At 55.1% G+C, this 57,671-nt stretch carries 52 protein-coding genes, 1 other RNA gene and 1 riboswitch (2 of these 54 cut by a window edge); of the genes, 35 read left to right on the forward strand and 18 right to left on the reverse strand.

Annotated elements, in window-relative coordinates:
* The 4 genes from rplM to F5897_RS02550 all read left to right on the forward strand — a co-directional run.
* Positions 1-240, forward strand: partial view of a 50S ribosomal protein L13 gene (gene rplM / locus F5897_RS02535; protein ID WP_124824509.1) — the 3' portion only. Its footprint begins 207 nt before the window's first position; only the last 240 of its 447 coding nucleotides appear in the window; its start codon lies beyond the left edge, outside the window; its stop codon occupies positions 238-240.
* 28 nt (positions 241-268) lie between these two features.
* Complete coding sequence (gene rpsI, locus F5897_RS02540; RefSeq protein ID WP_124824508.1) at positions 269-745, forward strand: 30S ribosomal protein S9; 477 nt, start codon at positions 269-271, stop codon at positions 743-745.
* 15 nt (positions 746-760) lie between these two features.
* Positions 761-2,110, forward strand: coding sequence for a phosphoglucosamine mutase (gene glmM / locus F5897_RS02545; protein WP_183304353.1), 1,350 nt, complete (start codon positions 761-763; stop codon positions 2,108-2,110).
* 265 nt (positions 2,111-2,375) lie between these two features.
* A complete protein-coding gene (locus F5897_RS02550; protein ID WP_183304354.1) occupies positions 2,376-4,034 on the forward strand; it encodes a DUF7926 domain-containing protein in 1,659 nt (552 codons plus the stop codon).
* 82 nt (positions 4,035-4,116) lie between these two features.
* Here F5897_RS02550 and coaA read toward each other — a convergent pair whose 3' ends face one another.
* Positions 4,117-5,124, reverse strand: coding sequence for a type I pantothenate kinase (coaA, locus tag F5897_RS02555; protein ID WP_124824505.1), 1,008 nt, complete (start codon positions 5,122-5,124; stop codon positions 4,117-4,119).
* A gap of 31 nt (positions 5,125-5,155) precedes the next feature.
* Here coaA and glmS point away from each other — a divergent pair, with 31 nt between their 5' ends.
* From glmS to tsaD, 7 genes are read left to right on the forward strand one after another with little or no spacing between them, the layout of a single operon-like run.
* Complete coding sequence (gene glmS, locus F5897_RS02560) at positions 5,156-7,000, forward strand: glutamine--fructose-6-phosphate transaminase (isomerizing) (RefSeq protein WP_183304355.1); 1,845 nt, start codon at positions 5,156-5,158, stop codon at positions 6,998-7,000.
* Between the two features lie 24 nt (positions 7,001-7,024).
* Entirely contained in the window at positions 7,025-7,414 is a 390-nt protein-coding gene (locus tag F5897_RS02565; protein ID WP_183304356.1) for a holo-ACP synthase, read from the forward strand.
* The gene (alr, locus tag F5897_RS02570) at positions 7,414-8,550 is read left to right on the forward strand and encodes an alanine racemase (protein WP_233574330.1); all 1,137 of its coding nucleotides are present in this window, start codon (positions 7,414-7,416) and stop codon (positions 8,548-8,550) included. The genes F5897_RS02565 and alr overlap by 1 nt, the downstream gene beginning before the upstream one ends.
* A gap of 29 nt (positions 8,551-8,579) precedes the next feature.
* Entirely contained in the window at positions 8,580-9,128 is a 549-nt protein-coding gene (tsaE, locus tag F5897_RS02575; protein ID WP_425485645.1) for a tRNA (adenosine(37)-N6)-threonylcarbamoyltransferase complex ATPase subunit type 1 TsaE, read from the forward strand.
* The gene (tsaB, locus tag F5897_RS02580; protein WP_183304357.1) at positions 9,125-10,024 is read left to right on the forward strand and encodes a tRNA (adenosine(37)-N6)-threonylcarbamoyltransferase complex dimerization subunit type 1 TsaB; all 900 of its coding nucleotides are present in this window, start codon (positions 9,125-9,127) and stop codon (positions 10,022-10,024) included. The genes tsaE and tsaB overlap by 4 nt, the downstream gene beginning before the upstream one ends.
* Complete coding sequence (rimI, locus tag F5897_RS02585; protein ID WP_124824501.1) at positions 10,021-10,524, forward strand: ribosomal protein S18-alanine N-acetyltransferase; 504 nt, start codon at positions 10,021-10,023, stop codon at positions 10,522-10,524. The genes tsaB and rimI overlap by 4 nt, the downstream gene beginning before the upstream one ends.
* Complete coding sequence (tsaD, locus tag F5897_RS02590; protein WP_124824500.1) at positions 10,511-11,584, forward strand: tRNA (adenosine(37)-N6)-threonylcarbamoyltransferase complex transferase subunit TsaD; 1,074 nt, start codon at positions 10,511-10,513, stop codon at positions 11,582-11,584. Before rimI ends, tsaD begins: the two co-directional genes overlap by 14 nt.
* A gap of 114 nt (positions 11,585-11,698) precedes the next feature.
* Here the strand turns inward: tsaD and F5897_RS02595 are convergent, their stop codons facing one another.
* The 3 genes from F5897_RS02595 to F5897_RS02605 all read right to left on the reverse strand — a co-directional run bounded on the left by F5897_RS02595 (position 11,699) and on the right by F5897_RS02605 (position 14,299).
* Positions 11,699-12,310 carry a PepSY domain-containing protein gene (locus F5897_RS02595; RefSeq protein ID WP_183304358.1) on the reverse strand — a complete coding sequence of 204 codons (612 nt, stop codon included), beginning with the start codon at positions 12,308-12,310 and terminating at the stop codon, positions 11,699-11,701.
* Positions 12,311-12,449: 139 nt separating this feature from the next.
* On the reverse strand, positions 12,450-13,844 hold the full coding sequence (locus F5897_RS02600; protein ID WP_183304359.1) for an aspartate aminotransferase family protein: 1,395 nt from the start codon (positions 13,842-13,844) through the stop codon (positions 12,450-12,452).
* 2 nt (positions 13,845-13,846) lie between these two features.
* Positions 13,847-14,299: an Lrp/AsnC family transcriptional regulator gene (locus F5897_RS02605; protein WP_124824614.1), complete on the reverse strand. Its 453-nt coding sequence runs from the start codon at positions 14,297-14,299 to the stop codon at positions 13,847-13,849.
* Positions 14,300-14,497: 198 nt separating this feature from the next.
* On the opposite strand from F5897_RS02605, the gene prfB reads away from it, so the two are divergent.
* From prfB to ssrA, 5 genes are all read left to right on the forward strand, one after another.
* Positions 14,498-15,601 carry a peptide chain release factor 2 gene (prfB, locus tag F5897_RS02610; protein ID WP_183304360.1) on the forward strand — a complete coding sequence of 368 codons (1,104 nt, stop codon included), beginning with the start codon at positions 14,498-14,500 and terminating at the stop codon, positions 15,599-15,601.
* A 67-nt stretch (positions 15,602-15,668) separates the two neighbouring features.
* Positions 15,669-16,934 carry a cell division ATP-binding protein FtsE gene (gene ftsE, locus F5897_RS02615; protein ID WP_183304361.1) on the forward strand — a complete coding sequence of 422 codons (1,266 nt, stop codon included), beginning with the start codon at positions 15,669-15,671 and terminating at the stop codon, positions 16,932-16,934.
* Positions 16,931-17,845 carry a permease-like cell division protein FtsX gene (ftsX, locus tag F5897_RS02620; protein WP_124824495.1) on the forward strand — a complete coding sequence of 305 codons (915 nt, stop codon included), beginning with the start codon at positions 16,931-16,933 and terminating at the stop codon, positions 17,843-17,845. The genes ftsE and ftsX overlap by 4 nt, the downstream gene beginning before the upstream one ends.
* 179 nt (positions 17,846-18,024) lie before the next feature.
* Positions 18,025-18,504, forward strand: a complete 480-nt coding sequence (gene smpB, locus F5897_RS02625; protein WP_183304362.1) for an SsrA-binding protein SmpB — start codon at positions 18,025-18,027, stop codon at positions 18,502-18,504.
* A gap of 181 nt (positions 18,505-18,685) precedes the next feature.
* Positions 18,686-19,059, forward strand: a transfer-messenger RNA (tmRNA) gene (ssrA, locus tag F5897_RS02630).
* A gap of 128 nt (positions 19,060-19,187) precedes the next feature.
* Here the strand turns inward: ssrA and F5897_RS02635 are convergent.
* Together F5897_RS02635 and F5897_RS02640 are read right to left on the reverse strand one after the other, a co-directional pair.
* A complete protein-coding gene (locus F5897_RS02635; RefSeq protein WP_183304363.1) occupies positions 19,188-19,550 on the reverse strand; it encodes a DUF2200 domain-containing protein in 363 nt (120 codons plus the stop codon).
* A gap of 139 nt (positions 19,551-19,689) precedes the next feature.
* On the reverse strand, positions 19,690-20,445 hold the full coding sequence (locus F5897_RS02640; RefSeq protein ID WP_183304364.1) for a hypothetical protein: 756 nt from the start codon (positions 20,443-20,445) through the stop codon (positions 19,690-19,692).
* Positions 20,446-20,508: 63 nt separating this feature from the next.
* On the opposite strand from F5897_RS02640, the gene F5897_RS02645 reads away from it, so the two are divergent.
* Positions 20,509-21,042: a tetratricopeptide repeat protein gene (locus tag F5897_RS02645; protein WP_183304365.1), complete on the forward strand. Its 534-nt coding sequence runs from the start codon at positions 20,509-20,511 to the stop codon at positions 21,040-21,042.
* 102 nt (positions 21,043-21,144) lie between these two features.
* A complete protein-coding gene (locus tag F5897_RS02650) occupies positions 21,145-22,011 on the forward strand; it encodes an EamA family transporter (protein ID WP_183304366.1) in 867 nt (288 codons plus the stop codon).
* A 77-nt stretch (positions 22,012-22,088) separates the two neighbouring features.
* Here the strand turns inward: F5897_RS02650 and F5897_RS02655 are convergent, their stop codons facing one another.
* Entirely contained in the window at positions 22,089-23,492 is a 1,404-nt protein-coding gene (locus tag F5897_RS02655) for an L-serine ammonia-lyase (RefSeq protein ID WP_183304403.1), read from the reverse strand.
* A 206-nt stretch (positions 23,493-23,698) separates the two neighbouring features.
* On the opposite strand from F5897_RS02655, the gene F5897_RS02660 reads away from it, so the two are divergent.
* The 5 genes from F5897_RS02660 (at position 23,699) to F5897_RS02680 (ending at position 28,410) form a co-directional block, all read left to right on the forward strand.
* Complete coding sequence (locus tag F5897_RS02660) at positions 23,699-24,526, forward strand: SDR family NAD(P)-dependent oxidoreductase (RefSeq protein ID WP_124824479.1); 828 nt, start codon at positions 23,699-23,701, stop codon at positions 24,524-24,526.
* Positions 24,527-24,870: 344 nt separating this feature from the next.
* On the forward strand, positions 24,871-25,599 hold the full coding sequence (locus F5897_RS02665; protein WP_183304367.1) for a hypothetical protein: 729 nt from the start codon (positions 24,871-24,873) through the stop codon (positions 25,597-25,599).
* 49 nt (positions 25,600-25,648) lie between these two features.
* Positions 25,649-26,710 (forward strand): LLM class flavin-dependent oxidoreductase, encoded by a 1,062-nt coding sequence (locus F5897_RS02670; RefSeq protein ID WP_183304368.1) that lies wholly within the window; start codon positions 25,649-25,651, stop codon positions 26,708-26,710.
* A gap of 198 nt (positions 26,711-26,908) precedes the next feature.
* Positions 26,909-27,940 (forward strand): TIGR01777 family oxidoreductase, encoded by a 1,032-nt coding sequence (locus F5897_RS02675; protein ID WP_183304369.1) that lies wholly within the window; start codon positions 26,909-26,911, stop codon positions 27,938-27,940.
* A gap of 23 nt (positions 27,941-27,963) precedes the next feature.
* Positions 27,964-28,410: a pyrimidine dimer DNA glycosylase/endonuclease V gene (locus F5897_RS02680; protein WP_183304370.1), complete on the forward strand. Its 447-nt coding sequence runs from the start codon at positions 27,964-27,966 to the stop codon at positions 28,408-28,410.
* 70 nt (positions 28,411-28,480) lie between these two features.
* Here the strand turns inward: F5897_RS02680 and F5897_RS02685 are convergent, their stop codons facing one another.
* The 4 genes from F5897_RS02685 to F5897_RS02700 all read right to left on the reverse strand — a co-directional run bounded on the left by F5897_RS02685 (position 28,481) and on the right by F5897_RS02700 (position 34,223).
* Complete coding sequence (locus tag F5897_RS02685) at positions 28,481-29,332, reverse strand: EamA family transporter (protein ID WP_233574329.1); 852 nt, start codon at positions 29,330-29,332, stop codon at positions 28,481-28,483.
* 61 nt (positions 29,333-29,393) lie between these two features.
* Positions 29,394-30,296 (reverse strand): class C sortase, encoded by a 903-nt coding sequence (locus tag F5897_RS02690; RefSeq protein WP_183304371.1) that lies wholly within the window; start codon positions 30,294-30,296, stop codon positions 29,394-29,396.
* 79 nt (positions 30,297-30,375) lie between these two features.
* Complete coding sequence (locus F5897_RS02695) at positions 30,376-32,013, reverse strand: SpaH/EbpB family LPXTG-anchored major pilin (protein WP_183304372.1); 1,638 nt, start codon at positions 32,011-32,013, stop codon at positions 30,376-30,378.
* A 50-nt stretch (positions 32,014-32,063) separates the two neighbouring features.
* On the reverse strand, positions 32,064-34,223 hold the full coding sequence (locus tag F5897_RS02700) for an MSCRAMM family protein (RefSeq protein ID WP_183304373.1): 2,160 nt from the start codon (positions 34,221-34,223) through the stop codon (positions 32,064-32,066).
* Between the two features lie 187 nt (positions 34,224-34,410).
* Between F5897_RS02700 and F5897_RS02705 the strand changes: the two genes are divergently transcribed.
* The 6 genes from F5897_RS02705 (at position 34,411) to F5897_RS02730 (ending at position 39,426) form a co-directional block, all read left to right on the forward strand.
* Complete coding sequence (locus tag F5897_RS02705; protein WP_183304374.1) at positions 34,411-35,673, forward strand: class I SAM-dependent methyltransferase; 1,263 nt, start codon at positions 34,411-34,413, stop codon at positions 35,671-35,673.
* Between the two features lie 53 nt (positions 35,674-35,726).
* Positions 35,727-36,152: a VOC family protein gene (locus F5897_RS02710; RefSeq protein WP_183304375.1), complete on the forward strand. Its 426-nt coding sequence runs from the start codon at positions 35,727-35,729 to the stop codon at positions 36,150-36,152.
* A 51-nt stretch (positions 36,153-36,203) separates the two neighbouring features.
* On the forward strand, positions 36,204-37,592 hold the full coding sequence (locus tag F5897_RS02715; protein ID WP_124824466.1) for an MFS transporter: 1,389 nt from the start codon (positions 36,204-36,206) through the stop codon (positions 37,590-37,592).
* 266 nt (positions 37,593-37,858) lie between these two features.
* Positions 37,859-38,416: a histidine phosphatase family protein gene (locus tag F5897_RS02720; protein ID WP_183304376.1), complete on the forward strand. Its 558-nt coding sequence runs from the start codon at positions 37,859-37,861 to the stop codon at positions 38,414-38,416.
* A 112-nt stretch (positions 38,417-38,528) separates the two neighbouring features.
* Complete coding sequence (locus F5897_RS02725) at positions 38,529-39,194, forward strand: Ltp family lipoprotein (protein ID WP_221221259.1); 666 nt, start codon at positions 38,529-38,531, stop codon at positions 39,192-39,194.
* Positions 39,195-39,210: 16 nt separating this feature from the next.
* Entirely contained in the window at positions 39,211-39,426 is a 216-nt protein-coding gene (locus F5897_RS02730; protein ID WP_183304377.1) for a hypothetical protein, read from the forward strand.
* Positions 39,427-39,455: 29 nt separating this feature from the next.
* On the opposite strand, the gene pstB is transcribed toward F5897_RS02730, so the two are convergent.
* The 6 genes from pstB to F5897_RS02760 all read right to left on the reverse strand — a co-directional run bounded on the left by pstB (position 39,456) and on the right by F5897_RS02760 (position 45,715).
* The gene (gene pstB, locus F5897_RS02735) at positions 39,456-40,235 is read right to left on the reverse strand and encodes a phosphate ABC transporter ATP-binding protein PstB (protein WP_183304378.1); all 780 of its coding nucleotides are present in this window, start codon (positions 40,233-40,235) and stop codon (positions 39,456-39,458) included.
* Between the two features lie 101 nt (positions 40,236-40,336).
* A complete protein-coding gene (gene pstA, locus F5897_RS02740; RefSeq protein WP_183304379.1) occupies positions 40,337-41,422 on the reverse strand; it encodes a phosphate ABC transporter permease PstA in 1,086 nt (361 codons plus the stop codon).
* A complete protein-coding gene (gene pstC, locus F5897_RS02745; protein WP_124824457.1) occupies positions 41,422-42,393 on the reverse strand; it encodes a phosphate ABC transporter permease subunit PstC in 972 nt (323 codons plus the stop codon). Before pstC ends, pstA begins: the two co-directional genes overlap by 1 nt.
* Before the next feature lie 125 nt (positions 42,394-42,518).
* Positions 42,519-43,628: a phosphate ABC transporter substrate-binding protein PstS gene (gene pstS, locus F5897_RS02750; protein ID WP_343048761.1), complete on the reverse strand. Its 1,110-nt coding sequence runs from the start codon at positions 43,626-43,628 to the stop codon at positions 42,519-42,521.
* A 118-nt stretch (positions 43,629-43,746) separates the two neighbouring features.
* Positions 43,747-44,436: a winged helix-turn-helix domain-containing protein gene (locus F5897_RS02755; RefSeq protein WP_343048762.1), complete on the reverse strand. Its 690-nt coding sequence runs from the start codon at positions 44,434-44,436 to the stop codon at positions 43,747-43,749.
* On the reverse strand, positions 44,429-45,715 hold the full coding sequence (locus tag F5897_RS02760) for a sensor histidine kinase (RefSeq protein WP_124824454.1): 1,287 nt from the start codon (positions 45,713-45,715) through the stop codon (positions 44,429-44,431). The genes F5897_RS02755 and F5897_RS02760 overlap by 8 nt, the downstream gene beginning before the upstream one ends.
* A gap of 135 nt (positions 45,716-45,850) precedes the next feature.
* Here F5897_RS02760 and phoU point away from each other — a divergent pair, with 135 nt between their 5' ends.
* The 3 genes from phoU to rplS all read left to right on the forward strand — a co-directional run bounded on the left by phoU (position 45,851) and on the right by rplS (position 50,744).
* Positions 45,851-46,495, forward strand: a complete 645-nt coding sequence (gene phoU, locus F5897_RS02765; RefSeq protein ID WP_124824453.1) for a phosphate signaling complex protein PhoU — start codon at positions 45,851-45,853, stop codon at positions 46,493-46,495.
* A gap of 207 nt (positions 46,496-46,702) precedes the next feature.
* The gene (locus tag F5897_RS02770; protein ID WP_183304382.1) at positions 46,703-50,191 is read left to right on the forward strand and encodes a DUF5979 domain-containing protein; all 3,489 of its coding nucleotides are present in this window, start codon (positions 46,703-46,705) and stop codon (positions 50,189-50,191) included.
* A gap of 202 nt (positions 50,192-50,393) precedes the next feature.
* Entirely contained in the window at positions 50,394-50,744 is a 351-nt protein-coding gene (gene rplS, locus F5897_RS02775) for a 50S ribosomal protein L19 (RefSeq protein ID WP_124824451.1), read from the forward strand.
* Positions 50,745-50,925: 181 nt separating this feature from the next.
* Here rplS and F5897_RS02780 read toward each other — a convergent pair whose 3' ends face one another.
* Entirely contained in the window at positions 50,926-53,115 is a 2,190-nt protein-coding gene (locus F5897_RS02780; protein ID WP_183304383.1) for an NADP-dependent isocitrate dehydrogenase, read from the reverse strand.
* 145 nt (positions 53,116-53,260) lie between these two features.
* Here F5897_RS02780 and F5897_RS02785 point away from each other — a divergent pair, with 145 nt between their 5' ends.
* From F5897_RS02785 to F5897_RS02795, 3 genes are all read left to right on the forward strand, one after another.
* Positions 53,261-54,898: a cell division protein PerM gene (locus F5897_RS02785; RefSeq protein WP_183304384.1), complete on the forward strand. Its 1,638-nt coding sequence runs from the start codon at positions 53,261-53,263 to the stop codon at positions 54,896-54,898.
* Positions 54,899-54,962: 64 nt separating this feature from the next.
* Positions 54,963-55,071: riboswitch (TPP riboswitch) on the forward strand.
* A complete protein-coding gene (locus F5897_RS02790; protein ID WP_183304385.1) occupies positions 55,063-56,118 on the forward strand; it encodes a thiamine ABC transporter substrate-binding protein in 1,056 nt (351 codons plus the stop codon). It overlaps the preceding riboswitch by 9 nt.
* Positions 56,119-56,123: 5 nt before the next feature.
* Positions 56,124-57,671: the 5' portion of an ABC transporter permease gene (locus tag F5897_RS02795; protein WP_183304386.1), read on the forward strand. The gene runs 192 nt beyond the window's last position; 1,548 of the gene's 1,740 nt are visible here — the first part of the coding sequence; it begins with the start codon at positions 56,124-56,126; its stop codon lies beyond the right edge, outside the window.

The following is a 57,671-nucleotide window of genomic DNA, read 5'->3' on the forward strand; positions in this document are numbered from 1 at the left end:
GCAGCTAAAAAAGTTGCCTACCGCCACTCAGGATACCCAGGAGGCCTGACCGCAACCAGCTACACCGAGCTGCTTGCTGACAAGCCAGAGCGCGTAGTTGAAAAAGCTATCCGCGGCATGCTTCCAAAGAACTCACTCGGTCGCGATCAGTTCCGTAAGCTTAAGGTTTACGCTGGCGCTGAGCACCCACACGCTGCACAGCAGCCAACCGTGTACACCATCAGCCAGGTAGCGCAGTAAGCTCCGAGACGGAAAATAAGGAATTAAAGTGACTGAAGAGCAGACCGTAGCTACCGAAAGCTACACCACCGAGACTCCAGCAGCAGAGGCTCCAAAAGCAGCACGTCCAGCGCTTAGCGTTTCAGGCGCAGCTGTTGGCCGTCGCAAGCAGGCTGTTGCCCGCGTGCGTCTGACCCCTGGCAGCGGTGCAATTACCGTAAACGGCCGGGAGCTGGCAGACTACTTCCCAAACAAGCTGCACCAGCAGCTGATCACCGACCCATTCACCGTGCTTGAGCTCGGTGGCGCATACGACGTAGTTGCTCGTATCGCAGGCGGTGGCCCTTCAGGTCAGGCAGGCGCGCTGCGTCTCGCGATTGCTCGTGCGCTGAACGAGATCGACGTTGAGAACAACCGCCCAACCCTGAAGAAGGCAGGCTTCTTGAGCCGCGACGCTCGTATCAAAGAGCGGAAGAAGGCTGGTCTTAAGAAAGCTCGTAAGGCTCCACAGTACTCAAAGCGTTAAGCGGAGCTACTGTCGATGACACGCCTTTTTGGCACGGATGGGGTGCGGGGCCTAGCTGGGGTAGATGTTACCGCAGAATTGGCCCTGCACCTCGCCAAAGCAGCGGCTTTTGTGTTGGGGCGCCAAGCGCGCTCCGAAAGCCGCCGCGCTGTAGCGGTCGTAGCGCGTGACCCTCGGGTTTCCGGGGAGTTCATCGCTGCGGCCGTTGCGGCAGGCCTCGCAAGCGCCGGGGTCGATGTGCTGGAAGCCGGAGTTATTCCGACACCAGCGGCAGCGTATTTGGTGGCTGACACCAAAGCTGATTTCGGGGTGATGATCTCAGCATCGCACAACCCCGCGCCAGACAATGGCATTAAGTTTTTTGCGGCGGGCGGAAAGAAGCTCGCAGACGATGTGGAAGACCAGATTGAAGCTGCGATGCGGCAGCCCATCGCTGGCACCACTGGCCGTGAGGTTGGTCGCATCCGTCGTTTTTCTGATGCGGAGGACCGCTACCTTGTGCACTTGCTGGGCACGCTTGAAAACCAGCGGCTTGATGGCTTGCACGTAGTACTGGATTGCGCCCACGGCGCTGCGGCAGGAATTTCTCCGGATGTTTTCAACGATGCTGGCGCGAGGGTAACCGTTATTGGTAACGATCCGGACGGTTTTAACATCAACGACGGCATCGGATCCACCCATCTCGAAAAACTGCAGGAAGCAGTCGTTGCGGCTGGCGCTGATTTGGGTATTGCTCACGACGGCGACGCTGACCGTTGTCTTGCGGTTGATGCCAACGGACAGGTGGTTGATGGCGATAAAATCATGGCGATTTTGGCGCTTTCAATGCAAAACCGCGGTAAGCTTACGAAGAACACGCTGGTGGCAACGGTCATGAGCAACCTCGGTTTGAAGCTTGCGATGGCAGATCGCGGTATTGACGTGATTGAGACCGGCGTTGGTGACCGCTATGTGCTGGAGGCTTTGAACGCTGGTGGCTATGCTCTGGGCGGCGAGCAGTCGGGGCATGTCATCATGAGTGAGTACGCTACCACCGGTGACGGAATTCTCACCGGTTTGCATCTTGCAGCTGAGGTTGCACGGACCGGCAAGCAGCTCGCTGAGTTGGCTGAGTGCATGAGAGTATATCCGCAGGTTTTGGTTAATGTGCGCGGAGTTGATCGCTCTCGCTGTAACAGTGACGAAGTTTTGGAACAGGCGGTGCATCAAGCAGAGTTAGCTCTTGGTGGATCAGGCCGCGTGCTGCTGCGCCCGAGTGGTACCGAGCCGGTTGTGCGGGTGATGGTTGAGGCTGCTAGCGAAGAGCAAGCGAAGCAGTTGGCGGCAGATTTAGCTGCGATTGTAAAAGAGCGGTTAGCGCTTTAAATTCATTCACTTTAGCAGTGTTGGTTGCTGTGTAAAAGCTTTGCCGCGGCTGCTGGAGCTGGTAATTGTCAGAATTAGAAACTAAAATACATGCTTTGGCATGTTTCGGCGCTTCTTGTTGAAGCGATTCTTAAAGCAGCGTAAAATCGTAATTGCCCCCTCCCCCCGAGAGTTTGTGCTGCAAATATTCTTTGTTGCATAATTTGGGGCTCCGTCTGTTGAAGAAAGATGAGAGATTATGATCCCAATTAATGCGAGGCGCAGCATGAAAAAAATTGGCGCCGTGTTTGCCGCAACAGCTGTTGCGGCCACTGGTCTGATGCTAAACGCTGCTGGGCCAGCTGCTGCTGATACTAACCCTAATATTGACGTCAAAGTTGTCGAGCAAATGGTCAGGGTTAATCAAAACCTGGAGCCAACCACCGGCGCAATGACCATAAATACAGCAGGAATGCTGAAGTTTACATGGGATGCTACAAATGCAAACCCGAAACCAGGTGACTCTTTCTACATTGGAATCCCTGACGCCTTGATTAATCGCGGTGTAGCCGCTAATTCTCAGGGCGTTTCACGAGATCTAATTTTCAACGATCAAAAAGTTGGGGATTGTCTGGTGCAAGCTCAGCGAATCACTTGCACCCTCAACGAACAGATTCGCGGGAAGCGGAATATTAAGGGCGAAGGCAGCATTGTGATGAATGCTGCGAAAGAAACTACCGAAAACTACGTGGAGTTTGACCTCAACGGTAAGGTTACGCGCGTAAACCTGCCTGGTGATAAGCCGATTACAAAAACCCCGGGTGCTTCTGGCTGGAACGACTGGGGTTACGGTAAGGCAGCCTATACCCTGAGTGCTGATTCAACAGAGGTGACCTGGAGCGTGGTTTTCGGTACGAAATACCTTGCTGAAAAAACCTCAAAGACTTTTGATGGTAGCCGACAGACTCTGAGCTTCAAAGACAAGCTCGGTGAGGGTGCCAAGTTTGATACTGACCTCAGCAAATATCGTCTGGTGCTGCGCACTTCAGAAGCGCGCCCCGGAATGGATGCCACGGTGCTTACATATGCGAACGGTAACGACGCTACCGTTGATTACGGTGATTTTGATTTGACCTTTAAGGTTGAAGATGGTCACGGAGTGTTTACTGTCACTGGCCCGTTTGAAGCAAACACGAATTATCAACTGGTTTACAGCACTCCATTTACAAATGGAACCATGCCGCAGCCAAGCTTCTACTACACCAATGAGATTACCCTTGTAGGTTCTGATTTGGTTCGTGCTGCAAAGCATCGTTATGAGCATGCCGTGAACATCACAATTCAGATGGAAGACGGATACGGTGCGCTTACCGTAATGAAGAAGATTACTGGGGCAGCAGCTGACGCTGTGGCAGCGGATATTGAGTATCCGGTATCTATTGCTTACGAGTTGCCAGCCGGTACCACCGAGCAGGATTACCCAACCTGGGGTGACAAGAAGCCAGTAAGTAATCCTTTCACAGTAAAAGTGAAAGCTGGCGTCGAAACTGAGGTGCCTTTCCACTTCCCGCACGGCACTAAGGTGACCGTATCAGAGCCTGGCCTTGCTGGTACTAAAACCGCCGACGGCAAAGTACTGTGGGGTACCCCGGTTATTAAAATTGACGGGGTGGGAGATAGTGACACCGCCTCAACTACCATCGAAAACCAGGTCGTAGGAAAAGTTGAGATCACCAACGAGGCTAATGTGCCTCCAACGCCTCCGGCTCCAAACCTGCCCGAGCAGCCACTAGAACCAAAACCTGAGCCAAAACAGCCGCCAAAGCCGAGCTTGGCTAAGACAGGCGCTGATGGCATGCTGCCAATGGCAGGTCTCGCAGCGTTTGCTGTAACCCTGGGCGCAGGTGCGGTTTACGGGGCAAGTCGCGTTCGCCGTAAAAAATAAGCACCGGGCGCATTAGCCCAGTGCTGAACAGTGACTAAAACTGCCGGTAGCTCCTACGAGCTACCGGCAGTTTCGCTATGAACTACAGTTTGCGCAACAACACCTTTTGCACTCGGTGGTCTGCCGCTTTACGCAGAATCAAGGAGGCCCGCGCTCTCGTCGGTTTAATATTGCGATCAAGATTTGGCTGATTGATTTCGTTCCAGAAATTCAATGCGGTTTCAATCGCTGTGGCGTCATCCATCTGTGCGAACTCCCGGAAAAAAGATTGTGGATCACGAAACGCGCTCTCACGCAGCCGTAAGAAACGTTGCAAGAACCAGTTTTTTATATCCTTAGTGCGGGCATCTACATAGATTGAAAAATCAAACAGATCGCTAACCGCCAAAGGGTGCTGCATGGTAGACGGTTGCAGCACGTTAATGCCCTCAATAATTACAATGTCTGGCTGCTGCACAGTGATAAACTCACCGGGCAGAATATCGTAAGAAAGATGGGAATACACAGGAGCTTTCACCGTTTCTACACCGGCTTTCAGCTGCGCTACAAACCGTAGCAGTGCGCGGCGGTTATAAGACTCTGGGAATCCCTTACGTGAGGCTAAACCGCGCTTCTCAAGCTCTGCATTAGAATACAGAAAACCGTCAGTGGTGACCAGATCCACCCGCGGTGTTTCCGGCCAACGCGCTAACAGATCACGCAAGACACGGGCAACGGTAGATTTACCAACTGCCACAGAGCCTGCGATACCAATGACAAACGGAGACTTTACTGCAGTGCTATGCTGCAGGAAAGTGCGCGTGCGGTTGTGCATCTCTTGTGCGGCAATGGCATACTGATTCAGTAAACGGCTCAGCGGCAAATAAACCTCCGCAATCTCGGCGAGATCCAGTTTTTCGCCAACCCCTTGTAGTGCGGTAAGCTCATGTTCCGCAAGCGGAGAAGCCATATCGGCAGCCAGCTGTGCCCACTCTGCGCGGGGAATATCTGTGAAGCGGCTAGGTAGATCAGGGCGCTCTGCGGGAGGCGAGGGGTCCGTCAAAGCACTAACTGCATCCCAGTTTCGCGGATTTAGTATTTGCTCAGTCATTACTTACTATCGTGCCACTAAAATTAACAGTATGTGTGGAATTGTTGGATATGTTGGCCCTGGCGACACCGCCGAAGTATTGATGTCGGGCCTTAGCCGGCTAGAATACCGTGGCTATGACTCCGCAGGAATCGCAATCGTAAACACCGCAGGCGAAGCGCAACTGCGCAAAAAATCCGGCAAACTAGTAAAACTTAAAGAACTGCTTGAGGCGGATCCGATTCACCAGGGCACCACCGGCATCGGGCACACCAGGTGGGCTACTCATGGAGGGCCAACCGATGAGAATGCGCACCCGCACTACAGCGAAGACGGCAACGTGGTGCTGATCCACAACGGCATTATTGAAAATTTTGCAGCCCTCCGTGACAGCATGCCGGACGCCACTTTCCGCAGCCAAACCGACACCGAGGTGGTCGCGGTGCTGCTAGGTCGTGTGCTGCAGCAGAATGGCGACCTTGAAACCGCATTCCGGCAGGTTGTGCAACAGCTTGAGGGCACCTTTACGCTGCTCGCCGCAGCTAAGAGCGAGCCCGGCAAAGTGGTTAGTGCGCGACATCATTCGCCGCTGGTAATCGGCCTCGGTGAGGGCGAAAACTTCCTCGGCTCAGACGTTGCCGCATTTGTGAAATACACCCGTCGTGCGGCAGCGGTAGAAGAAGACAACATTGCAATCATCACCGCAGACGAGGTACGCATCACCGACTTTGACGGTAAGCCACAACAGCTGCAGGAGTTTGAGGTGCAGTGGGATGCCGCAGCCGCAGAAAAAGGCGGCTGGCCATCATTTATGGCGAAAGAGATTAACGAGCAGCCCGAAGCTGTAGAGAACACGATTTTGGGGCGCGTGCAAGACGGGCAGGTGGTAATCCCGGAACTGGAACAGCTCGGGGAAGATTACCTGCGAGAAATCACCCGCATCGTCATTCTGGCATGCGGCACCGCGAGCTATGCCGGACAGATTGGCCGCTACGCCATCGAAGAGTGGGCGCGGGTGCCGGTCGAGGTGGAGCTGAGCCACGAATTCCGCTACCGCAACCCGATCGTTGACAATGGCACTCTGGTGATTTCAGTCAGCCAGTCGGGTGAAACTATGGACACCCTGATGGCAGTGAACTACGCTAAAGAGTTGGGGCTGAAAACCATCTCCGTGTGCAACACCCAGAGCGCCACTATCCCGCGCGAATCAGACGCCGCAATCTACACCCACGCTGGGCCGGAAGTCGCGGTGGCCTCAACCAAAGCGTTCCTCAGCCAGATCACTGCGCTGCAGCTGTTTGCGCTGCACTTGGGCCGGGTACGCGGAGTGCTTGACACTGCGGTGCAGCACAGAGCGGTTGCTGAGCTTACCGCTTTGCCAGCGAAAATCCGAGAAGCGGTTAATACCCACGGGCAGCTGAAAGAGCTCGCGCACTGGATGGCAGACACTCGCTCCGTGCTGTTCTTGGGCCGCCATGTTGGCTTCCCTACAGCGCTTGAGGGGGCATTGAAGCTGAAAGAAATCGCCTACATTCACGCCGAAGGTTTTGCTGCCGGAGAGCTGAAACACGGCCCAATTGCGCTAATCGACCACGGGCAGCCGGTTTTCGTGCTGGTGCCAAGCCCCCGTACCAACTCTGTAATGCATTCCAAAGTGGTTTCAAACATTCAAGAAATCCGTGCCCGCGGTGCCCGCGTCATCGCGGTCGTTGAAGCTGGCGACACCGCTGTGCTGCCGTTCGCAGACGACGTGATTCGCCTGCCGTTAACCGACACCATGTTTGAGCCGCTGCTGCAAGTAGTGCCACTGCAGTGGTTCGCGCTGGAACTGTCAACCGCGAAGGGGCTGGATGTGGATCAACCACGCAACCTCGCAAAATCCGTGACGGTAGAATAACCGCAATCAAAACAGGCGAAAAAGATGATTTACGGTATTGGCTGCGATGTGGTCGATATTGACCGTTTCGCCGCTAAACTTGCGGCGCACCCGGGGCTGCTGCCGCGGCTTTTCACACCCGCCGAGCAGCAGCTACCGGCGCGCTCGCTGGCGGCTAGATTTGCTGCAAAAGAGGCGGTAATCAAAGCGCTGGGCGGATCCACAATTAAAAATCAAAACGACAGCTACGACCTGAGCTGGCATGATCTTGAGGTGCTGCCCACACAGGGGCAGCGGCCGCAGTTCACAGCCACCGCGGGATTGCGGCGTGCGCTGCAGCTGAGCGCAGTGGCAAAACTGCATCTCAGTCTCAGCCATGATGGGAACATTGCGCAGGCGTATGTTGTCGCAGAACGCAGCGAGGAGGGTCAGTAGTGCGCACCGGAGCAATTCGCACCGCGGAGATTTCGCAGCGGGCAATCGCCGCTAACGTGCGGCGCGTTGCGGAGGTCAGCGGCAGTCAAGTGATTGCCGTGCTCAAAGCCAACGGGTACGGCCACGGCGCCGCAATTGTTGCAGAAGCCGCCCTCGCTGGGGGTGCAGCTGCTCTCGGAGTAGCCGACCTGGAAGAAGCGCTCGCCCTGCGAGACTCCGGGTTTGGGGTGGAACGATGCCGAATCCTGTGCTGGCTGCACGGCGTTAATGCAGATTTTGGTGCGGCCGTGGCGCACGATATCGAAATCGGGGTTAGTCACCTGGAACAGCTCAGCGCGGTGGCTGCCGCCGCGACGCAGCAGGGTAAATGCGCGAGCGTGCAGCTGAAACTCGACACCGGGCTCAGCCGGAACGGCGCCGACGGGCGTGAATGGGAAGCGCTGTTTCAAGCTGCTCGTGACTATGAAGTAGCGGGTGCGGTGCGGGTCACCGGGCTGTTTAGCCACCTCGCCAACGCCGGTGCGCAAGAAGATTTGGAGCAGGCAATCGCCTTTGAGAGCGCAATCGCGCTGGCGCACAAAATCGGCCTGCAGCCTGAAATGCTGCACCTGGCAGCATCGGCTGCGGCGCTGGGCGGTGTGGAAAGACTGCAGTACAACACGGTGCGCGTCGGCATGGCAATCTACGGCCTCAGCCCATACCCCGACAAAACAGCGGCAGAGTTGGAGCTGCAGCCCGCGATGAAACTCACCGCTGAAATTATTGCGCTGCGCTCCGCGCGGGCCGGCACCGGAGTGTCATACGGGTACAACTATCGCTGCCCGGCAGACACCGTGCTGGCGCTTTTGCCCGTGGGATACGCCGACGGCATGCCCCGAGCTCTTAACAACGTGGGTGCCACGGTTTCCGTGAACGGTGAAAAGCGTGAAATCGTGGGGCGGATCGGCATGGACCAGTGCATTATCGACCTGGGGCAGGAGCTCGGCAGCCGTGTCAAACTCGGCGACCGGATAGTGCTGTTCGGGGATCCACAGCAGGGAGAAACCCCGGTTGAAGAGTGGGCTGAGCAGCTGGAGACGATCAACTATGAGGTGGTCGCGGGAATCGGGCCACGGGTGAAGCGCGTAGCCGTGTAAAGCTCAGGCTAACGCGGTATTCTTGAACAGTGCCAGCAACAACCAGTAACCACCAGATAACCATCGCCACAGCCGCACAAATGCACCATTTCGGGGAGCGTTTAGGGCAGCTGCTGCATGCCGGTGACTTGGTGCTGCTAGCCGGCGAGCTGGGAGCTGGCAAAACCACCCTGACGCGCGGCATTGGCGACGGGCTGCAGGTGCGCGGGCCTATCACCAGCCCAACTTTTGTGCTGGCGCGCACACATCCGTCGCTGGGTGCAGGGCCAGCACTGGTGCACGTTGATGCCTACCGGCTGCAAGATAGTGGCGAGCTGGAAGATTTAGATCTAGATTTTGAGCGTAGCGTGGTGATTGCGGAGTGGGGAGCCGGGCTGGTAGATGCCGCGAGCGTGACGCTGGAAATTGTGATCACCCGGGCGACCGGCGCGAACCTGCCAGCTGCGCAAGACGCTGCCTGCTGGGACGAGGTTGATAGTGACGAGCCACGCCAGTTGCAGCTGCGAGTACACGCGCCGCGCCTGCAAAACACCGACTTTGCGGCGCTCGCAGCAGAGTTTGACGAGGAGCAAGCATGACAGCAACATCACAATCGGCGACTGCGGCTAGCGCACGTTTTACGGTGACCGCTTTAGATTTGGTGGCTGCGGATCCCGCCGCCCGCTTGCTAGCGATTGACACCTCCGGAGGCACAACCGTGGCTGTCAGCACCGGAGCAGTAGCGTGGCAGGCGCGCAGCGCTGATCCGCTGGCTCACGCGGAGGTTATCGGGGAGATGATTGCAGCCTGTCTGACCGCTGCCGGGGTGAGAGCTCAGGAGATTACTGGTGTTGTGATGGGCACGGGGCCTGGTTCTTTCACAGGCTTGCGGGTCGGGATGGCGGCGGCGCAGGGTTTCGCTGCGGTGCGAGGGGTGCCGTTGCTGCCGCTGGTGAGTCATGAGGCGGTGGCGTTGCGGGCAGCGCGAGGGAGCTGCGCTGTTGCTGGTGTTGGTGCAGCTGTAACCGCTGCTGCTGCCACAGCTGAAGCTAGCGTGCTGCAGGTGCGAATTGTGCAGGATGCGCGCCGCCGCGAGTTTTTTGTGTCGAGCTATGAGATCGCCGCAGATTGGGCCGTAACAGCAACGCTGCCGCGTCTGGTGAGTTCGCCGGAAGTGGTGCCGCAGGCTGACTTTGTCACCGTCGCTACGGATATTACCGAGCCGGAGGTGTGGGCGGGTGATCTGCTGCAGCTGGCGGCACTGCGAGTAGCGCAGGGACTGCCGTTTGCGGCTGCCGAGCCAGTATATTTACGCGACCCCGATGTGCGGCAGCCGGCGGGGACGCAGTTCACTGGGGCGCCTGTGGGGACATCTGCGGGGGCGTTTGTCGGTACGCAACCAGCAGCTGAGCAGCCGGCTGGAGTCAAGACCGCCGCGGAACAACCCGTAGGATCGCAGCCAACAGGAATTCAGTCTCCGGGGACGCAGCGATGAACGAGGGGGCTTTGCCGATTGAGCTACGCGCCGCAACCGCAGCTGACGCCGCAGTCATCACGGCGCTAGAACAACAAATATTTGTGTCTGATGCGTGGAGCGCGGGGCAGATCGCGGAGGAGCTAGCGGCACCTTATCGCAGCTATTTTGTGGCGCAGCATGGCGGTGAGGTGTGCGGGTATGCTGGGGTCTTGGTGATTGGTGCGGAGGCTGATGTGCAAACCATTGCGGTCGCTGAGTCACAACGTGGCCGCGGAATCGGCGCCAGCTTGTTGCGGGCGCTGAACGATGCTGCTGTGGCGCAGGGGGCAACGGATATGTTTTTGGAGGTGCGGGTGGATAACCCGGCCGCGATTGCCCTGTATCAAAAATTTGGGTTTGTGCGGTTAGGGGTGCGCCCTAAGTACTATCAGCCAGAAGGCGTAGATGCGTTAATCATGCGGGCGCTGCTGCCGTTGGCGCCGGTCGCTGCTGAGGGAGAAGAAAATGCGACAGCTTAGTGAACTCTTGGGTAAAGCTGACCCTGTGGTGCTGGGAATCGAGACCAGCTGTGACGAAACCGGCATCGGCATAGTGCGCGGCAAACAGTTGCTTGCAAACGTGATTGCTTCCTCGATGGAGCAGCACGCGCGCTTCGGTGGTGTGGTGCCCGAGGTGGCGGCACGGGCGCACTTGGAGTCACTGTCGGGAACGCTGCAAGAAGCCTTCAAGGCAGCGGGAATTAGCCCAGCAGAGGTTGACGCGGTTGCGGTGACGGCGGGCCCAGGGCTCGCCGGTGCGCTGATGGTTGGGGTTGCTGCCGCCAAGGCAATTGCGCTGGCTTTAGAAGTGCCCCTGTATGGTGTGAACCACCTGGTTGGGCATGTGGGGGCAGAGCTGCTCGCCAGCGAAACCGAGCTTGCGATGCCAACCGTTGCACTGCTAGTGTCGGGCGGTCATACCTCATTGCTGTTGGTGCGTGATCTTGTGAGCGACGTGCAAATGCTGGGTGAAACCATTGACGATGCGGCCGGAGAAGCCTTCGACAAAGTTGCGCGGGTGTTGGGGCTGCCGTATCCGGGCGGGCCGCACATCGACAGGGTGGCTGCTGCCGGAGACCCTACAGCTATTAGGTTTCCGCGCGGACTTTCTAAAAAGAGCGACATGGTAAAACACCGTTATGATTTCTCTTTTTCCGGTATTAAAACCTCGGTGGCTCGCTGGGTGGAGCGCGAAAAAGCTCTCGGTAATGAGGTGCAAATTGCGGATGTTGCGGCGAGCTTTCGGGAAGCAGTTGCTGACGTGCTGATCACCAAGGCGGTTAATGCCTGCGTCGCGCATGAGGTGCCGCGGCTGTTGCTGGGCGGTGGTGTGGTGGCGAACGCCAGGGTGCGGGAGTTGGCAGAGCAGCAGTGCGCTGCGCACGGGATTGAGTTGCGGGTGCCGCCGCTGTCGCTGTGCACCGACAACGGGGCGATGATTGCATCACTTGGAGCACAGTTGATTAGTGCGGGCAAAGCTCCGTCGCCGCTAGATTTCAGTGCTGATTCCACATTGCCGGTGACCACAATTAGGGTTTAGGTTAATCAGGGTTTAGACAGTAAAGCGGTGACCGTGTCAGAGGACACTGTCACCGCTTTCAGGCTGCTGTACCATATTAAAATCGGTGGGCACGCAAGCGTTGCCCATTGCGGCCTAGACTAAGGAGCCTGTTACCGCGTCAACCAGCACTCGGGTTTGTGCGGTTTGCCCAGCTGGCAGCACCGTAATCTCCCACAGCAGCTGCGTGCCGACGTTGTCAAGGTTGATATCGTAGACAGTGCCCTGCAGGTGAGAAGGCACAGCGTTTAGCGCATCTAGGATATTGATAACCGCGCGTTTAGCGTCAGCGATGTCGTCGGAGTCAGCGAGCTCCAGCGGCTCCTGCAGCAAAATTGTTTTGCCGGTTGGATCAAGTTCCAGCGTTACCATGGTGGAGTCAGCCTTGAAAATTTCGACATCCCAATGGTTGCCGTGCTCTTCGTAATCAAGATCGGTAATCACGCCCCCAGGGTGCGCCTGTGCAGCAGTCTGCAGCGCCTGCTTCGCGTCAGCGAAAGTGGTTACCGCCGTGGCAGGGGTGGTGCTTGGCGCAGTCGGGGCAGTTGTTGCCGTGCCAGTATGCCCGGTGGAGCCAGAAGATTGCGGGGCGGTTGGATTTACTGGGCTGCCGGAGGTGTTAGCCGCGTCGCGCGGTACACAGCCAACGAGAGCGGTAACAGCAACGGCAGATGCTGCCGCGATAACTAGAGGTTTTTTGAAGTTCATGACTTTGATAGTAGAGGACAAAGATGAGTGATACCGGCTAGGGTGCTGAATTTATGCGTGGTATGAGCTGGGCACTGGCTGGGAAAAACAAAGGTGGCATCGCCCTTGGGCGATGCCACCTCAGCTCCTACTCTAAAAATTAGATCTTAGAAGAAGCATCTTTCAGCACAGAGCGCAGAATGCCGCCGATTTCAGCAAACTCGCTTGGGCCGATGGTCAGTGGTGGAGCCAGCTGGATTACTGGGTCGCCACGGTCGTCAGCGCGGCAGTACAGGCCTGCATCCCACAGGTGTGGTGACAGGTAGTCGCGCAGCAGACGGTTTGACTCTTCCTCGTTAAAGGTTTCCTTGGTGGTCTTGTCTTTCACAAGTTCGATACCGAAGAAGTAACCCTCACCGCGAACGTCGCCAACGATATCGATGTCGAGCAGCTTCTCAAGCTCAGCACGGAATAGTGGGCTGTTCTCTACAACGCGCTCGTTCAGCTTCTCTTCCTCGAAGATGTCGAAGTTCTCAAGTGCCGCAGCTGCCGCCGCTGGGTGACCAGCGAAGGTGATGCCGTGGTAGAAGGTGTTGTCAACATCGTTGAATGGTTCGTATACGCGATCGCTCACAATAGCAGCACCCATTGGAACGTAACCGCTGGTGATGCCCTTAGCGCTGGTGATGATGTCTGGGGTGTAGCCCAGAGCCTTGCACGCAAAGAAGTCACCGATACGACCGTAAGCACAGATAACCTCGTCGCTGACGAGCAGCACATCGTGCTTGTCACAAATCTCGCGAACGCGCTTGAAATAGCCCGGTGGAGGTGGGAAGCAGCCACCTGAGTTCTGCACTGGCTCCAGGAACACTGCCGCAACAGTTTCCGGACCCTCGAACTCAATCATCTCTTCGATGCGGTCTGCTGCCCACTGGCCGAATGCCTCGAGGTCATCGCTTGGGCCGCCCATTTCATCTGCACGGTAGAAGTTGGTGTTTGGTACACGGAACCCGCCCGGGGTCAGTGGCTCATAGAACTTCTTCATGTCAGGAATACCGGTGATGGTCAAAGCGCCTTGCGGGGTGCCGTGGTAAGCGACAGAGCGAGAAATCACTTTGTGCTTCATTGGCTTGCCCTTGAGCTTGAAGTAGTGCTTTGCAAGCTTGAAAGCGGTCTCTACGGCTTCGCCACCGCCAGTGGTGAAGAATACGCGGTTCAGGTCGCCCGGTGCGTAGCTTGCCAGACGCTCAGCCAGCTCAATAGCAGCTGGGTGTGCGTATGACCAGATAGGCATGAAGTCAAGCTGCTTCATCTGCTTTGCAGCAGCCTGCACAATGCGATCGCGGCCGTGGCCTGCGTTTACAACGAACAGGCCAGCCAGGCCGTCAATGTAGCCCTTGCCCTGTGCGTCGTAGATCATGTGGCCTTCGCCACGGGTGATCACTGGAATACCGTCGTTTAGTACTTTGCGTGAAGTGAAGTGCGGCCACAGATGCTTGCCGGCACTTGCCTGTAGAGCAGCAACGTCTACTGCTGCAGCTGGATCAAAAGACATGGTTATCGTGTTCCCCAGTCGTATTTCTGTTTATGGATATTGAGATACATAAAGGTCTCTGTGGCGGCAACCCCCTCGACGGCTCTGATCTTGCCGTTCAGCACCTCGATTAGGGCGTTGTCGTCTTCGCAGACAAGCTCGACAATAATGTCGAACGCGCCAGCAGTCATAACTAAATATGACACCTCAGGCATCTCTGCGATTCGATCGGCTACCGTGCGGATATCGCCGAGAACCTTGATGCCCATCATGCTCAGTCTGCTGAAGCCCAACCGCATCGGGTCGGTAACCGCAACAATCTGCATCACGCCGGCATCAGTGAGCTTCTGCACTCTTTGCCGCACAGCAGCCTCTGACAGCCCCACAACCTTCGCGATTTCGGCATAGCTTTTGCGACCGTCGAGCTGAAGTTGCTCAACAATCTGCTTTGAAACCGGATCCAGTGAAGGAGCCATTAGCTTTTTGCTCACGCTACTGATTCTGGCACAAAAACCAGTAAAAAGCAAAGGAATAAGCAGTGAAAACGGTGTATTAGCTATATATTTCGTATCATCTGAGGTGGCGGTGAGGTGGTTTGCTGAGCTCCCGCTACGGCGGCGCGGGAGGGGTATTTTCCTGCGCGGTGCAGACGCGGCGCGGTATGCTTAATAATCATGCTTGATCAAGATTTTGCGGCGCAGATTAAAACCCTCAGACAAACCCATGCGGATATCGCGCAGGTCATTGATGTGGCTGCCCTGCGGGCGGAAATCACTGACCTGGAGCAGCAGGCAGCTGACCCTGAGCTGTGGAATGATCAAGCGCGGGCGCAGCAGGTGACCAGCGCGCTGAGTTACGCCAAGGCGAAACTACAGAAGATTGACGCGGTCGCGGCGCGACTTGACGATCTGGAAGTTTTGGTGGAGCTGGCGGTTGAGGCCGCAGACGCTGCCACCATTGCAGAAGCGGAAAAAGAGCTTGGGGCGATCCACACCGCAGTAAATGAGCTAGAGGTGCAAACGCTGCTCTCAGGAGAGTACGATGAGTGCGCCGCGGTGATGACGATCCGCTCCGGAGCCGGCGGTGTCGATGCTGCCGACTTTGCGGAGATGCTGCAGCGGATGTATCTGCGGTACGGTGAGCGCAATAATTACCGCACCACCGTGATGGAAACCAGCTACGCCGAAGAAGCGGGCATCAAGTCGACCACAATCGAGTTTGATGCGCCGTACGCTTTCGGGGCGCTGTCGGTGGAGTCAGGCACGCATCGCTTGGTGCGCATGAGCCCGTTTAATTCACAGGGCAAACGGCAGACCAGTTTTGCCGCGGTCGAGGTGATTCCGCTGCTACCGGAAGCGGAGGCTGTGGAAATTCCGGAGAGCGATATTCGCGTTGATGTTTACCGCTCCTCGGGGCCTGGCGGGCAGTCAGTTAACACGACAGATTCAGCGGTGCGCATCACCCACCTGCCAACCGGCATCGTGGTCGCAATGCAAAATGAGAAAAGCCAGCTGCAAAACCGTGCCGCGGCGATGCGGGTGCTGCAGTCGCGGCTGCTGGTGCTGCAGCGCGAGGCAGAGGCTGCGAAGAAAAAGGAGCTCGCCGGCAACATCACCGCCAGCTGGGGAGACCAGATGCGCAGCTATGTTTTGGCGCCGTATCAGATGGTGAAGGATCTGCGCACCGAGTATGAGGTGAACAATCCGCAGCAGGTTTTCGATGGTGGTATCGACGGGTTTATCTCTGCGGGTATTAAGTGGCGCGCCCAGCAAAGCTGAGAATATCTGCCAGATAGCGCGCGGCACGCCGCTGAAAACCTGGTGAGGGCGTAAAGTCGTAAGCACCATGATCACATTCAGCAATGTAACTAAACGCTATCGCGGCACTAAAAAGCCCGCGTTAGATAATGTGTCGCTGCAAATTGACCGCGGTGAATTCGTGTTCATCGTGGGTTCTTCGGGCTCAGGCAAGTCGAGCTGTCTGCGTCTGATGCTGCGCGAGGATCAGGCAACCGGCGGGCAGGTGCACGTGCTGGGCCACGACCTCAGTAAACTTTCAAGCCGCAAGGTACCGCTGTTCCGCCGCAATCTGGGGATGGTTTTCCAGGACTTTAGGCTGCTGCAGAACAAGAACGTGTACGAGAATGTGGCGTTTTCGCTGCAGGTGATCGGCAAATCTCGCGGTTTTATTCAGGAAGCGGTGCCGGATGTGCTGCAGACCGTGGGGCTCGCGGGTAAGGAGAAGCGATACCCGCATGAGCTTTCCGGTGGCGAGCAGCAGCGCGTGGCGATTGCGCGTGCGGTTGTTAATAAGCCCGCAATTTTGCTTGCTGACGAGCCGACCGGAAACTTGGATCCCGCAACCAGCCTCGGGATTATGCAGTTGCTGCAGGAAATTAATGCTGCGGGCACCACGATTGTGATGGCGACGCACGAGGCGGCGTTTGTGGATATCATGCGGCAGCGTGTGATTGAGCTCTCCGAAGGTGTTGTGGTGCGTGATGAGCAGAGCGGCGGCTATGGTGAAACTGCTTCGATTCCGTTGGAGGATCTGCGCAAGGCCGGGCTGCGTGCCCCGCTGCGGGTGACGACAGAGACCGTTGCGAAGACGCTGAACCCGGCTGCGGTGCCGGCTATGGACAGTTCCGACGCGGGTATCGCGGGTGCTGCCGCGGCCGGTGCTGCCGCGGCCGGCGTTGCCGCTGCCGGCGCTGTGGCTGATGACGGTGCTGCTGCGGGTGCTGTGGCGGCAGCGGGAGCGGAGACTGAACCAGCGACTGATGCTGCTGCGGCAGCGGCGCTACCGGAGGTTACTCCCGCCGAGCAGACCGGGTTTAATCCGGAGTTTATTGACACTGAGTATGTGAACTCGGTGCTTGCTGAAGCAGCCGGGGGAGACATCGAACAGGATATTTTGACCCCGTCAGAACCGTTACTCGATGTCGCAGAAAGCGCCGAGCCAGAGGTAGCAGCGGCTGATCCAATCGCAGCACAGGAGCAGGCATTAGCAGACCTGTTAAACGCTGACGCGACCGCAGTTGCGGGCATTGCGGAGCGCCTGGGGCTTGAAGACACCGCTGAGGGCGATGAAGAAGTGGGGCCGGTTAAATGAGATTCTCTTTTGTGATTGGCGAGGTTTTCCGTGGGCTGCGCCGTAACTTCTCGGTTGTCACCTCAGTGGTTTTGGTGACTTTCGTGTCGCTCACTTTCGTGGGTGCTGCGATTTTGATGCAGCTGCAGGTGCAGCAGATGAAAAACTACTGGTATGATCGCGCCGAGGTTGCGATTTACATGTGCACCGCCTTTGATCAGAGCGCCACATGTGCGGGAGCAGACGCTGATGCTGAACAGCTCGCGGCGGTTGAAAATGAGCTGAAATCAACGGTTTTGGCAGACCACATTGAAAGCTATACTTTTGTGGATCACGAAACCGCATACGCAGAGTTTGTGAAGCAGTTTGAGGGTAACCCGGTGGTTGATATCACCCGCCCAGAACAGCTGAATCAAACCTTCTGGGTGAAACTGAAAGACCCGAGCCGGTCGGAGATTGTAACCGAGGCGTTTACCGGGAAACCGGGCGTGCAAAGCGTGTCTGATCAACGGGCGCTGCTCGATAGTATTTTTGTGTTCTTGGCAATTGCCAGCTACACCGCGATTGGTATCGCGGCGCTGATGCTGGTGGCGGCGATGCTGTTGATTTCAACCACGATTCGCCTCTCCGCTTTCAGTAGGCGCCGTGAAATCGCGATTATGCGACTGGTGGGAGCCTCGAACCGGTTTATTCAAACCCCGTTTATTCTGGAGGGTATCGTGGCGGCGCTGCTCGGCGCGATTCTGGCGAGTGTTGCAACGCTGGCGATTGTGCGGTTCTTTGTGCAGGACGTGCTGACCACGGCGATGCCGTTCACAAGTTATATTACGGTCACACAGGCGCTCATCGTGCCGCCGATTCTTATCGGGGTGAGCATCCTGCTCGCGGGTGCCGCAGCAAAAGTTGCGATTACCCGCTACCTCAAGGTATAAATAAAAGCTATGCTTGATGCTGTGCACTGCGGCCGCTGGCTGCGGTGCACAAGCTTTTACTGCGGTGCGCAACGTTTACTGTGGTGCATAAGCGCTTGCCGCGTGCGCAAGCGTTCCAGGCAAGCGAAATTTTTTAAACTGTAAATGACACCTCGAAGGTGACGAGAAAGGAGTGGCAGATGTCAAAGCAAACGCCAGGTGAAAAACTGATTGCGTCAAATAAAAAAGCGCGGCACGAGTACCACATTCTCGACACCTACGAGGCGGGAATGGTGCTCACCGGCAGCGAGGTGAAATCGCTGCGCGAAGGGCGCGCGTCGCTCACTGACGGTTATGTTTTCATTGAAAACGGTGAAGCCTGGCTAGACGCGGCATATATTCCCGAGTACCTTAACGGCACCTGGACGAACCACGTCCCGCGGCGCAAGCGCAAACTGTTGCTGCACCGGCACGAGATTGCGAAGCTGTGGCAAAAAACTCGCGACAGTGGCGTCACCATTGTGCCGCTGAAGCTGTACTTCCTGGACGGACGCGTCAAAGTTGAGATTGCGCTGGCGCGCGGTAAGAAAGAGTATGACAAGCGGCAAACCATCAGGGAGCGGCAGGACAAGCTGGAGGCTGAGCGAGCGATGCGCAGCCGCAATAGGCTCGGAGAGTAGCTGCCTGCGGGGCTGATCCACCTGCGGCGTAATAGGCTCTGCAAAGACCCTGATTTCAGCCTCCGCGGCTTGCGCAAAGTGGTGCCCGGGTGCTATATTTAGAAGCTACGCTTAAGCGTTAGAACTTTGACAACATAATATTTAGGTTGAAACTACCCGAGTATTGTGTTGTGCAAAATCCGGGGCCGATCGGTTTCGACACGTTGATTTGAGACTGTGAGAAGCGTGCCGAGAATGCAAGTCATCTCGTAAACGTGCTTGCAAAAAATAGGTGCAAACTCTAAACGCGCCGACTTCGCACTTGCTGCTTAAGCAGGGCGGTTAAAAAGTCCGTCACCCGTGGGTTCGTCTTCGCCCCGCGGCTGGCGTCATCTTAGAAGACTAGCTGCTGCGTCGCGCCTCAGGGCGCAGCGGGACTTTTCACTGCGGCTGGGTCTGTCGTCCAAGGTGTTCGTAACAATGGACGGGATCGAGCAAAACGTCTAACGAACTACGCACGTAGAAGGCACAGAATCATCAACGTGGACCCGGGTTCGATTCCCGGCGGCTCCACTTTGTAAGTGAATAACAATAACACTGGACTGCTCTGGGGGAGCCAAGTCGATTTTTCCTGGTTGTTGAGCTGTCGGGCACTAAAAGAGTGTTTTATCGTCTTTTCTTGCGTCCGCAACGGTGATACAACATCACGCTGAGCGTAGGACCTTCTCCAACGCTTTACCACGAGCCAACTCGTCAACGAGCTTGTCTAGCCAACGCACCTTCTGCATCAGTGGATCCTCGATATCCTCGACACGCACACCGCACACAACACCGGTGATTAAAGCGCATGCAGGGTTCATCTGCGGAGCCTGCGCGAAGAACGTTTCGTAATCAGCTTCGGCAGCAATCTGTGCTTCCAGCTCCGCCTGTGAATAGCCGGTCAGCCAGGTGATCACAGTATCTAATTCAGCTTTCGCGCGGCCCTTACGCTGGGCCTTCGCCAAAAGCAGGGGGTAGACCGTAGAAAACTTCATACGGTAAACCCGAGCGATACGATCAACAGCCATAAGCTAATTTTAGCGCGTGCGTCGCAAGTGTCGTTCCGGGTTCACCGCACTAGCACAGCTCCGAGTCTGCTGTACGCTCGGTTGGCACTTTGCTTGCTTTCTGTTGGTGTTTAGTTTTGGGCGATAAGGGTAAACCGCTCTACCGTTCTTGGTCCCAGAACCCCGATGTGCCCAGCACCATGACTACGCCGTCAATGACGCCGCCCGGCACTGGCGGCTTGGCAACATCTGCCGGAATCGCCACAGCCACTTTAAAACCGCAATCCACAATCGCCCGATACCAGTTAGCGTTTGCCAGTTGATTGGTTTTCAGCTCCACTGACTCGATAACACCCGTAAACATTGCAAACGGCTGCACTTCATTCTCGTCAATCTCGCCGCTGGCAAGGGAGAAAAGTGATGGGCAAAGCACGAACTGGCTCCCGGTCGGGAAGCCTTCTGCCGTCTGCGCTTTGCTCTGCTCCCACTCGGCTTCGCTCTCGAACAGCTTGAACTCAACAGCAGCAGCGCCTAACGAATAGTTGCTGAACTCAGCCAGCTTGCCCGAAGCCTTATACTCATATGTGGGGTAGCAATGGGTGTCATCAACATGCGCAATCAGTCGCGTGTAAAGCTCGCCCTCGATATAAATATCCAGCAGCGCGCAAGCCGGGTGCAAAAGATATGCCTTGACTTCATAGCCGCCAACGCCGTCAATCGACACAACAGTGTAGGGGTTGCTGCCCTCGTAAACAAACAAGCCGAGCTTAGCGCCGCTCGGGTCATCATAACGGCCCACCGCATCGTATGGCCCAATGTTATTTACTGTCGGGATTTCTTTGGTGACGACGAGATCCATCATTTCATCCCAGTCAGCAAAATCGAACCCGAGAGCGTGCAGGTCTGGTGAAATCATGGTTTTATTATTTCACAGGCGGGGTGTTTGCAGAACTGCTGATCCACAATTATTACTTGCTTTTTGGTATTCTCGCTAGAGGCGCTTGGAGCGCAATTTGAGACGCGGACACAGATTGGAGTTTATGCGGCGATGTGGCACATTGACTACGAAACACTAAAACCGGTGATTACTGATGAGGCCGAGTTTAGGCGCGAGCACGCAGCTGATCCGCTGTTAGACGAAATTGTTTTGCTGTGGATCGGCCAGCCGCAGCAAGCCCTGCACGGCATCAGAGATTTTCTCTCACGTCACCCCGAGAGTAAACGCGCCCGGGCGCTGATGGCTGATGCGCTGCGTGACTTAAACGATTTTGCGGGAGCCACAGAAATTTACACTGAGTTGGTGCGCGCGGCAAAGCATCCGCTTGAAGCAGCCACCTACACGCAGCACCTGGGCAAAGTTTATTTCTGTTGTGGTGATATCGCGCAGGCGAAAGAGTGTTTTCAGCGGGCGCTTGATTGCAGAATCAGCAACAATGCGCCGCAAGACCTTATCGACTCTAGCCAGCTCGCTGTAAATCGAGCCGATGAGTTGCTAGACGGGAGTAAAAGTTAGTTTCAGCACCTCCAGTGCTGCGGTTGCGGGCTCGCTGGGGCGGGTGTAATATCTCGTTTCAAGCAGCTGTTTGCTGCCTTCACAATACAAAGTAGTGTCGATATGGCTGGAATACTCTTTTCGTTAGCTGCCGCGTTTGCTTGGGGAGCATCGGAGTTTCTGGGCGGGATGCAGTCAAAAAGCAGCAGGGTGCTTACCGTGCTGTGGATATCCTCCGTCGGCGCACTGCTTGTGGGCGCCGTTTTAGTGCTTGTGCATGGTGCCCCACCACCTCCGGTTACAGAGATTTGGCCTGCTATCCCGGCAGGAGTGCTGTCGGTAACATCGCTGGTTTTTATTTATCGGGCAATCGCTATCGGCCCAGCTATTGTGGTTTTGCCAACAGCTGCGGGAGCGGCAGTCATCCCGATTATTTGGGGTTTTATCACCGGAGCCCCGCTCAGCATCGTGCCGTTGCTTGCTTGTATTCTGGCTTTGGGCGGCTCGCTGCTTGCAAGCGGTGTCGCCGAGTTTACTAAATTGTCGGACTCAGAAAAACAGCGCATGAAAATCTCGCTGCCATATGCGCTGTTCGCGTCGGTGCTGGTTGGTGCGTATTTTATTCTAAGCAAAGCAGCCAGCGAGGTTGATCCTTATTGGACAGTCACCATCGCCAGAATCGCAGATTTTGTGGTTGTTTCGGGGGCGATCCTTGTGGTGCGTGTGTTTCGTAAACCAAAACCAGGGCAGCTGCACGGCAAAGCGTTGCTGATAGCTGGCATGGCGGGTGTGACAGATATTATCGCGGAACTCAGTTATGCGCTGGCGAGCATCAGTATCCACACCGGTATCGCGGCGGTTGTGTCTTCGATGTATCCTGCGGTCACTATCCTGTTGGCTTTGCTGTTTTGGAAAGAGATCCCAAGCCGAATTCAAACCGTTGGGCTGCTTGTGGCGCTTATTGGAGTCGGTGTGCTGGCGAGCATTTAGGCAGCAGATTTTTGTGGTGGATCAGCGGGCCCGGCACAGCTCGCCGCTGCTACCGCGCCGCTGCTACCGCGCCGCCGCTAGCACTCCACCACGTTTACGGCAAGCCCGCCGAGCGAGGTCTCCTTGTACTTGCGTTTCATGTCAAGCCCGGTGTCGCGCATGGTTTTAATCGCCTGATCTAAGGTCACCAGGTGGGTGCCGTCGCCAACCAGCGCCAGGCGTGCCGCGGTGATAGCTTTCACCGAGGCGATAGCGTTGCGTTCAATGCACGGCACCTGCACGAGCCCGCCCACCGGGTCGCAGGTGAGGCCAAGATTGTGTTCTAAGCCGATTTCGGCCGCGTTTTCAACCTGCTGGGGGGATCCACCAAGCACCGCACACAGGCCAGCCGCGGCCATCGCACAAGCTGACCCGACCTCTGCCTGACACCCCAGCTCAGCGCCGGAAATCGAGGCGTTGCGTTTAAGCAGTGAGCCGACCGCTCCTGCGGTGAGCAGAAACTCGATAACCCGCTCCGTGGTTTCGGTGCCGTCGTCTAAAAACCGCACATAGTAGTGCAGCACTGCGGGGATAATGCCGGCAGCACCGTTAGTGGGAGCCGTGACCACCCGCCCGCCGGAAGCGTTTTCTTCATTGACGGCTAGAGCGTAAAGGCTGACCCAGTCCATCGCGGTCAGCGGGTCTGCTTTTTTCGCGCCAATAACCGTTCTGCCGGTGTCTGCGGCCGCTGCCGCCTCGCTAGCGGTTTGCGGGGTGTGGATCTCTCCTGCCAGCAGTTGCTGATACAGCTGCGGGGCGCGGCGCTTCACCCGCAGCGAGCCGGGCAGAAGTTCCTCAGTGCGTGTGCAACCGTTGTAAACACACTCTTGCATTACCTGCCAGACAGCCAGCAGGTGTTTACGCACCGCGGCTTCTGGGTGCGCAGCCAGCTCGTTTGCCAGCGCGATTTGGGCGATTGACTTCCCTGTGGCGGCGCAGTGTTCGAGCAATTCCTCGGCGAGATTAAACGGATATGGTTCGTGGATCTCGGCAGTCTCTGCGGGAGGTTTCCCAAGATCCTCAGCGCGCACAATAAAACCACCACCGATTGAGTAAAACTCTGCGGTGTAAAGTTCGTGGCCGGAAGCGTCAGCGGCGACGAAACGCATCCCGTTGGGGTGCCCCGGCATTTGTTGCCTGCCTAGCAGGGTGATTTCGACATCCCAGTCGAAGGGTGGCTGCGGGTTTTGCAGCAGCACAGGGTCAATAGTTTCTGGTTCGTGTTCGCCAAGGCCGGCCATCACGGCAGTGTCTGAGCCGTGCCCGCGCCCTGTTGCGCCAAGCGAGCCAAACAGCCCGCACCAGACGCGCGCGGTGGTGTCAAAAAGCTCTAGGCGGCGCAGGTCAGAGACAAACTCCCGGGCTGCGCGCATCGGGCCGACGGTGTGTGAAGATGATGGCCCGACCCCGATTGAAAACATATCTAAGACGCTTAATGACATCATCCCTCCTTGGCTCATGATTGCGGCTTCGCAACTATCCTCCATAACTCTACCAGGGAGCAGTAGTTGCTGTTGCGAGAGCGGGGTGCTGGATATGCTCGGGGTTGCTGCAGCATTATTGTAAGGATATTTTAGTAAGATTGTGGAGTATTTTGATGGTGTAAAAGCTTTTCAAGTTGCGCGTGATAAATTGCAAGGAGTGGGCAATGGTTGCTGAGGTTTTGGAGCATGCGCGAGTTGTCATTACTGGTGCAGCTAGCGGTTTGGGTGCTTTATTTGCGAAATTTGCTGCTGCATCGGGTGCTAGCAAAATAGTGCTGCTAGATGTGAATGAGGACGCCCTTGCAGAGTTTTCGCAGCAGCTGCGCGCGGTTTCTAAGGCAGAGCTTATTACCTACTGTGTTGACTTGGCTGACACAGCTCAGCTGGAGTCTGTAGCTGCCAATATTTTAAGGGACTGCGGCGGTGTAGATGTGCTAGTGAATAACGCCGGCGTGGTGTTTGCGGCACCTTTCTGGGAGCATTCTGTGGCGCAAATAAACACCACTATGGCGGTAAACACTTATGCGCCGATGCTGCTGACTCAAGCGCTGTTGCCTGTGATGCTGGCAGATGTGGATCGGCCAAAGCGTATTTTAAATATTGCCTCTGCGGCGGGTACACTGGCTAACCCGAATATGAGTGTATACGCTGCCTCCAAATGGGCGATGATTGGGTGGAGCGACTCCTTGCGGTTGGAGCTGAAAAAATTTGGAAAGCAGCATGTGCGGGTGACAACTTTTTGCCCAAGCTATATTGCGACAGGAATGTTCGCGGGCGCAAAAGGGCCGTTGTTGACACCAATCATGACTCCAGAAGTTGCAGCGAAAGCTGCCTGGGAAGGGATGCTCTCCGGTAAACCATATGTGTTAAAACCATGGACGGTAAAGTTTGCGATGATTTTGCGCGGGATACTTCCTACCGCAGCTTGGGATTTTATCGCCGGGAGGATATTTAAGGTTTACAACTCAATGGATAATTTTAAGGGTCGCTAGTATTTCTTACAGAAATTTAATTTTGCGAAAATTCAATATTTAGAGAGCAGAGCAGGAAAGGCCTAGGGTGCTTGTGAGTATTCAAACACCCAGGTGATGAGATTGGTTGGTCCAAACAGCTGCAATTCGCCGAGCTCCACCAATGGCGCTTCGTTGCAGTCGTGGTTTGGCACAGTAGCGCGTGCTCCTAAAGGATAGGGATAAACGCTGATCATTAAGACGGCGGGGGGGGGGAAGTGGCGGTAGGTTTTATGAAAGATTCAGTCACTTTCCAAGCAAAATTAATATTTTTTGGATATTGTTTAATGAAAATTTGCTTGCTGAGGTGAATGAGGATTTAAGTTTTGTATGTAGCTGACCCAGGTGTTTTGCCCTCACTTAAGGAAACCAGCTCCTGGATTTTTCGGGGACAACGCTCAGTAGGCGTGTTGATAGGTTTCATTGTCTTAAGCGATTTAATGTTTATCGCGCTGCATATTTGGTCCTGGGCTAGAGGTTCCGAAAACAGTTTGCTTTATATTGATGTAGACCGCGGATATGCTGAATTTTTTCAGTACCTCAAAATTTTATACATAGTTTTCTTGATTCTAGTGTTAGCCGTGGAAACACGTTCTTGGAAACTCGCTGCCTGGATTTTACCCTTTACCTATTTGCTCGGTGATGACTCTTATCAAATTCATGAAAAAGGCGGAGCATATATAGCAGAAGCATTAAAACTACAGTCAATGTGGGGGTTACGCCCCGCTGACTTCGGAGAAGCAACAGTTTCTTTGCTGGTTGCTTTGGTTTCTTTGATGATTTTGATCCCAGCCTACCTGAGAGCGGACAGCACGGAACGGTGGGTATTCCAAAGATTGCTTCTGCTGATTATGGTTTTGGCTTTCTTCGGAGTGTTTATTGATTTAGTCCATGTGGCAGCAATGTCAGTTTTGCAAGGTTTTGACTGGATAGCCGTGCTTGAAGACGGTGGTGAGATGCTAACAATCACTTTCATTATCGCTTTCTTGATTAGATTAACTGTGGGTAATGGAAAGCCGGTGCTGCGCTCCGGTTCGAAACAGTTTGAAAATTAAAATTGCGGTTATATGCAATAAAAAATATTGTTGCATTGTTTTATAGATTATGAACAACACATCCGTTACCGGGATAGAGCTCGGTATTGACACTTTCGGCGACGTGACCCGAGATGGTGAAGGTAACAAGTTATCGCATGCCCAGGTGATTAGGAACGTGCTGCTGCAGGGGCAGCTGGCTGACCGTGTCGGGCTTGACTTCATCGGGATTGGGGAGCATCATCGTCCAGATTTTGCGGTGAGTAGCCCCGATACTATTCTCGCGGCGCTCGCAAGCACAACCGAGCGGATTAAGCTCGGCTCGGCAGTAACAGTGCTCAGCTCGGACGATCCGATTCGGGTATATCAGCGATTCGCTACCATTAACGCGCTCAGCAACGGCCGTGCCGAGGCAGTACTGGGGCGAGGGTCATTCACCGAATCTTTCCCGCTATTCGGCTACAGCCTGCAAAACTATGAAAAGCTTTTTGCTGAAAAATTCGATATTTTTAAGCAAATCGTTGCGGGCGGGCAGATTACCGCAGAACGTTTTGGGCTTGAACCGCTTGCTACTAAAGCCGTGTATCCTAACACGGAGGAACCGCTGCGGCACTGGTTAGCCGTTGGTGGCAGCCCTGAATCAATTGCTCGCGCAGTAAATACCGCAACCCCGCTGATGCTCGCCATCATTGGTGGGCAGCCAGCGCGTTTTAAACCCTTCGTTGACGCATACCGTGCCGGTAACGAACAGCTTGGGAACGGCAGTTTGCCGGTAGCAGTACACTCACCAGGGCACATCGCAGACAGTGATGAGCAAGCTCGTGAAGAGATCAGGGAACACTGGTTGCGGGCACGAAACCGTATCGGTAAAGAACGCGGTTGGGGATCCGCCACCGAAAAAGAATTTGACACAGAGATAGAGTATGGCTCACTCTATGTGGGATCACCCGAAACAGTCGCGCAGAAAATCGCCTCAACCGTGAAAACACTCGGCCTGAAACGCTTCGACCTGAAATACGCTACCGGGCAGATGCCGCATGAAACCCTGCTCGGGTCAATCGAGCTTTACGGCACGAAAGTAGCGCCGCGGGTCCGCGAAATACTGGCTGCGGATAGCGCGCAGGAGGTATGAACCTGCTGACTGTTGCACCTAGCGCCACCAGAAAGAAGGCTAGTCGCGCCAGGAAAATAAGCGACCGAGCTGCAGTCGCGCCGTGCAGAAACTAGCAGACTTAAGCTGTGGGCAGAGTCACAAGTTGATGAGATAAAGTGAGGCCATTAGCACGTGACAAAGCGCACAGCGGCAGCAGAACATGAAAGAAGCGATGTGATGGCACAGCGAGATGTAACCACCGAAGCGCAATCAGCAGAGCAACTTACCGTTGCGGTCACCGGTGCAACAGGGCTGGTTGGTAGGCGTTTGACTGCGGCGCTAGAGCAAGCCGGACATACAGTCGTGCGGTTGCGGCGCCCTCGCGATGGCAAAAAGCGTAAAGCCTTACCCGCAACCAGTAGAATGCGTCACGCAGTCAGGGCCGGCCGGCGCGAAAAAGAGAGTCAGCCAGCAAACAGCAGAGAGTGGCGACCAGAAAATCCCGACCCTGATTTGCTGCGGGGAGTAGACGCGGTGGTGCATCTTGCGGGAGAACCACTAGCAAGACGGTTTAGCCGTAAACACCAACGTGCGATCCACAATTCCAGGGTTACGCCTACCCAGAAACTGGCTGAGTTGGTGGCGCAAACCCCGGGCTGTGAGGTGCTGGTGACGGCGTCAGCGGTGGGCTATTACGGCTATGACGCGCACTCGCCGGTTACCGAACAGAGCCCGCGCGGTCGCGGGTTTTTGGCGGGAGTGTGCGCAGCCTGGGAGAAAGCTTGCGCGCCCGTGGCAGCAGCAGGCAAGCGCACCGTGCATATTCGCACCGGGTTAGTGCTTGACGGCTCCGGCGGTATCCTGAAAATCCTAGCAACGCTCACAAAACTATGTATTAACGGGCCGCTCGGAGACGGAAGACAGTTCTTTGCCTGGATTGGTGCAGCAGATCTGGTACGTATCTACCGGGAAGCTGTAGAAAACCCTGATTATCACGGGCCAATCAACGCAGTCGGGCCGCAGCGTCTCACCAACCGCGAATTCACTGCTGCGCTTGCGAAAGTGTTGGGACGCCCCGCGATTATACGGGTGCCGCGGATTGCCGTAGCATGCATCTTCGGAAAAGTTGGCGCTCGTGAACTCGCGCTCGCCAGCCAAAACGTGATACCGCAAAAACTGCAACAGCAAAGATACGAGTTCAGTCACAAAACAGCTGCGGCAGCTATCAGGGCCGAGCTGCGCGGACAGAAAGCGGAGCTGCAAGGGTGAGGCTATGGTCGCTAGCTCCCGAAATGCTAGACGGTAAAGCTTTGGTGGCTTGCTGGCGCGAAACTCTGTTGGCGCAGAAAGTGCTGTTAGGGCAGACGCGCGGTTACACTAAACATCCGCAGTTGGAAAGGTTTCGAGCGCAGCAAGACCCAGTAGCAGCAATCGGTAGCTATCTTGTTGGGCTACATGCCGCAGCTGGTGCCCGAGGTTATAACTTTGATGCCGCAAAGATTCAGGTTGTAGATATTACGGTACCGCAAATCCCTGTCACTGTCGGGCAGCTGGAATTAGAATACCGGGTGCTGTGTCAGAAGGTTGCGGCGCGTGACCCGAGATGGTTTGCAGAACACCTGCAAGCTGCGTCCGAAAACTCTCTTTTGTTACCGCAACAGCTGCGGCCACATACACTTTTTTACAGTGTCCCAGGAGCGCGTGAGAGTTGGGAGAAAGCGGCTTTGCCGCCTAGATAGGGAAGACCCTATATGCAGTCTTCAGCTAGCAAAGCATGTTGTTAGCATGGAGTCTTAATCGCGCAGGGAGTCAAGCTGTGCGGTGACCGTTGCGTTGGGCCGCAGCACCAGCGATAATCACGATGGTGATGCCGAGCAGTTGCAGCGGGGTTGGAATCTGTGTCAGCACAAGAGCGCCGAGGAGAAGCCCGAAAGCCGGCTCCACAGAAAGCAGTGTGCCAAAAGCTGTGTGCGTCATGCGCCGCAGCGCCAGCATTTCAAGCGCGAACGCGAAAACCGGTGCCATGAGGGCTAGTCCTGCAGCGGCTGGGAGGATCCACCATTCAAAATTATGGGAGAGGAGCTGTGGTATCCCGAACGGCGCGGTAGCGATGGCCGCAACCGGGATTGTTAATGCAAGCCCTGAAATACCTGAGAAACGGTCTCCGACGTGCTGCGTCAGGAGATTGTAGAGCCCCCAACAAATACCGGCCGCGAGCGCAAAACCAGCGCCAACGAAATTGATTTCGCCCTGCCACGGCTCGGTCATGAGCAGCACCCCACTGAGAGCTAGTGCTGGCCACAGCAGGGCGCGGCGGCTGTGGCTGGCAATCGCGGCAACCAAAAGTGGACCCATGAATTCGATGGCAACTGCGGTGCCAAGCGGAATGTGCGAAATTGCGGCGAGAAAGAAAACAGCCATAAACCCAGTGGCAACACCGAGCGCCAGCAGCGCTGGAATATCCCCGCGGCGAATAGCTCTAAAATCGGGGCGAGTAAACAACAAAATCAGCAGAGCGCCAAATATCATTCGCAGCCAGCCTGCAGCGGCCGGCCCTACCTGCTCAACCACCGGGACTGAGAGTGCGCTGGAGAGCTGCACGGTGAGCATGGCGATAACTGCGAGTAGCCATGGCGGTAAATTTAGCTTTTGGTGAATCATGGCAAACCTTTGTGGTGCGGTGCTGCTGTGGTGCCCGTACCGGTTGTGTGGGCCAACAGAATTATACCGAGTATTTTAGGTTCTTGAATGGGGGTGTAGTGTGGCGATTGTCTCGCCCCCGATATTGCCACCAAGCGTGGAGAGCGTTAAAGGTCGCTAACAACACAAATAATAAGGCCCAAACCGCCCACCACGGGAAGCGTGGCAGGTCCGAAGGTTGTTGCGCCTGCTCCACCTCCGTCATTGGGGTGGGGTGTACCCGCTCCGCAGTGACCAAAATGCGGTGCGAGTTAATACCTAGGGGAGTGCAGGTTACAAGCGTCGCTAAATCTTTTCCGACAATCTGTCGGAGGCTTTCGTTATCCTCAGGCTGTACGGTTAATTTTTGAAAGACTCGGTATACCAAAACCTCACCAAACACCTCTACTGTGAAAGTATCTCCCTCAGCAAGTTTGTCTAGATCTGTGAACAGCCGTGACTGAGCTAGTCCGCGATGTGCGGTTAAAACTGTGTGTGTGTCTGAGCCGCCAATTGGCAGCGAGGTGCCCTCCAAATGTCCTACGCCGCGACTTAAAACAGTTTCAGAGGTACCGTGATAAATCGGTAGATCAACGTCAATCGCGGGAATGCGGATCCGCCCCATCAAGCCTTGACTGTCGGCGGTCAGAATTTGCTCGTAAGGCCAAATGTCTGCGGCTTCTTGATCCACACTTCCAACTCCGGCAGGTTTGCGTTGATGCGCCAGCAAATCAGCGCCGGAGCTGAGAGCAGCGTTGTAACGGCGGGCGGCTGCAAGCTGCTCTGCGGGCGCAGGATCTGCCTCTGACACACTACCTCCGAGGGCGTTAACAATTGCGGATTGGCGGTGTTGATTAAGCCAGGAAGCAGTATCAGAATATAACAGCAAACCACCGCCCAACAGGATTAGTGCAGAGGTTAGTAATCGCAGAAAAAAGAAACGCATGAAAAATCAGACTGGGCTACAAATACAACTGGTGGGCACGAGAATCTCGTACCCACCAGAGATTATAGACGATTAAACGCTAGTGCTGTTTACGGCGTCGTGACGCTGCAACAAAGGTTACAACCGCAATCGCAAGCACAGTGGTGCCAGCCAGTGCCAGGAGCAACTGGCCGAAACCACCAGTGATTGGCAGGTTTGGCAACAGGCTGGTTGCATCGTCGCCAGGAGTGCGAGCGTTAAGGGTGATAACCCATTCGGCGTTGTCAACCTTAACAGCCCCGTTGTTATTGTCGAGATTTGGGTAGTGAGTCAGGGTGCGCACGCCCTCGACGTCTACCTTAATCGGCGCGGCAAGCTGTTGGAAACCTGCTGGAACACCCGTGTGTGCCAGGTAGTAGGTGCCATTGCGTAGGCTGAAGCTCGCCTGACCCTGAGTGTCTGTGGTGACCTCAGCAAGTACGGTGTCATCACCCTGCGGATTCCCGGCGATAGCACGTTTTGCGGCTTCTGCGTCACTGTAAACCTTGAAGGTGGCGTTGTTAAGCGCAGCTTTATCCTTCAAATCACTAATGGTTTTGAGGTCTACAGTGCCCCAGTTTGAAGTACCAGGCGCGCCTTCTCCAGCAGGAACCAGAGCCTTACCGTTTTGGTTAAATTCACCCTGTGCCCAAGCTTCATTACCGCTGCCAGCGTTTTTAATTTGACCGTTGCCGGTAACTCGCTCAACTGTTACAGAAACCTCAAAAATCAGTTTTTTGTTGCGGTGCTGCTTTAATTTTTCTGCTGCAGCGCCGTTGAGGGTGACATCGATGCTTCCAGGCACACTATCGGAAGTAGGTGAGCCATTAGTTTCCAAACCGGTCTTATTTACGTTTGGCAACTGCACTGTTTCGCCTGAAGCAAAGGCAGTAGCAAACTGTGCTTTCGGGGTGTCAGCAGGCACAATCGCGGCTTTTAGACCAGAGAAATTGGTCATTGTGTCGATCTTGTCGCTGAACTTGAAAGAGGTAATATCGAGCTGCCCCGGGATGGTAAAGGAAACATACCAGCGCAGAGTGTCGCCCAGTTTCACTGCAGCAGACTCGTCGACAACTTTCTCCACCAAGGAAACGGTGTTTTTGGGATAAACGTGAACATCGTAGTTCCAGCCGTTAGCGCCACCGTCAGTGGTTGGGAAAGGAACAGTAACGATGAAAGGATCGGTCTTAGAGATGATACCGTTGTTGCCGGTGTCGTCGCCTTCGGTAACCAAGTAAGCGCCAACAGGGAGGTTAGCGAATGTTACTGAGCCGTCACCCGCGGTAACTTTTTTTCCGTTGTTGTCGCCACCGACAGCGCTCAGGCTGTGCCCTTTTTCGGTTAGCGCAGCATCTGCTTTCTTGGCATTATCGGTTGCGTTGATAAGCGCTGTTACCTCAGTCAGTTTTTGCCAACCTGCTGCGGAGGTGAGATCCATCCCATCAATTTTCTTGATTTCAAACTCGACACCATTCAGTTGCCGCGCTGAAGCGTCAGGCGTGCTCTGCAAGGAAGTGCCTGCAGTGCCCGGAGTGCTTGGCTCAGAGAGCTTGTGGACGGTGATGGAACCGGTAGCGCCAGGGTTGATGTTGCCGGGGCCCGTTTGGGCAAAAGCGGGTGCAGCCACCGGTACAAGCGTTGCAGCTAGTGCAACCGCTAACACTCGGGTGAGCTTAGTCCGAAAAGCTTTCGAACCCATTATTTTTCCTTTCTTCGGGATGATGATTATGTGCACAGTGCAGGTATCGGCTATTGGTGTTTAGCCCTGCGTTGTAATAACACAGTGGCAGCACCAGCTAGCAGCAGCACAAAAATACCGCTGAGTAGCAGATGGTCTCTGCCTAACCCGCCTGTGTGCGGGATACTTGGAACGTCTGAATATTCGTTAACAAAACTGTTCGCGCCGGTGAAGCTCGACTGCAACGTGTTCTGGTTGATAGTGAACTGTCGTGTCGCAAGGTGCGCATCTGGAAGTTTATAACCAGGTGATGCTTGCGTCTGAGACAGAGTGTAATCTCCCCATTCCAAATTTGGAATACTAAATTTTCCGGCCGCAGGGTCGGTGTCATAACCGGTGCACTCATTAGCGGCTGCTGCTACACAATCGGTGATTGTGAGCGGACCGTCAGTCAAATTGTGCTGTTGGTATATGCCCCCGGAGGTGCCAGAGAGCTGCCAGGTGCTGCCTTCTAGAAGAGGACCTTCATGGGTTAGCGCGGTGTTGTGGAACTCTAGGTTGCCGAGTTTTTGCTGTAAATAGAACGGTACCGTGTGCGTTTCGCCAGGATTTACCTTTATCTTAAAGTAGGTCTTTCGGGTGCCTTGCGTGTTAATTGTGACTTTTGAAACGTTTGCGGTGTCTGTTGTCTGCAGGCCTGCTGGAACATATCCCTCTGGAGTTGAGGCAAGCTCTAGATAGTAAATACCTGGTTTGTGCTCATAAAAATGAAAAACACCTTGAGAAAGTTCGACGCCATGAAAAGGCTTAGAAAGGTCCACTGTGCCCGGTGTTTTACCTTCGGGGTAAAGCACCCAGTTTTGCTGCCCGGTTGTGGGCTGTTGCTGCTGAATTACTTCGGCAGTAAGGTTTGCAGCATACCCGCCATTAAATGAATCAACCGAGACAAAACCAAAATTTGGAATCACATTGGCTTCGCAAATAGTCTGCTGAGCAGTGCTTGGCATAGTGACAGACCAGAAATGTGTTGCAGAGTCAGTTCGGTGGGCGGGGACATCAACTCTTTCCCCCGTTGATGAAGTGTAATAGCAATTAATTTCGGTTTTGTAGTCCCTAGAATACGATGCTCGAGGGCGAGTGCTGATTTTAATGGTGCCAGTGGCGTTGGGGGAAGTGGTAACCGGTGCGGAGGTTACACTAAAAGTCGGATCCGCTCCCTGTATATTGGTTCGGGCAGAAGTGCTGCCATTGGTGATGCGAGGGCTGTCTTGCTGCCAGCTCATCACAAACTGGTGGTCAGTATCGGGGAATCTGCCGCCAGACATCTTAAGCTGGATGTTGCTAATGCACGGCGTATTGGAGTCCTGTGGTTTTCCGTAGTAGTGGTAAGAACTATATACTCCGGGTGAAGGTGTAGGGAATGCTAGCCCTCTATTGACAGCTGCTACGGGGGTGCCATCGAAGTTTTTACTCCATTGAACTCCTGGAATTTGTGGCGGGTTTTGCCAGACGGCATTATTGGGGCCACACGGGTCGGAAATTGTCAGTTGGGGCGGATCAATGATTTGGGGTTTTTTTACAAGTTTCCATTGGAACTTAAAGGTGTGCTGCCGTGAATCTACTAAGAGATCCTCGTATTGATCAATAGTAGTTTCATCATAAAAAAGATTCGGATATTTGCCATCATTCGAATATGTTCCAGTTTCCCAAGTGTAGCCGTGAGGCGCCGTCGAAGTGCGGGGTCTAAATTCGCAAACAAAGCCCTCGGGCTGCCATCCAACATATTCGTTTATTTTTGAATATGTGGTTTGTCCAGCTGAATAATTAAATATCGTGGAGTTTGAGAAATAAATGCCGGGATAGTTTGAGCAAGTCAGATAGCCATCAATTTTAATCGGCGCATTGATAGGAGGGCCACCAGGCTCGATAGTGAGGTCGTGGCTGACGTGGAAAAAATGTAAATCACCATAAGCCGTGGGAAGTGGTGTGATTCCCGGGAGCTTAAACTCGCGTGTAGTCTGCTCGATTATTTTAGTTTTGGCTTGCTCGATTATTTTAGTTTTGGCTTGCTCGATTATTTTAGTTTTGGCTTGCTCGGCTACTTTAGTTGCGGCTTGCACCGCTGGGGTAGTTGTAGCTTGCACCGCTGGGTGAGTCGTTGCTGTCGTTGCAGCTGGGAAAAAATTTAAACCTAGCAGAGTGATGCTCAGCGCAGAAAATATTTTGCGCATGCTCAAAGTTTTCATGTGAGGGAGATAACGTTTGTGAAAATTAGGTTATTTGACTTTGAGTAGTCTACCTAACTATTGATAAAACCTGCAAGTTAGCTGGTTTTCAACTGTGATTGTGGTGGATGTGTCAATCAAAATTGATTTCAAAGTCTTACTCTGAAATTTTTGAAGTGTGTGAAAATTAAGCATGAGTATTTCCCGCAGTGATCAGGCGCGCACCCATGTAGTACAACATGCAAGCTCGCTTGATCGCCTAATCTTAGAGCACGCGGCGCCGTTTTTAGGGTTTGAAAATCGCAACTCTAATGTATTACATGGAGAGCAACCTGCCACATTTTCGCAGCTACCGTCGGCTGAGCAGCCTGCGGATGATGTGCTGGTGTTGGAGGATGAGAACCTCACGCTAACCTTTGCGTGTTTGGCAGCACTCTTAGAGAGCGAGGCGCAAAATAACATTGCAGCAGCGCGCGTTTTTGTGCGGTTAAGGTCATATCGAAAAGCAAAGCAATTAACAGCATTGTTGCAGCAGCATGGCTCCGATATGAGAGAGCGGGTCTTTATCTCTGGCCTTGATCAGAACGATAACATCGACCCTGAAACACTAGACTTGCAAGAGTTTTTAGCGAAGCATCAATACCGGGGCGGTATTGCCCTTGGCAAACTGCCAAAGTCTCGTGCAGCGCTCACAACCTGGGCCAAAGCTTTTGCTCGACAAGCTGACGTTAACACCACCGGCACAATTATTTTGGGCGGCGTGGTTAAGCACATGACTCGAAGTTTTAACGACACTCTCGGGGAATTTTTCCACACTGTTAGAGGAACGCGCGGGCGGGGCAAGCACCGCTGCTTAATTGCGTCGCAAGTGAAAAACTCTGGCTTAGTAGCAAAAAACGCGGCCGTGCAGCCAAACACAGCGAAATTGTACAGTTATGGAGGCGTTTTTTCCGGAGATAAACCTGATCGCGGTGGGGAGTTTTTAGCGCAGCATGCAGTGCGGCAGCTCGCAACGATGCCGGAGGGTTTGCGGATTCTTGATTTAGGATGCGGTAACGGGTCGGTAACTCGCCACATCCTAAACAGTGCCGAAGCAGGGAAAATTGCTGAGGTGCATGCTACTGATATTGACGCGGATGCGGTGCTCAGCGCTACCGTGAACCTAGCTCATGACGTTCGTGCCACTGTCAGCTGGGATGACGCGGGAGCGCGGATCCGCCCCGGCACAATCGATATGGTGCTTCTCAATCCTCCATTTCACGAGGGCACAAAAATTGATATGACGCTGGTGCGGCCGCTGCTTGACGCTGCGCACCGCATAATGCGGCCTGGGGGGATGCTGCTGCTCGTGCACAATTCTCATGCGAGATACCGTGACGCCGTAGAAAAACGCTTCAAAAACGTGACACAGGTAGGGCGCGATGCGGTTTTTACTGTGCTGCGGGCGCAACTGTAACCAGGAGTTAAGCATCCGGGGGTGCGCAGCAGTTAGCGTGCTTAAATGTTTATATGACTGCTATTCATCACCTTGAACTTTGGACCACCAACTTGGAGGCTGCAAAGCCCAGCTTTAACTGGTTGCTGCAGCAAATAGGTTGGGTCTTAGACGTTGAAAGCAGCTGGGAAGACGGCTGTATCTGGAAAGCTGCTGACGGCAGCTATTTAGTGCTGGAGCAGTCTCCCGACGTGTCTGGTGCATATCGTCGCACCCGTGCCGGGCTGAACCATCTCGCCCTCAATGTGTCGGGCGGGCTCGCAGCGTTGGACTTGCTGCGTGAAACTTGTAAGGAGCACGGGTGGGCGGAGCTGTTCGGCGAAAAATATCCGCACGCTGGTGGTCTAAACCATTTCGCACTGTATCTTGAGAACGCGGAGGGATTCGAGTTTGAGCTGGTTGCCGAAGTTAAAACCGCAGAATCTGCGAACGAAAATTAAGAAATGATTACGGAGCTGGTATTTTGCTAACTGATTTTTATAATCAAAATCATGACAAGCAGAACTCAGCGACTTGAAGCGCTTCCAGTTACGAGCAAACATCGGAAACTGTTGTTCGGGGCTGGTATCGGCTGGGCTCTAGACGCCATGGACGTGGGCCTTATCTCTTTCGTGATGGCGGCACTATCCCTGCACATGGGATTCGATAAAACCCAATTATCGTGGCTCGCCACCGCCGGTTTTATCGGCATGGCGCTCGGGGCTACCCTCGGCGGATTGCTCGCAGACCGTATCGGACGCAAACAGGTATTCGCGCTTACCTTGCTGGTTTACGGCGTAGCTACCGGCGCGTCGGCTCTGGTAGCTGGCCTCGGACTGTTAATTCTGCTGCGTTTCATCGTGGGGCTCGGGCTAGGCGCAGAGTTGCCGGTAGCCTCCACCCTGATGGCTGAGTTCGCGCCGCGAGCAGTGCGCGGTCGCATGATCGTGCTGCTCGAAGCGTTCTGGGCGCTGGGGTGGATCCTCGCGGCCGTAATTGGCACCTTCGTGGTTGCTAACGGTGAAAACGGGTGGCGGTGGGGCCTAGCCCTCGGCATGGTTCCGGCAATCTACTCTTTGGTGATTCGCCGCAAGATGCCAGAATCAGTGGCGTTCTTGGAAACAAAGGGCCGGCACGAGGAAGCGGAACAAATAGTTGCCTCATTTGAGGCTGCTGCTGCTGAGAATGCGAAAAGTTCTCCGCAACAACCGGTTGTGCCGCTCGCCAAGAAGGCAGCGCGGGAAACAGTATGGTCGCGATCTGAGTCCGCGGATTCAGAAAACGCAGCAGCATCGGAGAACTTGCTGCTCGCCTCGGCCAGCTCCATCTGGAGCCAGGCATTGCGTCGCCGCACTATTGCGCTGTGGATAATCTGGTTCTGTATTAACCTTAGCTACTACGGTGCCTTTATTTGGATTCCGACTCTTCTCGTGCAGAGCGGATTTGACCTTGTGAAGTCTTTCAGCTTCACCCTCATTATCACCCTGGCGCAGCTGCCGGGATATGCCACCGCAGCGTGGCTGATCGAAAAAATCGGGCGCCGCTGCACCCTCGCCCTGTTCCTGATTGGCAGCGCTATTGGCGCGGGCTGTTATGCGGCGGCAAACACTGAGATGTTGATTATTGCAGCCGGCTGTGTTCTCTCCTTCTTTAACCTCGGAGCCTGGGGTGCACTCTACGCTATTGGGCCGGACCTGTATCCGACACAGCTGCGGGGCCGCGGTACGGGTGCAGCAGCGGGCTTTGGTCGCGTTGCCTCGATTCTGGCGCCACTGCTGGTGCCGGTGGTGTTGCAGATTGGTGGTATCGCGGGGTTGTTCGTGCTTTTCGCGGCAGCTTTCATACTCGCAGCGGTTGCCGCGTGGGTCCTGCCTGAGCAGCGTGGGGTGCGTTTGAGCTAGTCGGCTCCGCAGCTGTAACCCCAGAATCGGTCGATTTGTTGTCACCGAGCGGTAAAGCATCCGTGGAGTGTGCGCGGGTGACATCGGTGTTGCATGGGGTTCACATGAGTGAGATTAGTTTAGACTGGGGAGGGACCGAAATGCGGGTTTCGCAGCCTCGCCACAGCAGAGTTAGTGAGGGAGACTGGGTGGCGCCGCGCATCAGGGCCGCTTACGTTTATATTTGATGGTGATATGTGGCAGTGATATCCGGTGGGATATCGGATGTGGCATCTGGCAGCGAGGAAAGCATGGGCGTGTGGGCTTTTATTAGGCACGGTCAAACCGATTGGAATTTGCAGAACCGATTGCAGGGGCAGGTTGACATCCCGCTGAACACCACCGGGGTGCAGCAACTGCACGAGACTGCAGCTGGCCTGGTGGGGCAGCAGTGGCAGCGGGTGGTGAGCTCACCGCTTAGCCGAGCTCGACACAGCGCAGAAATTATTGCCGCGAAACTGATGCTGCCGGAGCCTGACGTGGTGCCTGGGTTGCTGGAAAAAGACTACGGCGAAGCCGAGGGACGCAGCCTGGAAGGGCTAACACAGGCGGAAAAACTGCAGCTAATTGGCAACGTGGGTGAAGCAGACGCTGCGGTTGCGGCGCGTGGAATTGCGGCGCTGCAGGAGCTTTACCAGCAGCATGGCAAGGAAAATCTGCTGCTGGTAAGTCACGGCAGTTTTATCCGACTGACGTTAAATGCGTTGGCGGGGATGCAGATTAAAAGAGTCGCAAACGGGGAAGTGGTGCGGTTTGATCCACACCTACTAAACGAATTGAGCTAAGCGCGGCAGCACGTCCGCAGAGTTTTCCACAGATTTTATTTTGCGCCTGTAGCGGCTGCCGCCGCTTGATAGTTTGGAGCTAATTCTGAACTAGTCATAAGGAGGCAGGTAAATGTCTGAGCAGCAAACCCCGGAAGTAACTGCGAAGCAGGCAGCGGCTGCGGGGCAGACCGCGGCGCCTGCTGTGGGGCAGGCAGCCACTGCAGCGTCAGCAACGGCTACGGCGGCTATGGCGGGGTCGCGTAAACACACGATACTCTGGCTGTTGGCGCTGGTTTTGGCGCTCGCGGTAGGGGTGGTGCTGGGCTTTAGTGTAAGCAGCATGCGGGCCGCTCCTAACGCGCAACAGCCGGGGTTGGTTGCCGCGGCACCAGGCGCTCCCGAGCAGCACGGCGGAGAGTCTACGTTGCAGCAACCAGACAACCACGATAGTGCGAACGGCACGACTTCGGCCGCTGAAAACACTGCAGCCGAGCAGAGCGGGAATGAAACCACCGAGCAGAAAAACGCGAGGCTGAAAGCGAAACAGTATCTGGAATATCAGGCGTTTTCTTACCACGGGCTAATAGCCCAGTTAGAGTATGAGGGGTTCAGCACCGCAGACGCTATTTACGGTGTTGAGCTGCTCGCGGTTGACTGGAAACAACAAGCCGCGAAGAAAGCCGCAGAGTATTTGGAGTTTCAAGCGTTTTCAAGGCAGGGATTGCTGGATCAGCTGCTCTACGAGAAATTTACGCTCGAAGAAGCAGAATACGGTGTTAAGCAGAACGGCTACTAGCCTGTATAGTGGTGTCATGTTTAAGCGAGTAGTAGCTAGTATCACTGGGGTACTGTTGATTGCGCTGTTTTTCTCCTGGGTCTTTTTGAAAGGAAAGGACGCCGTGCGTGCGCAGGTTGAAGCGCAGCCTGTGCTCGGCTCGGCGGGCCATGTTCTAGCGTGGGGAGCGCTGCTGGGTGGAACCTGGCTTTTGGCACAGGTTTTCACAAGCCTGAAAAATCGTTCTGAGTAAAAAGCTGGCGCTCACGGGTCACGGTGATATTAACCAAAGCGACCTGAGACGTAATCTTCTGTTGCCTGCACCGCAGGAGTTGAGAATATTTTGTGGGTGTCATCGTACTCGATGAGCCTGCCAGGCTGCCCGGTGCCGGCGATGTTAAAGAACGCGGTTTTATCGCTGACACGTGACGCTTGTTGCATATTATGAGTTACGATTACGATGGTGTAAGTCTGCTTCAGTTCCTCTATCAGATCCTCAATCGCGAGAGTCGAGATTGGGTCTAGCGCGGAGCACGGCTCATCCATCAGCAGCACCTCGGGAGCCACTGCGATAGCACGCGCGATGCACAGGCGCTGCTGCTGCCCGCCAGAGAGCCCCGATCCGGGTTTGTCGAGGCGATCTTTCACTTCGTTCCAGAGATTTGCGCCGCGTAGGCTCTGCTCTACCAGATCTTCAGCGTCACTCTTTGAGATTTTGCGGTTGTTCAGCAGTACCCCTGCCAGCACATTCTGTTTGATCGACATCGTTGGGAACGGATTGGGTCGCTGAAACACCATACCAACCTGCCGCCGCACCAGCACTGGATCAGCGTTCGCACTGTAGAGATCCTCGCCGTCAAGCAGCACTTCGCCCTCGACCCGTGCCTCCGGAATCACCTCGTGCATGCGGTTCAGGGTGCGCAAGAAGGTTGACTTGCCGCAGCCTGACGGGCCGATGAAAGCCGTAACGCTGCGTGGTTGAATATCCATAGTTACATCGGCAACCGCTAAAAATTTCCCGTAGTAGACATTGAGGTCTTGCACTTCAATCCGTTTAGACATTGTATTCTCCGTTTTGCTTAAATCTTGTGAGGTGGATCCTGCCGTCGAGCTATGCCCGGGCTAATCTCAGGGGTGTGCAGGAGCTGCGACGCCGCATGGCGTTAGCGGCTCTGCTGCGGCGCGAAATATTTCGCAACCAAGCGGGCGATAAGGTTGAGTGCCATGACGATGAGGATTAGTGCCAGTGCCGCGGCCCAGGCGCGGTCGATAAAGGCGCTGGCGGGATTGCCCTGGTTGGCGTACTGGGTGTAGACGAAAACCGGCAGTGATTGCATCCGCCCCTCGAACAGGTTGTAGTTCATACTGGTGGTGAAGCCGGCGGTTAACAGCAGCGGCGCGGTTTCACCAATAACGCGGGCGATGGCGAGCACGATGCCGGTAGTTATGCCAGCAATCGCAGTTGGCAGTACCACCTTCAGAATCGTTAACCACTTCGGCACCCCTAGCGCATAGGATGCTTCACGTAGTTCGTTCGGCACCAGGCGCAGCATTTCTTCGCTGGATCGCACCACCACGGGCACCATCAGCACGGTTAGCGCTACGGCTCCGACGATACCCATTCGCACTCCCGGGCCAAAGAAAATCGCGAACAGGGCGTAGGCAAACAGGCCAGCGACGATGGAAGGAATACCGGTCATCACATCAACCAGGAAAGTGATGATTTTTGCAACCTTGCCGCGACCATACTCCACCAGGTAGATAGCGGTTAGCAGCCCAAACGGCACTGAGATGACTGTCGCTGCGAGCGTAATCAGCAGAGTGCCGACCATCGCGTGCAGCGCACCGCCACCGGCGCCGGAAATGTTGCGCATAGAGCTGTTAAAGAACTCTGCGTCAAAGCGGTTGCTGCCGAGGGTGATGACCTCCACGGTAACTGAAACCAGCGGCACTATCGCAACCAAAAAGGCGAGGGTGACAATGCCGGTGACAAGTCGGTCGAGGGCGCGACGGCGACCCTCAACTGCGGCTGAGAGGGTAGTGATTGCGGCAAGATAGGTAACAGCGGCAAGCACCGCAACCGCGGCAAAGTTGATAGCGGTGCCGGAGGCGCTGCTGAGAAGCCCGGCGATTGCGGTGACCGCGGCTATGGTCAGCCCCAACACCAGGTAAGGGGTGCGTTTTTGCAGCTGGCCGGTGGTGAAAGAACCGTGTGCCTGTGGCTGAGCGGCGAGTGCTTGTGCGGTCATTAGTTAGCCCCTGAGAATTCGGCGCGGCGGTTCACGATCCACCGCGCGATTGCATTGACCAGGAAGGTTACGATGAACAGAATCAGGCCGGTTGCGATGAGCACGTTGATGTTGGTGCCGTAGGCTTCCGGGAAGCTGAGCGCGATATTCGCGGCGATGGTTGAGGGGTTTTCGCTCGTTAGCAGCTGCAGGCTGACGGCGCCGGTTGCTGAGAGTACCATCGCGACCGCCATGGTCTCGCCGAGAGCGCGACCGAGGCCGAGCATCGCCGCGGAAACCATGCCGGAGCGGCCGAAGGGCAGCACCGCCATGCGAATCATCTCCCACCGCGTTGCACCGAGCGCCAGCGCTGCCTCTTCGTGCAGGCGCGGCGCTTGTAGAAAGATCTCGCGGCAGATGGCGGTCATAATGGGGAGAATCATCACTCCCAGCACTAGCGCCGCCGTGAGAATGGTGCGCCCGGTGCCGCTGGCCGCACCGCCGAAGAACAAATTAAGACCAGGCGCGCTGCCGAGAGCACTGTTGATCCAGGCGAACACCGGTTGCAGCGTGGGGGCGAGCACGGTGATGCCCCAGAGACCGAAGACCACGCTCGGCACTGCGGCGAGCAGATCCACAATATAGCCGAGCACGCTGGCGAGGCGGCGCGGAGCGTAGTGAGAAATAAAGAGCGCGATGCCCACCGCCAGCGGGAAGGCAAACAGCAGTGCGAGAGCTGCGGCCCACACCGTGCCGAAAATCAGCGGCAGCACGTAGTCGAAGAAGTTAGTGGTCAGAATTGAAGCACTTTGCTTATCTGCAAAAAATGCGGGCACGCTACGCGCAATTAAGAATATTGCTACGGCAGCAAGTGTGACCATGATCATGCTTCCCGCAAACATTGCAGAGCGACTAAAAATTACGTCGCCAAGTCGCTGTGCGGTGCCGGAATGCCCCCTAGGGGACTCGGCTGGCTGTGTTTTGGAAGACACCTGACTCCTCAGAGAACTCTGGTTGCTGATTTCGGCTGACCTATGCAGCGAGAAATAAAGGGAGGGGATAGGGGGGGGGAGGGGATCCGAATCTTTGTAGGTATTTGGATCCCCTCTGAATTTAGTTATTTGATGTTTTTAATAATCGCCGCGATTTTGGCCTGCATGTCAGCTGAAAGCGGCGCACTGCCGGCGCGCTCTGCAGCAAGATTCTGGCCTTCGGCGCTCACGATATATTCCAGGTATGCTTTGGTGAGCTCGCCCACTTTAGGATCCGCGTATTCGCTGCAAGCGATCGCGTAGCTCACGAGCACAATCGGGTAGACCCCGGAGTCGGTGCTGTCACGCTTAATTGTGATGGCGATGTCACCCGGGCTGCGGCCCTCCTCTACCGGTGAAGCATCGACAATCTTAGCGGCTGCTGCCGGGGTGTGGGTGACGTATTCAGCGCCGACCTTCACCTTGACACTGCTGAAGTCTCCGGCGCGGCTGGCATCTACGTACCCTATGGTGCCGGAACCGTTTTGCACGGCTTCTACCACACCGCTGGTGCCCTGAGCCGCCTCTCCGCCGAGCTCACTTGGCCATTCTTCGACGGCGCCAGCGCTCCAGTCACTGCCGGCAGCGCCGTGCAGATAGTCAGTAAAGTTACCTGTGGTGCCGCTTTTATCTGAGCGATGTACCGCGGTGATAGCAGCCGCAGGGAGCGTAACTCCAGGGTTTTGAGCAGCAATCTGTGGATCATCCCATTGCTTGATTTGCCCGGTGAAAATTTTTGCGATTGTCGGGGCATCAAGCTGCAGCGAATCAACTCCGGCGACGTTGAAAATAATCGCAATCGGAGAAATGTAGACCGGGAACTCTAGCACCTCACTGTTCGCCGCGCAGCCAGAAAATTGTCCGCCGGCGAGCTCAGAGGTTTTAAAGGCGCGGTCAGAGCCCGCGAAGGCGCTGGCGCCATTCTGGAAGGTTTCACGTCCGGTGCCTGATCCAGCTGGATCATAATTAACGGTGACGTTAGGGTGTTTTTGCTGGAAAGTGATACTCCAGGCCTCTTGTGCCGGAGCCATGGAAGAAGCACCGACGCCGTTTAGTTCGCCGCTGAGGCTGGCCGTTGCACTGTCACTCGTGCTCTGTGTCGCGGTGTCACCTGTTTCGTTAGCTGCGCATGCGCTCAGCGCTAATGCCGTGATGCTGCCTGCCGCCGCAAGTTTAGCTGCTTTGATGAACTTCACTTTTCTTCCGTTTCCTTGGTTGCTGTGTCCCGGTTTTGCACCGGATATTTTAAAAATATGCGGTGAAGGTTGCCGAGATGTGCCATTGAGGTTAACGAAAAGTGAACTTTTTATGTTTTTACGTGAAGCGGTATCCGACACCTCGCACAGTCTGCAAGAGCTGTGGTTGTGATGGCTGGGCTTCAATTTTGCTGCGAATGCGTTTAATGTGCACATCGAGAGTCTTCGAGTCGCCGTAGTAGTTTTGGCCCCAGATGCGGTCAAGAAGTTGGGATCGTGTCAGTACACGGCCCGCGTTCTGCATTAGCATCTCTAGCAACTCAAATTCCCGCAAGGGCATATTTACTTCTGCGCCATTGACTGTCACAGTGTGGCGTTCCGGGTCGAGTTTGATGCCGGCAATTTCGATTGTTTGGGGTGCAGCAGCGGAGTTCGTTGCTGGTGCTTCTGCGCGCCTTAACACCGCCCGAATGCGCGCCAACAGCTCCCGGGTGGAATATGGCTTGGTGATGTAATCATCAGCGCCAAGTTCGAGCCCCACAACTACATCGATCTCGCTGTCTTTAGCGGTCAACATAACTATTGGAGTGTTAGAGAGAATGCGCATTTGGCGGCACACTTCTGTGCCGTAAACACCGGGCAGCATCAAATCCAACAGCACTAAATCAAAATTGCCGCGTTGAAATTGCTCCAGCGCTGTGTTGCCGTCGGCCGCGTGGGTCACGCTGAAACCCTCGCGTTGTAGCAGAAAAGTTAGGGGCTGTGCGATGGAGAGTTCGTCTTCTACTAGGAGAATGTGGTTAGTCACGAGGTGCTCCTTGTTTCGGGGTTTTTGCTGCAGCAACATACTCTGCCGCTAGGTCGCGGTGCATGGCAGCGTGGGACACTCGGTCCTGGGGTTTGGTGCGCCCGCGTTTAAGGCGCTTAGTTTTAGATGCCGGCTGCGGTGTGAAAACTGGCGCAGTAAGGGGAAAATGCAGGGTAAAAGTCGAACCCATATCAGGTTTTGACCACAGTGTGATATCGCCGCCGTGAGCACGCACCGTGTGTCTAGCTATCGCGAGACCGAGCCCGGTGCCACCGGCGTCTTTGTGGCGAGTACGCGCAGAATTAATGCGGAAAAAACGCTCGAAGATGCGATCTTGGTATTCCGGGGCGATGCCCGGGCCGTTGTCGGCAATGGCAACGTCAAGAGCGCCATCGCTGCAGGTAATTCCGATTCCAACTTTGCCGTGCTGCGGCGAATAGCGAATCGCGTTGGCGAGAATATTTGCAACGGCTATTTCGAGAGCAGCTGGATTGCCCATAATGATTGTCGAAAGTGCCGTGGATTCTGGCAGTGTCAGTACTAAATCAACTTCTGACTGCGCTGCATAATTTTGATGTGCTGCTACTTGCTCTTGTACCAGCTCTAATAAATCTACCGGCTCTAATTCTTCTGACCGCAGTTCAGTTTGTGCTTGCGAGAGGTTGATGATGTCTTTAGTGAGAGCGCCGAGCCGTTTTGCTTCCTGCGCCATGCTATCGGCAAAATGCGACACGGTTGCGGGATCGTCTTTGGCCTCTTGGATAGCTTCTGCAAGCAAGCCAATCGCGGCGGTAGGGGTTTTCAGCTCGTGACTGACATTGGCGATAAAATCTCTGCGAATAGCGGTCAGCCTTTGTTCTTCGCCCATATCTCTGAGCAGGACGGCGACAAAGTTCTTGGTCAGCCGAAAAGCTTGAACTTTGTAATGGCGAGAGGTTTCTGCCGGGGCTTCTTCGGGTAGCTGTAATAACGCCGTGCCACTCTGCATCACCTTTCGCAGTGATTTCAAAAAGGCCGTGTTTGTGAACAGGGGGGAACTGCCTTGAATGTCTGCGCGCGCTGCGGTGTTGGTGTAAATCGGAGTTAGCGAACGATCCACCACAATCGCTGGATACTCTAAACGATTAAAAACGTCGATTGCCAACTGTGGTAGTTCGGGGCGCAGTTCTGCGGCTCGAATACGAGCGTCATTGCGGATTTTTACCGTGGTGTAGGTGATTAAGCCACCACACGCGGCACCTAACAGCAGTGCGTAAACTACCTGCAGAGTTGGGTTCATATTACTATCGTACTTAGCTGCTTATTTGGGCGATAGAAATTTGCCAAATGTTAACCTAAAAGCTGGTTGAAATTAACCCCTCACCGTCACAATAGCTACTGTAGTAGGTGAAGCGCGCTGGAGAAAGGATGCGTGATGCGGCAAGTTTTTCAACAGGAATTGATTGAAATTCAAGAGGGCTTGGTGGAGCTGGCACAGCTGATGGTGAGAGCCATTGAGAATGCGACTGAGGCTTTCGCAGGGAGCGACATCGTGCTCGCTGAAAAAGTGATAGAGCATGATCCTGAGGTGGATCGGCTCGCCGCTTCTCTAGATGAGCGGGTCACTAAGGTTTTGGCACTGCAGCAACCGGTCGCGACTGACCTGCGGTTGATGGTGAGTGCGCTTAGAATGAGCGCTTCTCTGGAAAGAATGGCGGATTTGGCTCAGCATATCGCGCAGCTGGCGCGGCTGCGATACCCTGAAAATGCAATTCCTGAGCCGCTGCGTAAAACTTTTACGCGGATGGGGAAACTCGATATCCAAATGGCACACAAAATTGTGGAGCTGCTTGAGGAACAGAATATTGATACGATCGTGGAGATTCGCGATCTGGACGACGAGCTTGATGAGCTGCACACGAAGGTTTTTGAGAAGGTATTGACTGCGGGATTGATGGAGAAACCGGAGCACGCAGTTGATGCAACATTGGCGAGTCGCTATCATGAGCGTTTTGGGGATCACGCGGTGAGCATTTCAAAACAGATGCATTATTTCTTGGCGGGGCAACGACTATCTTAGATATACCTCTTTTATCTTAGATATACCTCTTTTATCTTAGATATACCTCTTTGAGCCTGCATTCACAGTTCTTGCAACGATTGCTAGCTTAGCTTGCCCAATGGAAAGAGGGGTGGGGTTTGCGGAGCGATTGTGAGATAATTAAACATGGGATTATCTAAGCTGTTTTAGATTTCTCGTTTTGTATGGAATAAGAGGTGGAAAATTTTGAAGATTAAAAACAATCGGGGCGGAGTGCTCGCTGCTTGTATGGCAGTGCTGACACTTATGCTCAGCGTCGTTTTTACCCCGAGCGCATTTGCTGTGCAAACTCCGGGGTTTGTGGTGAGCGATATTATCGTTCACGGTCAGACTCGCGATAACAATGCGAAAATGACTTTCAACTGGGCTTTTGAGCCGAGCAACGGTCGCGCCCCTGCTAGCGGGGAAGGTTTTGAGCTTGAGATTCCAGACCGGCTAGAGATTTCCGGTTCGTCACAGACCACGCAACCGATTGTTTACAATGGCAAAAATGTCGGCGAGTGTGTTTTCGGGTCAAAAAAGATTTCTTGTACTTTTAACGACGGTATTACCGAGTTCTCACACAAAACCGATGTTAAAGGTTCCGCGGAGCTTATGGTCACTGCTTCAAACGCGCACACTGATGCTTACACCCAAACCACTATTCCATTCATGTTGAACGGTCAAGTAGTGCAGGGTTCTATTCCAACCGGCATTGCGGCTAAACGTGCAGCAACCTACACTGAGTCAAAGTTCCGTAAATTCTCGACTCCTTTGGGTGAACGAAATAAAAGTGTGCCATGGTCTATTACTTTCAACCCAACCCTGATAGCGCGTGAAAATCCTGGTGTTTACGCGGCGCCAAACGGCACAGATAACATCACCTACACTTTCACTGACACCTTGGGCGAAGGCTATGACCTTGCTAATCTAGAGGCTTGGTCGCTGCTTTACAACGGGGATGCAAATAACCCGGGTGCAGCCACTCGAGTTTTGGCTAATTCCGCTGGAAAGGCCGAAGAAGGTTTCTCTATGCAGGTAGAGGGCGCTGGCGTGGTACGTACCATTACAATCACTGGCCCTTTTGCCGCTGACACTAACTACTCGATTTCGGCTCCTTCAAAGGTAGTCGGTGATAAAGCACGCCCGGGCGTAGAGTACACTAACAGTGTGCTGCTTAACGGCACTAATCAAGTTGCTTCAGGAACTCGTAGTTATGAAATTTCTTCTAAGGTGACAATCACCATGAAGAACGGTTACGGTGCTGTTCGTGCACTCAAGTACGTAAAGGGTAGCGCTGCCGGTGCTGTGCCAGAAGACACTGTTTTCCCAATCACTCTCGCATATGTTTTGCCAAATGCTAAAACGGCGCAGGAATTTGCTGATTGGGGTGCTGATAAAGATCCAAGTATTGCAGCCGACAGTAACACTGGTACCGTGGTGCTGAACGTTACAGCTGGTCGATGGGTTAACTATGAATACCTTTTCCCAACCGGTACAGTTCTGACAATCGGCGAGAACAGCCCAACCGTTGCGGGAGTTGAGTTTGGGCAGCCAACTTTTGCTCCGCAGACAGTGACCATTGAGAACGAAGTAATCTCAGAAGTTAAAATTACCAACCTTGCAGAGCGACAGAAAGCCGACTTTAAAGTTAAAAAGACTGTAACGCCGGTAAATGCTGCAGGATTTACTGCTCCTCAAAATGTTACTCTGCAGTACATCTGTGGTATTGAAACCGGCGAAGTGCAGGTGCCTACAAACGGTAGCGAAGTGACTGTTGGACAGTTCCCGGTTGGCATGGACTGCAAGGTCACCGGAGAAACCGGCGCTGAGGTTGCAGGATTTGATTTGCAACCAGATCTCGGCACCGCTGTAACCATCACCAAAGATGGCGCTAATCTGGCCGCAGTAACCAACGCTTACACGCAGCAGACTGGCACGTTCAAAGTGAAGAAAACCGTTGTGGCACATCAGAACGACACCGAGTTCACTGCGCCAAAGACCGTTAACTTTGATTACAGCTGTGGTACCGCGACCGGCACTGTGGCTGTTCCAACTGATGGATCTGAGGTTGAAGTAGGCGCTTTCCCGGTAGGCACCGAATGCAAGGTGACCGCCGAGAGTGGGGAAGCTGTTGCGGGTTATGAAGTCGCTAAACAACTTGGTGACACCGTAACTTTGGCGCAGGGCGCGGCTAGCGTGGTAGAGGTAACCAACACCTATACTCGTGCAAACGCAAGTTTCACCATCGAGAAGCAGCTAGCAGCAGGTGCTCCAGCAGCCGCTGCTACTAAGGAATACAGCTTTGATGTGGCGTGTACCCTCTTCAACCAAAACGTAGTGCAGAAAACCGTTAAAGTAACTGGTGCTGCTACTAGCGAAGCGATTGAAGCGCCTCAGGGATCACAGTGTGTTGTGACTGAGCAGGACGCAGAAATTCCAGGCTACACCCACACCAAACAGATTAACGGTGGTGATTTCACTCTCGGTCAACAGGGTGGCAAGGTGACTGTAATCAACAGTTACGCACTTAACGTTGGCGCATTTAAGGTGTCTAAGACCGTAGCCGATGCTCACAACCTGACAGCCGGTAAAGAGTTTGAGTTTAATTACAGCTGTACCCACCCAGATATGACTCTGGAGGGACCTGCTAAAGCTGGTAAATTCAGCATCTCTGCCGGTGCAGAGCACACCGTTAACAACATTCCTGCCGGTGCGACCTGTGAGGTTACAGAAACCGCCGCTGATGTTGCAGGTGCTGATCTTGCAACCACTGGGCTGGGAAGCGTTGAAATCGTGAAAGACGAAACCAAGAACCTGGCTGTAACCAACACTTACACTGCTTGGATGGCAAGCTTTGATGTCGTCAAAGAGCTGCAGGGAACAGCAAAAGATCTGCCGGCTCTACAAGACAAAGAGTTTGAGGTTGCTTACGAGTGCACCCTCGGTGCTTACACCAAGAGTGGCACCGTGACTGTTACCGCTAAGACACCAGCTAAGGTTGACGAGGTTCGTTCTGGTGCAAAGTGTGTGTTCACTGAGAAGACTGCCTTCGACAACCCAGTAGGGGCCGTTTTCAACGAAGCGAACTCAACCACAACGGTAACCGTAACCGCAGGTGCTAAAGACACCACCACAGAGGTGAAGCTGATTAATGACTTCAGCGCGCTTGGCAAAGTGTCACTCGCTAAAGAACTGGTAGGCACCGCGGCTGATGCGGCTGAGGTAACAGGCGCTGAATATGAAGTTGTAGCTTCATGGCTCGACGCAACAGGTGCAACTAAGACCGAAACCCTCAAGGTTAAGGCCGGCGCTCCAATCGCGCTGCCAGAGCTCCCAGTAGGCACCGTGGTAACCCTCAAAGAAAACCAGCCGGCTGACACCGCTACAGTGGTTTGGGCGACTCCAAAGTTCACTGCGGACGTTGTAGACGCGCTTGAGAACATGGATGACGGCACCGCAGTGCTGACCATCCCAGAAGGGGAATATGACGACGTAACTGCTGTTACCCTAACCAACAAAGCAGATGTTGCTCCAGTAGATGTTCCTGTTAAGCCAGAAGTTAAGGCAGACAAGAACAAACTTGCGGCAACCGGTAGCGCTGGTGTCACACCACTGCTGTTCGGTGCAGGCATTCTGTTGGTAGTTGGTGCTGGTGTATTCGTTGCACAGCGTGCAGCAAAACGCCGCAGCTAACAACTAAACAACTAGGCGGAGCGCTGTGTGCTGAAGCACGCAGCGCTCCGCTATTTTGTTTGCGTTGCAACATAAAATCCGGTAAATTAAAGATTTGTGCCTCTGTGTCTAGCTGCCGTGAGGGTGAACACACAGTTTAGATGGGCACAAACTGAAAACTACTTCGCACTCGACTTGCGGCGGGCGCAGAAAAGAGAATAAGATGCAGAAGCTTGACTTCTTAGATGCAGCAGCTCTCAAGAGCGATATTCCAGCATTCCGTGCCGGAGACACTGTAAAAGTTCACGTAAACATCGTGGAGGGTAACCGTTCACGTGTTCAGGTCTTCCAGGGTGTAGTAATCGCTCGCCACGGTGAAGGAGTGCGTGAAACTTTCACCGTTCGCAAGATCAGCTTCCAGGTTGGGGTAGAGCGTAAATTCCCGCTGCACTCACCTGCTATCGAGAAGATTGAGGTAGTAACTCGCGGTGACGTTCGTCGGGCGAAGCTTTACTACCTGCGTGGTCTGACCGGTAAGAAGGCGAAAATCCGCGAAAAGCGTGAAGACGTCTAAATACCATAAAAAAATTCCTCGACAATTGTCGAGGAATTTTTTTATTATCCTGTTGAAGTAAGTAAATTAGTGGTATTTAAGGCGGTGTCATTGTTCTGAAGACACCGCCTTAAACTTTTCATCTTAGGTTAATGCCCTGATGAACATGGCTACAAGAAAGATAGCACTCGTGCGCGACGGCTTAGATGCTGTCGATGATAGCGTTTAGCGTAGCAGAAGGGCGCATCACAGCAGCAGCCTTTTGCGGATCCACCCGATAGTAGCCACCAAGATCCACAGGCTGCCCCTGCACCTCAAGTAGCTCCTGCTCAATCTGCTCGGTCTGTGCTATAAGTTGTGCAGCAACCGGTGCAAAACGCTCCGCCAAAACTGCATCAACCGTCTGCGCAGCCAGCTCCTCAGCCCAGAAGCGCGCCAGCCAGAAGTGGCTGCCACGGTTGTCGAGCTCACCAGCCTTGCGCGAAGGAGACTTATCCTCGTTCAAGAACCGTGCGGTTGCAGACTCCAGCGTGTCAGCCAAAACCGTGGCATCTGCCTGCCGGAAAGACTCCGCCAGCGCCATAAACTCACCGAGTGAATCCCAGCGCAGGTGATTCTCATTTACCAGCTGCTCCACGTGCTTGGGTGCTGATCCACCAGCACCGGTCTCAAACAGCCCGCCACCGGCCAACAGCGGCACCACGGAAAGCATCTTCGCGCTGGTGCCGAGCTCCAGGATAGGGAAGAGGTCGGTGTTGTAGTCACGCAGCACGTTACCGGTGACAGAAATAGTGTCAAGCCCCTCACGAATACGAGACACCGAGAACACGGTCGCGTCGTACGGCGCCATGATACGGATATCAAGCCCGGCAGTGTCATGCTCCTGCAGGTACTGCTCAACCTTCGCAATCAAAGCCGCATCATGCGCACGGTTAGAGTCCAGCCAGAACACCGCAGGGGTGTCAGACACGCGGGCACGGGTTGCCGCAAGCTTCACCCAGTCACGCACCGCAATATCTTTGGTCTGGCAAGCACGCCAAATATCGCCCGCTGCAACCTCGTGGCGCAGCACGGTTTCACCCATCGAAGTTACAACCTCGACCACACCCGCGGCGGCAATCAGGAAGGTCTTATCGTGGGAGCCGTACTCCTCAGCCTTCTTCGCCATCAATCCCACATTCGGCACCGAACCCATAGTGGTCGGGTCGAAAGCGCCGTGCTGCTTACAATCATCAATCACAGCCTGATAGATAGCAGCGTATGAAGAATCTGGAATCACCGCAAGGGTGTCTTGCAGCTCGCCCTGCGCGTTCCACATCTTGCCAGATGAGCGAATCATCGCCGGCATCGAAGCATCCACAATCACATCGCTTGGCACGTGCAGGTTAGTGATGCCCTTGTCACTGTTAACCATCGCCAAAGCTGGACCATTTGCCAGCTCCACATCAAAGCTGGAGCGGATCTCGCCGCCGTTTGCCAGCCCCTCCAAGCCGCTAAAGATAGCCGCGAGACCGTTTTCTCCGGTGAGGCCAGCAGCGCTCAGCTCTGAGCCGTACTGCGCGAAAGTCTCTGGGAAGAAAGCGCGCACCATATGCCCGAACAAGAGCGGATCAGAAACCTTCATCATGGTTGCTTTAAGGTGCACAGAGAACAGCACGCCGGTTTCTTTCGCTCGCGACACCTGCTCGCGTAGGAACTCGTCAAGCGCGGCAGCGCTGATGAAAGTAGCGTCGAGAATCTCGCCCGCCTCCAGCTGCAGCTGCTCCTTCAGCACGGTTACGGTGCCGTCAGTCGCGGTGTGGCGAATGCTCACGGTCTCCGGGGCCGTGAAGGTGTGTGACTTTTCGTTGCTCGCAAAATCATGCTTGCCCATGGTTGCAACGCTGGTGCGCGAATCTGCGCTCCACGCGCCCATTGAGTGCGGATGCTGGCGCGCATACTCCTTCACTGCGCGCGGGGCACGGCGATCAGAGTTACCTTCGCGCAGCACCGGGTTAACCGCAGAACCCTTCACTGCGTCATAGCGCGCCTTGGCCGCTTTCTCCGCCTCTGTACTTGGCTCATCAACATACTCTGGCAGCGCGAAGCCGGCTTCCTGCAGCTCTTTAATCGCTGCCTTCAGCTGTGGCACAGAAGCAGAAATGTTAGGCAGCTTAATGATATTCGCTGCCGGAGTTTTTGCCAGCTCACCGAGCTCAGCCAGGGCATCGCTGACCCGCTGCTCGGCGGGCAGATCCGCCGCAAAAGCAGCCAGAATACGACCAGCAAGGGAAATATCTTTGGTCGCCACGCTGACCCCGGAGGCGCCCGCGTACGCCGTCACAATCGGCAACAGCGAGTGTGTCGCCAGCATCGGGGCTTCATCGGTGTAAGTGTAAATAATCTGAGACAACAGGGCTCCTTCACTTCCAAATATGCGCCATCTTTGCGCGCAATCACCTACTAATTTACACGTTTTAGATGGGGAATACATGGGGGTGCCGGGAGCCGGGCGTGCCTGCACCACACGCTCAGCTGCGCGGGTTAAACTTGCAGCCATGAAACAGATTTTGACAGCCCTCTCAGCCGCGATTGAAGCTGGCGCCGTGGCGCTGTTAGGAATGCTGTTTTTTGCGATTCCCACGCTGCTATTTTGGTTTACTAACAGTAATCCGGAAAGCACTATCAGTGCGCTGCCGGTCGTCGCGCTCAGTGCGTGGCTGCTGGGGCACACGGTGCCTCTTGAGTTTCCGCTGTCAGCGGATGCAGCATTCGACATCGGAGTTGTGACTCCGGCGCTGCACATCCCAATTTCGCTGCCGCTGCTGGGGGCGCTCTGTGTCACGCTGTGGTTTGCGTTTAGGCAGGGTCGCAAATACGCGGCGCTGTTTATCACAGACACCTCCTCCGCCGCCGCCTTCGGAAAAACTGTAACCGCCGAGATTAAGTGGCGCTCGCTCGCCGCGGTGCTCGCCGGCGCTGTGGTCGGCTTTGGCACTGTGGTTTTGATCGCAGCAGCCAGCATTCCGGTTGCCAGCCCCGCGCCGCTGTGGTGGCAGGCGCTGAAACCCACGCTGTGGTTTGCAGCTGCGCTGCTTGCAGGCATGGGGTGGATCGGCAGGCGCCACCTCGCCGCACTGTACACTGCGCGCCTCCTACCGGGTGATGGGCCCCTGACTCCGGCGCAGCAGCTGCTGCGGGCGGTTCGAATTGCGCCACGCATTGCGCTGGCGCAGCTTGCGGGCTGGGTAGCGGTTGCGGCGATTGCAGTCACCTGCGCCGCGATTTTTAACTACGTTGATTTTGTGAGGGTCTCGGAAACTCTGCAGGCTGATGCGCTGGGGCTAATTATTCTGTTTTTGGCGCAGCTGCTGCTGCTGCCGGTCGCCATTATCTGGGCGCTAGCTTGGCTCTCGGGCGCGGGCTTCGCGGTCGGCGCAGAAACTCTATATTCCCCGTTCGTGACAATTACCACCGAGCTGCCGGCGCTGCCGTTTTTCACGCTGCTGCCGCACAGCAACTCCACTGCGGGGGTTATTGCCCCGCTGCTGCTGCTCGTAATTGCAGTGGCGCTGGGGTACAGTGTTGGTTCCTGGCTGACGCAGCACACTGACCTGGAGCGCTTTTATGCCTTAACTGCTGCGGGCGTGCTGACCGGAATCGCTGCGGGTTTTGCGGTCAGTGTGGCGGTCGGATCAGTCGGCCCTGGCCGCCTCAGCTACACAGGGGCGGAACCCTTGCTAGTCGGGTTTACCCTTGCAGGGCTGAGCACATTGGGGTTGAACGCTGGTGCGTTTTTGCGAAGTGCTGCGCCACAACTGACTCAGGTTGGTGCAACCGCACACTCGCTGCGTGATAAAACCAAACTGGGAATGCCCCGTGCGAGAGCTGCAAGCGCGGCAAACTCGGTGGCTGCTGAGTCCGTGGTGACATCCGCGCCACAACTGCCACATGTAACCCTGATGGCACAGGCCGAGACTGTCGAGCATGGTGCAGTAAATGCCGCCGTTACTGATGCTGAGACGGGTCACTTCAACACCGCTGACCTCACAGAGTTTGAGCCCCTCAGCGCTGGGATTGCCGAGTCCGACCCAACAGAGGACCAGTATGACACTGAGATGTTGCTGCGCAACTTTGAGTGGCAAGCAAAACCGGTACAGCTGGGTAAGCGCCAGTCGCAAACTGAGAACGACTAGTGCGGGTAACCCGTAAGGTTTGCGCTAAATATACACAGCGCTTAAAATGGGGGATTGCAACTTAATAAAAAACCACGGGAGCTTGTCGCCACAAGCTGAGAGGGAACAGGCGTGTTCCGACCGTCAAACCTGACCTGGGTAATGCCAGCGGAGGAAGGAAAATAATGAAGAAACCATTGCAGCTGCTCGCGCTAGGTGCAGCAACGGTAATCCTGGTGGGCTGCGCGCAGGGCGCTGACACTGTTGAGAATGCAGCACAGACAAACGCCGCCAGCGGTGAGGTTGTAAAGATTGCGGTGCACGACAGCTTCCCGAACGAAAAGTTCGCTGAGATGGCAAGCGCCGCAACCGGCCACAAAGTGGAAGTTGTGACCCTCGGCGGCGAGGAGCTGCCAGGCCAGCTGGTGCTCAGCAAAGAAGCACCGGTGGCAGATGCCTTCTTCGGGGTTAATAACTACTACGCTTCACAGCTGGTGAACGCAGACGTGCTAGAGCCGTACCAGGCAAAACTGCCAGCGGGCGCAGAAAAATTCGTGTTTGACGACAAAGGCTCACTGACCCCGATTACCGACAGTACGGTGTGCATGAACAGCGACCCAGCGTGGTTCAAAGAGAAGAATCTGGCTGAGCCAGAGACTTACGCTGACCTTCTGAAACCAGAGTATAAAGATCTGGCGGCGGTTATTGATCCACATGATGCAACCGGTATCGCGTTCCTGGCTGGTACCATCTCAGAGTTCGGTGAAGACGGCTACCTCGATTACTGGAAGCAGCTGCGTGACAACGGCGCCAAGATTGAGGCTGGCTGGTCAGACGCATACTACGGGCAGTTCACCCAGGGCGGAGAGGGCGGCCAGCGGCCGCTTGTGCTGTCATACGCTTCATCTCCGGCATATACCGTGAATGAGGAAAACACCGAAACCAGCAGCCGGGCGCTGCTGGAAACCTGCTCCAGCGTGATTGAGTACGCAGGCGTGCTGAAGGGCGCGAAGAACCCAGAGGGCGCCAAGCAGGTGCTTGACTACATGCTGTCAGACGAGTTCCAGAGCATCATCTCTGACGAGATGTATGTTTACCCGGTAAGCAAAACCGGTAAAATTCCTGCAGTGTGGGAGAAGTTCGCGCCAATCCCAACCACCCGCCACGACCTGGACGCAGCAGAGATCGACGCTAAACGCGAAACCTGGCTGCGCGATTGGGACGCGGCAATTAAGGGCTAAAACCTATGCGAGCTGCTGCAACTGTTAGCAGTCAGAAACAGGGTTTTGTCGGCGGCTTGACCGTCGGTAAAACCCTGTTTTGGTGCGGCGCAGCTTTACTGCCGGCGCTGGTTATCGGGGTTTTTTTCCTGTACCCGGTGCTGAGCCTTTTCGCCCGCGGTTTTTCCGACCTGTCAGGGTTTGTGGCGGCTTTGGAAAAGGGCCGCACACTGCAAGTGGTGGGACAGACCCTGCTACAGGCAGGATCCGCAACCGCCCTCGCCGTGGTGCTCGGAGTTCCAGCAGCATATGTGCTGTACTGTCTTAAATTTCCGGGCGTCGGGGTGCTCAAAGCGGTGCTCTCGGTGCCCTTCGTGCTGCCCACGGTCGTGGTGGCGCTGAGTTTTAATGCGCTGTACGGGCCCGGCGGGCCGCTATATTTCCTGGGGTTAGACGGTAGCTTTGCGGTTGTGGTTTTCGCCCTGACATTCTTTAACATCAGCGTGATTAGTCGCACGGTCGGGGTGGTGTGGGCGAAACTTGACCCGCGGGTGGTTTACGCCGCCTACACCCTCGGCGCCAGCCCGCTGCGCGCGTTCTGCACGCTGACACTGCGGCAACTGGTGCCGGCAATCGGCTCTGCGGCATCCCTGGTGTTTCTATATTGCGCCACCAGCTTCGGCATCGTGCTGATTTTGGGTGGTCGCAAATACGCCAACCTTGAAGCGGAAATTTACGAGAACGCGGTGCGCTACATCGACCTCGAAACCGCCACCGCGCTGTCACTGGTGCAGATTGTGATAGTGATTGCGGCGCTGTTCGCGGCAAACTTACTGCGCCGTCGCGGCGAAACCCTGCAGCTGGCGGAGCCTGCGCGTAAAACTCTGCGCACCCCGGGCGCAAAATTGCTTTTGGTTTATGTGCTGGTGACATTCGGGGTGTTGCAGCTGGCACCGCTTGCTGCGCTGGTGCTGCGCTCGCTCACTGTCAAAGGGGCGTTTAGCCTGCACAACTACGCATCGCTGACGCAGCCGCAACGCAGCTTTAACGGCAGCGCTCTAGACGCGGCGCTGCTGTCGCTGCAGAGCGCGGTGGGAGCCGCCGCGCTGACCCTCGCCCTAGCGGTGCCGGCGGCGCTGGTTGCGTCGCGTAAACCCCGCAACCGGATGCTGCGTACAGCTGTCGGGCTGTTTGACGGTTTTTTGATGCTGCCGGTCGGTATTTCCGCTGTCACCCTCGGTTTTGGCTTATTGATTACCATGCACGCCCCTTTCGGATTGGGGGTGGATCTGCGCAGCAGCGGCATTCTCATCCCGATTGCGCAAGCGCTGGTGGCGCAGCCGCTCGTGTTGCGGGCTTTAATCCCGGTGTTGCGGGGCATCCCAGAAGCTGACCGGGAAGCAGCCCGAATGCTGGGCGCCGGGCCGTTGCGGGTGCTCGCGACAATAGACCTGCCGCTGCTGCAGCGGCCGCTCGCGGTGGTTCTGGGCTTTGCCTTTGCGGTGTCGCTCGGCGAGTTTGGGGCAACGAGTTTCCTGGTGCGCCCCGGCATCACAACCCTGCCGGTGATGATC

Origin of the sequence: Canibacter oris, assembly GCF_014197205.1 — a bacterium.
Classification (GTDB): domain Bacteria; phylum Actinomycetota; class Actinomycetes; order Actinomycetales; family Microbacteriaceae; genus Canibacter; species Canibacter oris.

Excerpts from the sequence above, each read along its gene's own strand:
- F5897_RS02725 (WP_221221259.1), top strand. The coding sequence starts at position 38,529 with ATGTCTGAGCAGCAAACCCCGGAAGTAACTGCGAAGCAGGCAGCGGCT.
- phoU (WP_124824453.1), top strand. The coding sequence starts at position 45,851 with ATGCGGCAAGTTTTTCAACAGGAATTGATTGAAATTCAAGAGGGCTTG.
- F5897_RS02700 (WP_183304373.1), bottom strand. The coding sequence starts at position 34,223 with ATGCGCAAAATATTTTCTGCGCTGAGCATCACTCTGCTAGGTTTAAAT.
- F5897_RS02680 (WP_183304370.1), top strand. The coding sequence starts at position 27,964 with ATGCTAGACGGTAAAGCTTTGGTGGCTTGCTGGCGCGAAACTCTGTTG.
- F5897_RS02790 (WP_183304385.1), top strand. The coding sequence starts at position 55,063 with ATGAAGAAACCATTGCAGCTGCTCGCGCTAGGTGCAGCAACGGTAATC.
- F5897_RS02565 (WP_183304356.1), top strand. The coding sequence starts at position 7,025 with ATGATTTACGGTATTGGCTGCGATGTGGTCGATATTGACCGTTTCGCC.
- ftsX (WP_124824495.1), top strand. The coding sequence starts at position 16,931 with ATGAGATTCTCTTTTGTGATTGGCGAGGTTTTCCGTGGGCTGCGCCGT.
- F5897_RS02710 (WP_183304375.1), top strand. The coding sequence starts at position 35,727 with ATGACTGCTATTCATCACCTTGAACTTTGGACCACCAACTTGGAGGCT.
- F5897_RS02730 (WP_183304377.1), top strand. The coding sequence starts at position 39,211 with ATGTTTAAGCGAGTAGTAGCTAGTATCACTGGGGTACTGTTGATTGCG.
- tsaD (WP_124824500.1), top strand. The coding sequence starts at position 10,511 with ATGCGACAGCTTAGTGAACTCTTGGGTAAAGCTGACCCTGTGGTGCTG.
- ftsE (WP_183304361.1), top strand. The coding sequence starts at position 15,669 with ATGATCACATTCAGCAATGTAACTAAACGCTATCGCGGCACTAAAAAG.
- F5897_RS02785 (WP_183304384.1), top strand. The coding sequence starts at position 53,261 with ATGAAACAGATTTTGACAGCCCTCTCAGCCGCGATTGAAGCTGGCGCC.
- prfB (WP_183304360.1), top strand. The coding sequence starts at position 14,498 with ATGCTTGATCAAGATTTTGCGGCGCAGATTAAAACCCTCAGACAAACC.
- glmS (WP_183304355.1), top strand. The coding sequence starts at position 5,156 with ATGTGTGGAATTGTTGGATATGTTGGCCCTGGCGACACCGCCGAAGTA.
- F5897_RS02605 (WP_124824614.1), bottom strand. The coding sequence starts at position 14,299 with ATGGCTCCTTCACTGGATCCGGTTTCAAAGCAGATTGTTGAGCAACTT.
- F5897_RS02635 (WP_183304363.1), bottom strand. The coding sequence starts at position 19,550 with ATGGCTGTTGATCGTATCGCTCGGGTTTACCGTATGAAGTTTTCTACG.
- coaA (WP_124824505.1), bottom strand. The coding sequence starts at position 5,124 with ATGACTGAGCAAATACTAAATCCGCGAAACTGGGATGCAGTTAGTGCT.
- tsaB (WP_183304357.1), top strand. The coding sequence starts at position 9,125 with ATGACAGCAACATCACAATCGGCGACTGCGGCTAGCGCACGTTTTACG.
- smpB (WP_183304362.1), top strand. The coding sequence starts at position 18,025 with ATGTCAAAGCAAACGCCAGGTGAAAAACTGATTGCGTCAAATAAAAAA.
- F5897_RS02595 (WP_183304358.1), bottom strand. The coding sequence starts at position 12,310 with ATGAACTTCAAAAAACCTCTAGTTATCGCGGCAGCATCTGCCGTTGCT.
- rimI (WP_124824501.1), top strand. The coding sequence starts at position 10,021 with ATGAACGAGGGGGCTTTGCCGATTGAGCTACGCGCCGCAACCGCAGCT.
- F5897_RS02715 (WP_124824466.1), top strand. The coding sequence starts at position 36,204 with ATGACAAGCAGAACTCAGCGACTTGAAGCGCTTCCAGTTACGAGCAAA.
- F5897_RS02655 (WP_183304403.1), bottom strand. The coding sequence starts at position 23,492 with ATGTCATTAAGCGTCTTAGATATGTTTTCAATCGGGGTCGGGCCATCA.
- pstB (WP_183304378.1), bottom strand. The coding sequence starts at position 40,235 with ATGTCTAAACGGATTGAAGTGCAAGACCTCAATGTCTACTACGGGAAA.
- F5897_RS02760 (WP_124824454.1), bottom strand. The coding sequence starts at position 45,715 with ATGAACCCAACTCTGCAGGTAGTTTACGCACTGCTGTTAGGTGCCGCG.
- F5897_RS02640 (WP_183304364.1), bottom strand. The coding sequence starts at position 20,445 with ATGATTTCACCAGACCTGCACGCTCTCGGGTTCGATTTTGCTGACTGG.
- F5897_RS02675 (WP_183304369.1), top strand. The coding sequence starts at position 26,909 with ATGGCACAGCGAGATGTAACCACCGAAGCGCAATCAGCAGAGCAACTT.
- F5897_RS02670 (WP_183304368.1), top strand. The coding sequence starts at position 25,649 with ATGAACAACACATCCGTTACCGGGATAGAGCTCGGTATTGACACTTTC.
- F5897_RS02600 (WP_183304359.1), bottom strand. The coding sequence starts at position 13,844 with ATGTCTTTTGATCCAGCTGCAGCAGTAGACGTTGCTGCTCTACAGGCA.
- F5897_RS02685 (WP_233574329.1), bottom strand. The coding sequence starts at position 29,332 with ATGATTCACCAAAAGCTAAATTTACCGCCATGGCTACTCGCAGTTATC.
- rplS (WP_124824451.1), top strand. The coding sequence starts at position 50,394 with ATGCAGAAGCTTGACTTCTTAGATGCAGCAGCTCTCAAGAGCGATATT.
- F5897_RS02650 (WP_183304366.1), top strand. The coding sequence starts at position 21,145 with ATGGCTGGAATACTCTTTTCGTTAGCTGCCGCGTTTGCTTGGGGAGCA.
- F5897_RS02695 (WP_183304372.1), bottom strand. The coding sequence starts at position 32,013 with ATGGGTTCGAAAGCTTTTCGGACTAAGCTCACCCGAGTGTTAGCGGTT.
- F5897_RS02660 (WP_124824479.1), top strand. The coding sequence starts at position 23,699 with ATGGTTGCTGAGGTTTTGGAGCATGCGCGAGTTGTCATTACTGGTGCA.
- F5897_RS02690 (WP_183304371.1), bottom strand. The coding sequence starts at position 30,296 with ATGCGTTTCTTTTTTCTGCGATTACTAACCTCTGCACTAATCCTGTTG.
- glmM (WP_183304353.1), top strand. The coding sequence starts at position 761 with ATGACACGCCTTTTTGGCACGGATGGGGTGCGGGGCCTAGCTGGGGTA.
- pstA (WP_183304379.1), bottom strand. The coding sequence starts at position 41,422 with ATGACCGCACAAGCACTCGCCGCTCAGCCACAGGCACACGGTTCTTTC.
- F5897_RS02705 (WP_183304374.1), top strand. The coding sequence starts at position 34,411 with ATGAGTATTTCCCGCAGTGATCAGGCGCGCACCCATGTAGTACAACAT.
- F5897_RS02550 (WP_183304354.1), top strand. The coding sequence starts at position 2,376 with ATGAAAAAAATTGGCGCCGTGTTTGCCGCAACAGCTGTTGCGGCCACT.